Below are 56,213 nucleotides of genomic sequence, written 5' to 3'. Positions count from 1 at the left end.
CGTTGACGTTCATGGCCTCCAGCGGGCTGAAGCCGTTGTACTGATTCACCAGCATGTTGGTGCGCTGCTCGAAGCCCGACTTGTCCTCGGGCGTCCACCAGTCACGCAGGTTGCCGTCGCCGTCGGAGCGGCTGCCCTGGTCGTCGAAGCCGTGGCTGAACTCGTGGCCGATGACGCCGCCGATGGCGCCGTAGTTCGTCGCGTCGTCCGCCTCCGGGTCGAAGAACGGCGGCTGGAGGATGGCGGCCGGGAAGACAATCTCGTTCATCGTGGAGCTGTAGTAGGCATTCACCGTCTGCGGCGTCATGCCCCACTCCTCGCGGTCGATGGGCTTGCCCAGCTTGCCCACCGCGCGCTGGTGATCGAACAGCTCGCCCCGGCGGACGTTGCCCACCAGATCACCGGCGACGATGTCCAACGACGAGTAATCCCGCCACTTGTCCGGGTAGCCAATCTTCACGCCGAACTTTTCCAGCTTGGCCTGGGCCTGCGCCTTGGTGGCGGGGCTCATCCAGTCCAGTCCGTCGATGCCCTTGCGGAAGGCCTCGCGCAGGTTGGCCACCAGCTCCTGCATGCGCTTCTTGGAGTCGGGGCTGAAGTGGCGCTCCACGTAGAGCTGGCCCACGGCCTCGCCGACGACCTCGTTCACCTGGGCCACGCCGCGCTTCCAACGCGGGCGGTTCTCCTCCATGCCCTGGAGCGTCTTGCCGCGGAACTCGAAGTGCGCCTGCTCGAAGGCGCTGCTGAGCAGCGGCGCGCGGGTGTCCAGCACCTTCAGCGCCAGGTACTGCTTGATGACCGGCAGCTGCGTGGACTTCAGCAACCCGCCCAGGGCCTCCAGGTAGTCCGGCTGACGGACGATGACGGAGGGCGTGGCCTCCGCACCGGACGCCTTGAGGAAGCGGCCCCAGGAGAAGCCCGGCGTCAGCGCGTCCAGCTCCGCGACCGTCTTGGGGTTGTACGTCTTCTCGCGGTCGCGGTTGCGCGCCCGGTCCCACTGCTTCGCGGCCAGTGCCGTCTCGAACGCCATCACGTCCTGGGCGGCCTTCTTCGCGTTCTTCTCACCGGCCAGCGTGAGCAGCTTCTCGATGTAGGCCACGTACGCGGCGCGGACCTCGACGAAGCGCGGCTCCTGCTTGGTGTAGTAGTCCCGGTCCGGCAGGCCCAGGCCCAGCTGCGTGGCGTAGACGATGTAACGCGTGGCCTGCTTCTGGTCCTGGCCCACGAAGATGCCGAACGGCACCGGCACGCCTTCGCGCAGCAGCGTCGCGAACAGCTCCGGCAGCGCGTCCGCGCGCTTCACGGCCTTCACGCGCTCCAGCTCGTCGCTCACCGGCTTCAGGCCCAGCGACTCGATGTGCTGGGTGTCCATGAAGCTGTTGTAGAGGTCACCCACCTTCTGCGCGGTGGAGCCCGGGTGGCGCACCTTCGCCGCGGCGGACTCCTCGATGATGGCGCGCATGGCCAGCTCGGCCTTGTCCACCAGCTCGATGATGGTGCCGTACCGGGCGCGGTCCGCGGGGATGGACGCCGTCTTCAGCCAGTTGCCGTTGACGAAGGCGTAGAAGTCGTCCTGCGGCCGGACATCGCGGTCCAGGTGCTTCAGCTCCACGCCCAGCGAACGCACAGCCTCCGCGGAAGCGGCCTGGGCGGCGGGCACGGCCGGAGGAGGCGCGTCATCGGAGGGGGCCGGCTGCTGCGTGGTGGCACAACCGGTGAGGAGCAGGGTGCCCAAAGCGCTGCGGGCCCAGGCACGACGGGAGAAGGTCTTCAGGGGGCTCAATGCGGCTCCGTGAGGAAGTGAGGGGCGGCGAATGCTGCCAGACGCGGAGGGTCGTCGTCCCTCCGGGCAGGCAGGAAAAACACCTGGGCCCGTCCCCTATTCCATGGAGCGGGCCCCACCCGCACCCTTCGCGCGGTGGGGCCCCTCGCAGCGTGCGCTAACGCTGCGGCTGGCCCAGCACCGGTGCCGGTACAGGCGTGGGCGCTGGCGCGGTGGGCGGGGCGACGGGCGTCACCGTGACGTCCTGGGCCAGCGCGTCCACGTCGTGGAAGCCCTTGGCGCTCACCTCGGCGCCCCGGTACAGGGCCCAGCCCGGCAGGCCGCGCTGGTAGGCGCGCGTCATGTGCCAGAGCTGGAGTCCACTGTTGGACACGAACAGGTACATCGACCGCTTCGGGTTCCACGGGTTCGGCAGCGCGACGGCCAGGCCATCATCCGGGCGGCCGTACGTCTTGCCCTGCCAGCGGAAGTAGCGCCGCCCCAGCTCCACGGGGAGCTTCTTCTCGGTCGCCAGCCGCGCCAGCAGCGCGTTGTCCTCCGCGCCGCCGAAGAGGACCAGGTCCCGGTCCGCCAGCTCCGCGTCCGTCACCTCGGCGTCCGGCTTGATGGGCATCAGGTACTCCACGAACGCGTCCGCCAGCACCTCCCGGTAGCCCAGCGCCAGCGTGCGCATGGACTCCGTCTGGCGCGCCGTGCCGTGCACCAGGAGCAGCTTCTCCCAGGCGTCGAGCTGGTTCGACAGCGTCTGGTGGTGCTCGCGCGGCACCGGGATGTCATTGCCGGCGTTGAACACCACGCGGACGGGAGGCTCCGCCGTGCGGAAGGTGAACGTCTCGTTGAGGCCCTTCACCTCCACGCGCTCCAGCGTGGCGCCCTTCGCGGTGCGCACCTCCACCATCGCAACGAAGTGCCAGGGGCGCGAGCCGGGCTGCTCCACCTTCAGCGTCACCTCGTAGCCGTCCTTCACCTGCGTGGCACTGGCACGGATGCGCGGCTGCGGCAGTCCGGTCTGCTCCACCCACTGCGACACGAAGAGGCCCACGTCCCTGCCGGTGGCCTCCAGCACCGCGCGCTTGAAGTCCGCGGTGGTGACGTTCTTGTTGGCGTAGCGGCCATGCAGGGCGTTCATCGCCTTGGAGAAGTGGGCGTTGCCCAGCAGCAACCGGAGCTGGTGCAGCAGGAAGGTGCCCTTGATGCGCGGCAGCATGTAGGTGCCGTAGCGGCCGTAGTCCGTCTTCGCGGAGGCCGGCACCACGTCCGCCTCGCGCGAGGTGGTGAAGAGGTAGCGCGCGTTGAGGTCGGCCAGTGCGTTGCGCTGGTACTCGAAGGCCTTGTCGGACGTGTCTCCGTCCGCCGGCAGGTCCTTGAGCAGCTTCCAGTACGCGGCGGTGCCGCTGACCAGCCAGTTCTCGCCGTCCGTCGCGGGGAACACGGTGTTGGCCCACAGCAGGGGCCTGCCGAAGACGAATGCGTCCTTCACCTTCGACACGTCGCGCTTGAGCGCGGCCGGCTCCGCGGGAGGCGTCCACCCCTTGCGCGCGGCCCCCAGCTTCTCCGCGACGAAGACGGGGCTGAAGGCCGTGTAGCCCAGCGACAGGTGCGGCGTGGCACCGGGCAGGTCGGGAATCCACCGGCCGCCCACCATCTTCTCGCGCAGCGTCGTCTTGCCGTAGTGGGCCAGGAACATCAGCTTCTGGGCCATCTCCGACGTGGTGACCTTGCCATCACACGCGTGGGGCCGGTTGATGGGGCTGGAGGCCATCATCCGGATGGCGGTGTCCAGGTCGAAGCCCTTCTTGCCGTACTTCGCGTAGTACTCCCAGAAGGCGATGTCGCGGTTCCAGGTGTTGAAGGACAGGTCCACCGGAGCGTTGTCCGGGTTGGGCACGTACTCCTTGCGCACCTCCAAATCCCGGTTGTTGTTGTTGGCCCAGATGAAGTCCTTGAGATTGCCCGGCGTGTCCCCGGCCTGCCCCTTGCCGCCGGTGCGCCACAGGCGCGTCTTCTTCGTCCCCAGCAGCAGGCACGCGCCCTCGTCCGTCTTCGTGTCCGCCAACGTCCAGTCGTTGGTGTAGAGGCCGTTGTTGCCGTCCTTCATGATGCGGGCGACGTCGTCGATGGACGACGCGTACTGCGCGGCCTTGCGGATGCGGTTGCTCTGGGGCGTGCCATTCATGTCGAACGGCGACTGCCCCACCGTCGTCTCGCCAATGACGATGCCGGCGGCATTGACGTACCAGTCCGAGCCGCTGTGGATGCCACCCGGGAAGGTCTGCATCACGAAGCGGTGGCCCTTGGTGGGCTTCACGTCCAGCACCACGTCCCAGTGCACGCCCGTGTAGCCGCCCCACATGAAAATCTGTCCCATGATGGCGCGGCCATCCGGGGTGGCGGATTTGGTGGCCACGAAGGAGGAGCAGTGGTCCCCCTTCCCCGCCCGCTCCGCGTCCTCCTCCGCCTTGAGGAAGGTGCGGCCGGTGAGCGGCGTGCCCGTGGCCCGGTTCGCCTCGGCGAGCTGCCCCGCGTCCACGGCGGAGTTGAGCGTGACGATGTCCAGCAGGTCCAGCTCGCGGTCCTTGAACTTCGCGCCCGCCTTGTTGGCGCCGTCCGCGATGCCCTTCATCTCCTCCAGGAACTCCGCGTCGTACTTGCGCAGGAAGAGCGCGTCCGCGAGCAGCCGCTGGTGGTTCCACCCCTTGGAGGCGTCCGTCCTGTCCTTCTCGATGCCGAGCTTCTCCATGTAGCGGACGATTTCCTGCGGCACCAACTGGCCGAACTGGTGGCCCCGCTCGTAGGGCTCGCCCTCGATGTGGACGTAGATCCACCCGCCCTCGTCATAGCGGAAGCCCTTGCCGGCCCAGCGCACCGACTCCAGCGGAATGTAGGCGGTGATGTCGTCCACCTTCTCGATGCGGACGTCGTCGAACCAGGCGGTGCCCGTGGCCTTGCCGTTGCGGCCCAGGTGGAGCTGCACCCGGTCCGAGGACTGGGTGGCGAAGAAGAGCACCGACGCGCGGCCTCCCGCTTCCGCTGCGGGCGCGGGTGAGCAGTTGGTGAAGGGGAAGCTCTTCATCGACAGGCAGGCGCCGTGCGCCGTGGGGTAGCGCGCCTGCGGGTCCGTCTGGACGCCTCGCGTGCGCACCCAGGCGCTGAGCCGATAGAGCTGGCCCACCTGGAGCTTCATCGCCTCGGACTCCACCGTTGTCTCGGCGCCGCCCACCGGGTTCTCGATGGCCAGGCCGCGAGCGCCCTCCACCTTCGCCGCGGCGCTGCCGGATGCCTTCCCCTGCCCTCGGGACTTCCAGAAGGCGGGGAGCGAGCCAGAGCCGCCCGCAATCTCGAAGTTCCCGTTGGGCACGGCGACGGGCGTGGAGGCGGGCGCTGCGGCCCAGGAGGGTGCCGCGTGAAGCGTGCTCGCGGACAGCAGCAGCGCGCCAAGCAGCTTGGACGTCATGCGAAAGGAGGACATGAGGCTCCCAGCCCGGAAGGGACACCGGGCGACGGGTAGAGGTGGCCGGGGCGCATGACACCCCCGCCATCCCCGAGCGTCAATCGCGATACTCCACGACACGGCGATGACGCACGGCGGCTTCCACGCTGCCCGCCCGTCCGTCCCTCAGCGAAGAACCCAGGCGCTCGTGCGGAGCAGCAGCCGGGCCGCGCGCCGCACGGCGTCCACGCGGCGCGCCGCGGTCGCTGGCGGCGTGACGGGCGCATCCCAGTCGAAGGTGCGGAGCCGGTTCAGGAAGCCCTGTTGGACGCAGCCCTCCAGGCTGAAGACGTGGAGGTCATGCGTCCAGCGCACCGCCAGACGCAGGTCCCGCGAGAACTCCGCCCAATCCAGGGGCTTCGCGGCGAAGGCGCCGGGTAGCTCCACGCCCCCGCCGGTGATGCCCACCGCCAGGGACTGACTTCCGGGCCCGTAGCTCCAGAGCACGGAGGGGCCATGGGGCCGCAGGAAGCTGGTGTAGAGCATGAGGACCTCACGGTCCGCCGGCAGGTCGAGCACTCCCGCCAGCCGCTGCACCAGCGTGGAGCGTGACTCCCGCTCGTCCACGATGATGGGGAACTGGTAGGCATCCACCCGGTAGCCGTCCGCGCGAATGCGCTCCATCAGTCGCGCGTACCCGGCCCTCGCGTCCCGGACGCGGCGCCCCTGCACGAGCCTGGGCAGGATTTCGCCCAGCTGCCGCCACCCGCCCTCCATCCACCGTCGCAGCTCGCGGATGTCCGGCTCGATGTCCAGCCCCACGCCCTCCCACGCCAAGTGGTGCTCGGCTGTCCATGCCTGGAAGGCCTCGTAGCGCGCCGTGGCCTGCGCCACATTGCCCGCATGGAACCAGTAGCCCTCTTCGGTGGGCAGCAGCAGCCACGCCGTGACGGGAATGCCCATCCGGTTCAGCCGCTGGACCACCTGGGCCCGCTCCGGCCCCAGGTCGAGCAGGCCCAGGCTCACCCCGGCCTCCAGCGCTGCCAGGTCCTCCACGACGCCAGGAGTGGCGAATAGCTCACGTAGAGGCTCCGCCTCCAGCTCGCAAAAGAAGGTCATCATGTGAGGTTTCATGTCAGCCTCGCGCCTCCCCGCGCATCGCCCGACGTCCGTGCGCCATACCACCGTGAAGGAGTCACATGGAGTTCCACAAGGGCCGGCTGTTCGATCACGTCCATCTGCGCGTCCAGGACCTCGATGCCAGCAAGCGATTCTATCGCGCGGTGCTGGACGTGTTGGGCGTGCCCTTCTTCAGCGAGAGTCCCCACCACTTCTCCGCCGACGAGCTGTTCGTCGACCGGGTGGACCCAGGGACGCCCCGCTCCGAGCGCGGCGTCCATCTGGCCTTCCAGGCGCGGGACCGGGAGACCGTCCACCGCTTCCACGCGGCGGCGCTCGCCGCGGGCGGCCGGGACAACGGGGCGCCGGGTGAGCGCAACTACCACCCCGGCTACTACGGCGCGTTCGTCCTGGACCCGGATGGGAACAACATCGAGGCCGTGTTCCATGGCCCGGTGACGCGCTCCGCTGATTCCGTGGTGATGAAACCAACGTTCTGACGCGGAGCGTCTGCCTGGCCGCGAACCGGCGGTGGTGTCTTCCGGTTCGCACCCGCGGCCGTATGCCGCTGGACGCTCGGGCGCCCCGGGCGTCAGAAGCTGGACGGGATGTCCGGCGCGCTGACGCGAGGGTGACCTGCGATGATTACGAGCAGGTCATGGCGTCCCCAGATGGCACCGACACCCTGCTCCTCATCGAGAGCGTCAAGCCCCGGCTCCGAGGTGTCTCCCACGCCGTGGCCTTCGTGGCGGCGCTGCTCGGGTGCATCCCACTGGCGCTGATGCCCGCGCGCGGCCCCCAGTACGTGGCCGACCTCGTGTTCGGTGGCAGCCTGGTGCTGATGTTCGGCGTGAGCGCCACCTACCACCGCTTCACCTGGGGCATGGACGCGTACCGGCGCATCCAGCGCTTCGACCACGCGGCCATCTACATCCTCATCGCGGGCTCATTCACGCCCATGGCCACGCTGGACACCACGGGTGACACCAGCCTGTACCTGCTCTGGTTGATGTGGATTGCCGCGCTGACGGGCGCGGGCCTCACGCTCCTGGGCGTGCACACCTCGCGAGGGCTGCGCTCCGCCCTCTACGTCGCACTGGGCGCCGTGGCCGCGCCGGTGATGCTGCGGCTACCCGAGGTGATTGGCTCCGGTCGCGTCGCGTGGCTCGTGGTGGGCGGCGTGCTCTATGCCGTGGGCGCGGTCATCTATGCGCGCCGCTGGCCCAACCCGATTCCCACCGTCTTCGGCTACCACGAAATCTTCCACCTGCTCGTCGTGGCCGCGGCGGGCGTTCACTACGCCGTCATCCTGGACATCGTGAGCGGCGCCTGACCCCCGTATGACGGCGCTATCGCCGGTGGCAGCGGTCGTAGGGCCATTCCCGCTCGCGCTCGCAGCGGACAAAACAGGCGTAGCAGTCTCCCACCCATCGTCCCCTCCCCGCGTCCTTGCACCGGGCATGGGTGTCCACGCAGCGCCGCTTCCATCCCGCTTTCGCGCCGTCGTCCCGACTCGCCTCGCGCTCCTTCGCCACGGCCTGGATTTCCGCCAGGTACACGACGGCTTCCGAGGCCGAGAGACCGCACAACTCAGGTTGCGCCGGATGACGCTGGAGGCAACACGAGATGGTGTCGAGACACTCCCTGGCGGGCGTGGAGAGTTCGCGACGGCTGGCAGCGGCCGTGGCGCCGCTGGAGCAGCCCAGCGCCAGGCTCGAGAGCACGATGAGGAGGGACGCGGAGAGGTTCGTCTTCGGCATGGAAGAGGCCTAGAACACGAGGCCCCTTCCACCGACCATCACCCTGGATGGGTATTCCCAGGGCGTCCGCGCCGCCTCGGCGTCCGCGGTTTCAGTACGACCAGGGGAAGCGCTTGAAGTCGCGCTTGCGCTTCTGGACGAAGGCGTCGCGGCCTTCCTGCGCCTCTTCGGTGCCGTAGGCCAGGCGCGTGGCCTCGCCCGCGAAGAGCTGCTGGCCCACCAGTCCGTCGTCGGGCAGGTTGAACGCGTACTTCAACATCTTGATGGCCGTGGGGCTCTTCGTGTTGATCTCCGCCGCCCACTCCAGCGCGAACTCCTCCAGCTGCGCATGGGGCACCACGGCGTTGACCATGCCCATCTGGAAGGCCTCCTCCGCCGAGTAGTTGGCGCCCACGAAGAAGATCTCCCGCGCCCGCTTCTGACCAATCTGCCGCGCCAGCAGCGCTGAACCGTAGCCCGCGTCGAACGACGCCACGTCCGCGTCCGTCTGCTTGAACACCGCGTGCTCCTTGCTGGCGATGGTCATGTCACAGACGACGTGGAGGCTGTGCCCACCGCCCACGGCCCAGCCCGGAACCACGGCGATGACGGCCTTGGGCAGGAAGCGAATCTGCCGCTGGACCTCCAGGATGTGGAGCCGGCCCAGGCGCGCGGGGTCGGACTCACCCTCCTCGCCCTCGTACTTGTAGCCGTCCTTGCCGCGGATGCGCTGGTCACCACCGGAGCAGAAGGCCCAGCCGCCATCCTTGGGCGACGGCCCGTTGCCCGTGATGAGCACGCACCCCACGTCCGTCATGAAGCGCGTGGCCTCCAGCGCGCGGGACAGCTCATCCACGGTGCGAGGCCGGAAGGCGTTGCGGACCTCCGGGCGGTTGAACGCGATGCGGACCGTGCCCTGGTCCACCGCGCGGTGGAAGGTGATGTCCTTGAACTTGAAGCCCTCGACGGCCTTCCAGCGCGCCGGATTGAAGATGTCCGAGACCATGGTGTTCTCACTCGGGGGGAGAGAAGTGGATGCGCGCGGACCCTAGGCGCAGTGGCAGCGCCCGTCCAGGGATGCGCGCGCAGCCCGCACGGGCGCCATCTGTCCGAACCTCGCGGAAGTGCTCAGACCCTGGCCGGAGCTCCCCGTTGGGTGCCCTACAGCGACACGCGGCACCACCCGGGCCCTGCTTGTGCGCGGCGGGAAGAGGAGTGTTCCCTTCCGCCATCCAAGTCCTGAGTGAGGGAGAACCATGCACCTGGACCCGAGGTTCCTGCTGCACCGACGCGCAGTGCTGACCGCGATGGCGGGAGGCGCAGCCGCCTCCGTTCTGGGCTGCCGGAGAAAACCGACGTCCACCCCCACGCCGGAAGGCGTCTACATCCCAGACGTGAAGTCGGGCGAGGACGTCTTCGGCTACCTCCAGCGGCTCCGGGGCGGCTTCGACGACACGCTCTACAAGCAGGTGCTGGGCGCGGCCAATACCTTCAAGGAAGGCGACGCGCTCGTGGGCGTCGCCGCCGCGGATGAGAACTCGCGTGTGAATGCGCGCAGGCTCTTGGGGAACACGCGGCTGGCGGACGTGCGGCGACACCCTTTGCACCAGGATGCGTTGCACGCACTGAGCCTGGAGGCCGAGGACTCGCAGGCGGCGGCGCTGACGGCGGACTGGACGTTGGGACGGCTGAGGAAGTTCCTGCTGGAGTCCGACGAGGCGGCCATTCATGCCATCGGCCCCGGGCTGGGCAGCGATGCCATCGGCTGCGTCGTCAAGCTGATGAGTGACGCGGAGCTCATCGCGCTGGGAAGCAAGGTGTTCAACCCGCTACCAGGCAGCAAGGTGGGCGCGCGGGGTTACATGGGAGCGCGCATCCAGCCCAACTCGCCCACCGACAACGTGGACGACATCCGCTGGCAGGTGTTCGACGGCTTCTCATACGCGGTGGGTGACGTGGTGCTGGGATGCAACCCGGTGTCCTCCACGCCGGAGTCCGTGGCCGCCATCGAGTCCGCCCTGCTCGAGGTGCTGGTGACCTTTGAACTGACGGACGTGCTGCCCCACTGCGTGCTGTCCCATATCGACGTGCAGGCGGAGGTGGAGCGGCGGCAGCCCGGGACCACGGGCGTCTGGTTCCAGAGCATCGCTGGCAGCGACAGCGCCAACGCGACCTTCGACATCTCCGTGGAGAAGATGCTCGCCTACGCGGACGGGCGCACGGGGCCTTTTGGGCTCTACTTCGAGACGGGCCAGGGCGCGGACTTCACCAACGGCCATGGCCACGGCTACGACATGGTCCTCCACGAGTCGCGCAAGTACGGCTTCGCGAGGGCCCTGTCCCAACGTGTGTCCCAGGCGCGGCAGGGCGCGGCGCCATGGGTGCACCTCAACGACGTCGCGGGCTTCATCGGGCCGGAGGTGTTCCGCACCCGCGAGCAACTGGTGCGCTGCTGCCTGGAAGACATCGCGATGGGCAAGCTGCACGGGCTCACCATTGGCCTGGACATCTGCTCCACGCTGCACATGGACGTGTCACTGGATGACCTGGACTGGTGCATCGAGCGCATCATGCCGGCGAATCCGGCGTACCTCATGGCGCTGCCCACGAAGAACGACCCGATGCTGGGCTACCTCACCACCGGGTTCCAGGACCACGTCCGCATCCGCGAGCAGTTCGGCTACAAGGTGGATGACCGGATGTGGGCCTTCTTCCAGCGCCTGGGTGTCATCGACGCGGAGGGCAAGCCCACTCGCCACTTCGGTGACCCGGTCTGGGTCTATCTCCAGTACCTGCGCGCGAAGGGCGACAGTCGGCCGGAGGCGGACATCCGGGCGGACGCGGAGCAACAACTGTCTGCGATTCGCGCGCGCGGCGTGCCCATGGCGCGTGGGCACGGCACGCACCCGTGGGATTTGGAACCCGCGCTGGACGCGGAGCTGCGCCGTGTCTACGCGGACTCGAAGAAGAGCCTGTGGACGGAGCTGACGCCCGCCTTCATCACCGCCGTGCCGGAGGGCGTGCGGCTGGTGTCGAAGTCGCAAGACCGGACGGAGTACATCCTCCACCCGGAGACGGGCGAGCAGCTCGACGCCGCGTCCCTGGAGGCGGTGCGCTCGATGAGGGCACGCCATGCGGGACGGTATGACGTGCAGTTGATGGTGTCCGACGGGCTCAACGCGCTGGCCATCATGGACGAGGGACAGCTCGCGCCCTATCTGGAGACACTGCGCGCGGCGCTGATTGCCGCGGGGTACCAGCCTGCTCCAGAGCATCTGGTGCTCACGTCTGGTCGCGTGCGCGCGGGGTACCGCGTGGGCGAAGCGCTGTACGCGGGCCTGGAGGACGCGGCCCGGCACCGGGGCCTCATCCACGTCATTGGCGAACGGCCCGGCACCGGCCACCACACCTTCTCCGCGTACATCACCGCGCCTCCTGGAGCCGTCTGGTCCCAGCCCGGCAAGGTGGACCACAACATCACCCGCGTGGTGTCCGGGGTCGCGCTCACGGCGTATGCGCCCTCACTGGCGGCGCCGGAGACAGTGCGGCTGCTTCAGCAACTGGCGCCCCGGGGCGGGTGACGTCCGGGAACGACGACGTGGGGCGGACGCTCCGCTCCGGGCAATGACCACTCACACCGGCGGCGAGCCATTGACCGCCGCGTCGTGCCTTCAGGCGTGGATGCAGTCCCGCCATCGAGCCCCCGTCGATTCATCGACCGTAGGACGCTCGATGGCGGAGGCTGGCGTGGGTCAGTCCACGACCGCCGTGGCTTCAATTTCGACGAGGACGCCCGGCTCGAAGAGCGCGGCGACGCCAATCAGCGAGGCTGGCGTCGGCACGATGTTCAATCCCTTGGAGGCCTGCTCGATGCCGGCCAGAAAGTCCGGCATCCGCTCGAGCTTCCAGTCGACCACGTAGATCGTCAGCCGAACGACGTCGTTGAACGTCGCCCCGGCCGCCGCGAGAGCGATGGCGACGTTGCGGTAGGCCTGCGCGACCTGCCCAGCAAGGTCTCCTCGCGCGACGAGCTGCCCATCCGCGTCGTACGCGACCTGCCCTGCGATGTGCACCTGTCTGCTGCCGGTGGCGACCGCCACCTGTCGGTACACGTCAGGCTTCATCATTCCTTCGGGGTTCATCAGGGTGACAGGCATGGGTGCTCTCCAATGGGTGAGGTTGAGGAAAGGAGCGATTGCCGGACGCGTATACCGAGCCCACTGGCGAACGGCGTTCCCCACTCCAGCGACGGGAGGACTACAATCGAGAGCCCGCCATGAAACGCGCCCATCTGGATGAGATCTTCGCCTTCATGGCCGTCGTGGACGCGGGCAGTTTCGTCAGCGGTGGCCGGGCCATCGGGCTGACGCGCTCGGCGGCTGGCAAGGCCCTGGCCCGGCTGGAATCCCGCCTGGGGGTGCGTCTGCTCAATCGCACGACGCGCCACCTGAGTCTCACCGACGATGGCCGTGTCTTCCATGAGCATTGCCAACAAGTCCTGGCGGCCTTGGATGAAGCGGAAGCCAGCGTCGGAGATCGCACGGGCACGCCCCGGGGCGTCTTGCGAATCACCGTGCCCGACGCATTCGGCAGACTGCATGTCCTGCCCGTGCTGAAGAAATATCTGCAGACCTGGCCCGACGTGCAGGTGGAGGTGAGCTTCACCGATCGCGTCGCGGACATCATCGAGGAGGGTTACGACCTGGCCGTGCGCATCAATGTCACCAGCACCGATACGCGACTGGTGTCCCGGCTCGTGGCGCAACATCGGGTGTTCGTCTGCGCCGCCCCCTCGTACCTGGCCGCGCGCGGCGAACCCCAAACATTGGAGGAGCTCGCGACGCATGATTGCCTGCTCTTCAGTAGCCGGGCGCGACGACAGCGCTGGCGACTGCGCCCGAAGGGTGGCTCCTATGTGACGGTGGAGGGCCGAAGCCGCCTGCGGCTCGACAGCGGCGAGGCCATCCGGGACGCGGCTGTCGCGGGACTGGGCATCGCCTTTCTTCCCAGCTTTCTGGTCGACGAAGACCTGGCGCGTGGACGCCTCAAGGCGCTGCTGCCGTCATGCGAGACGGAGGTCGTCCGGATCATGGCGTTCTACCCGAGCAAGCGTCACCTGCCAGCCAAGGTGCGGCGCTTCATCGACCTGTTGGTCGAGCAATAGCGCGCGAAGTCGCATCCCGCGGTGTCTCAGGTATCCGTGGGGCGGAGGACCTCCAAGCTCCCTGGGTGCGCGAAGTACCGAGCGTGCCGCGATTTGCGAATGCGGCAGGAGACCGAATCTCCTGCCGCCAATTCGCGAGCCTGGCCCGGCTCCGCCGGGACATAGACTCGAATCGTCGAGCCCTCGATGTCCCTTGAGAGATTGGCGAAGCCCTCGACGGCCTGCACGTGTGTGACGCTGAGCTCGAGAAGCCCATGGTGTGGAATGTCACTCTGCGGCCGCCATGAGAGGACTTGCCCCCTCACATCGGCCCAGTTCTCCTGAATCTGCACCATAAGCGTCGTCCCTCGAGGCCAGCACCGCGTGCTCACTCCGGCCAGTCATTGACAAGTTGCTGCAAGACGTCTCTGGTTTTCTGTGCCCTGTTGACTTCGACACGAGCCGTCATTGACATCCCGGAAGGGCTGATGTCGGAAATGGACACGCAACTGTCACGCCCGGAGTACGAACGGGAGCTCGGATGGGTGTTGAAATCAAAGCGAGAATTGCCAGAGCTACCCGGGAATGGATCCCCGTCGTCGCCCCGGTTGATGGCACGGTCCAAATCCTCCAAGGCATCCGCCTGAACCAGGCGAACTCGAGGATGGACTTCGTTCGTATTGTCCGGAATGGACTCATCCACGTGATACACGAGCAGTCCCGACCCAGGCAGGAATCTGTCGTACTGGTTCTGCTGGCGGTTCTCGACCAGGAAGTACTCGGTGCCCGGCACCCCGTTCTTCCAAAGCCTGTGCACCGAGTAATCCGTCTTGACGTCGGCGAAGTTCACGCTCTTGTTGGCGGTGTAGTTGACGATGGAGACCCATCCCTGCCTGGCCTTGCACCAAGCAGATGGATGGGCAGGAACATCACCTTTGTTGTTCCAGCTTCCACCCGCCATCAAACACCAGTTCCCGAGCCCTTCCGAGGAGCCATCCGCGTCGTACAGGTCCGGCCAACCGAACACGAGGTGTCCGATTTCATGGCAACAGACGCCAATCTTCGCATCCTCCGGAATGGTCAAATACCCGAAGATCTTGGCCCCCTGCGCATTGTGTTCCCCGCCAACAAGAACCCACTTGTGCGACCAGATGTCCCCAGCGCTGCCGGTCTGCTCCGCGCCACCGCCTGAGTGGACCACGATGAACGCGTCGACGAAGCCGTTTCCATCGTTGTCGTAGGGCGCGAAGTCCACGCTGGCCGCGGCTTCGGCGGCATGCCTCGCCATGGTCCGCGCGTTTGGCTCCGGATTGTCAGTGCCCGAACCGTTCCCAGCGTACTGGGCCAGCTTGCAAGGCATGCGATATGGGCCGACGACCTGCCCCACGATGTCGACGAGCCCATGACTGGCCTCCTCGAAATACTCCCGCACACTCCCCGTCTGGACCTTCCCTTGTGAGAAGAAAAGGTCCTCGAATTCCTGCCGGCTTCGATTCATGGGCCTGTCTTCGAAGTCGACGAGGACGACGATGACGCGCACTTGCCCCCGAAGTGGCTGGCGCTCAAGGGCGAAGCTGCGGACCCGATTCGGCCCGGTCCCCAGCGGGAAATACGAGCCTGGGATGATGAGGCCGTCGTTCAACCCCATGGCGTGCGTCTCACGAAGGAGAAGCCGTCGGCCAAAGAGGTTCTCCGATACGGCCTGGATACCCTGGAAACGCTCCTTCATCCTGCTCCGGAGTTCTGGACTTGGAGGAACGCGGCAAGGCCGCTCGATAGGTGAATGCTCGCTGCACATGTCCCACCCCTTTCGCCAGGCCTGACACCCAGACACCTCTTGTCCGACTGTCGCATCCTGGCGCCTGTCTGAATTGCACAGTCAGTGCCAGAACCTTCTCGGCGAGAGGGGCTGTCTTCGAAGCAACGCCTGGATCGAACCAGCGGACGACATGGACCGCGCAAAGGGCCGCCCACTGAACTGTCGTGGCACTCGGACTCAACAAGGGGTCCTGCGAAAAGGGATGATGAGAGAAGATGTTTGGGACGACTGGCGGCATGGGAGCCACGCCCCCTCACCCGGCCCAATGCAGCACAGGAGCAGCGCGACCTCGACGTATTCGGCTTTTCCGCGACCAAGCGCCTGCCGGACGGCACCCAAACGCTCGTGGCACATGTCAGACGCTCCGAGTAGGGTGGTGGTCACTCACGCCACCATGAATCCCGCCGAGAAAGCCGCCCTCTTCCTCGAGCGCCTCCGGGAAGCCCATCCGGATGCGCGCTACGAACTCAACTGGTCCACGCCTTTCGAGCTGCTCGTCGCCACCATCCTGGCCGCGCAGTGCACCGACGAGCGCGTCAACCGCGTCACCGCCACTGTCTTCCCCAAGTACCCGGGTCCACAGGCCTTCGCCGACGCGGACACCGCCGCGCTGGAGGAGGACCTCAAGCCCACCGGCTTCTTCAAGCAGAAGACGAAGTCCGTGCAGGCCATGAGCCGCGCGCTCCTCGACAAGTTCGGCGGAGAGGTCCCCCGCACCATCGACGAACTGGTGACGCTCCCGGGCGTGGCGCGGAAGACGGCCAACGTCGTCCTCAACACCGCCTTCAACCTCCCCTCCGGCATCATCGTCGACACCCACGTGGCGCGTGTCAGCCAGCGCCTGGGCCTGACGAAGAAAGACAAACCCGAGGCGATTGAAGAAGACCTGATGAAGCTGGTGCCCCAGGAACAGTGGACCTTCTTCGGCCCCGCCACCGTCCTCCATGGGCGTTACACCTGCACCGCAAAGAAGCCGAAATGCGACGACTGCATCGTGAAGGATGTGTGCCCGCGTATCGGCGTGTAACCCAATCCCTGTCCGCCTGTGGGATATGAATGTCTTTTCGCGTACGCTTCTGGGACGCGAAAAGACGCGCATCAATAACGGAGGAATTCGCAATCGAGGTGGCTGTATGACGTTGTTCATCCATCATGCCCACCGCCCCTTCCTCCGCTGCCTCCGCACCGCGCACCGAAGCCCGTCCGGTCGAGGCAGGTGAACGCCTGGAGTTGATCGACGCGCTGCGTGGCTTCGCGCTCTTTGGCATTCTCGTCTCCAACGTGCAGATGTGGTTCAGCGGCAGGGTGTTCCTGTCCCGGGAACAATTCGAGGCGTCCATCGCCAATGCCTCGCTCCTGGACACCATCACCCGGTATGCCTTCGAGGTGCTGGTCTCCGGGAAGTTCATCACCCTCTTCGCCTTCCTCTTCGGCCTGGGGTTCGCGGTGCAGCTCGGCCGGGCCGAGGCGCGAGGTGGCGGCTTCGTCCCGCTCTACGCGAGGCGGCTGACAGTCTTGCTGGTGGTGGGTCTCCTGCACCTGTTCCTGCTCTGGTACGGCGACATCCTCTCCTCCTATGCGCTGATGGGCTTCTGCCTGCTGCTCCTGCGGCGGCGTTCGGAGCGGACGCTGCTCATCATCGCGGCGGTGCTCGTCCTGGTGTGGCCGCTGCTCATGAACCTCCTCTGGCGGCTGCCGCAGCTCCTGGCGGACTCACCCGAGGCCGGTGCCGCGGTCATGGCCGCGGCCCGCGAGAAGACCTCCGCGATCCACGCGCGGATGCTGACGGCCATCACCGGGGGAAGCTGGTGGGACGTGACGAAGACCAGCGCCGGGTTCTACCGCGATGAGTTCTTCACGATGATGCTGGCCGGACTGCTGACCTGTCTGGGCCGCTTCGCGCTCGGGCTCTGGGCGGGACGGCGCGGCATCTTCCAGGACGTCCCCTCGCACCTGGGCTTCTTTCGCCGCCTCCTCGGTTGGGGGCTGGTGGCCGCGGTGGTGGGCTCCGTGCCCGGCGTGGTGGTGACGGTGCTCATGCAGAAGAAGGTGCTCACGCCGGAGACGATGCCCGTGTGGCTGCCCCTGGTGCTGGCGCCGCTGCGCAACCTGGCACAGGTGGGGCTCGCGGGCGTGTATCTGGCGGGCATCACCCTGCTCTTCCAGCGCGCCACCTGGCAGCGGGCGCTGGGACTGCTCGCACCCGCGGGACGCATGGCGCTGACGAACTACCTGTCGCAGACGGTCATCAGCCTGCTCATCTTCTACGGCTATGGCCTGGGACAGGTGGGCAAGCGGGGCCCCTTCGCGTGTGTCGTCATCTGCGTGGGCGTCTTCTGCGTCCAGGTGCTGTGGAGCCACCTGTGGCTGTCACGCTTCCGCTTCGGTCCGGTGGAGTGGGCGTGGCGCTCTTTGACGTACGGGAAGGCTCAGCCCATGCGGCGTGCCGCGTCCGACGCGCCCGCCCCCCTGACGGCGTGACGGGCTGGACCTGGCAACGTCAATTCGCGACCGCCGGGTGAGGAGCGGCCACTCGCACCCGGAAACCAAAGCCAATCCAAAGATGGAAGGCGCGCTCGCGGAGGGTTTCGCTCCCCGAACCGTTGAGCAGCCGCACATCCAGCTTGTCGTACTGACCACCTGTGCCGGTGACGAAGAGCCCGGCCCAGAAGTTCCCGCCGAAGTTCCTGTCGAACCCGGCCTGCAGCGTGACGTCAGGCCCTGAGTAGGTGACTTCCGCCGCGGGCACCGAGAACGAGCTCGTATCGTAGCCGAGTGCCACCCCCGACCAGAGGTCGATGGGGCCCGATGGGTTCCAGTGATAGTTCCCCTGGAGGCCAAAGCGCAGGTTGCTGCCTTTGCACGTCCGCTCAGCGGAGCAACGAATGCGCATCTGCGCATGAGAGAATTGAGCCCAGGGCCCGACCTCGACGCGCGAGCCGATCCGGATGGTGGGCTCCACGATGGCGGCGAAGAGCCCCTTGTAAATCTCATACAAGTAGAGCGGCTCGGCGGCGCCGTCCATGCGCCCGCCTGGCATGAGGTAGCCCCCTCGCGCGGAGATGGCGAGCCAGCGAGGAAAGCCCGGGGCCCGCGCCTCCTCCACCTCTGCGAAGGCCGGCCAAGACACCAGGAAAGACAGCAAGACCAGTGTCCTCGCGGCGGGACGAGAGAGCGTTTGCATGGGCACGCGTTCGGTTATTACAGTCGCTCGACCGCCGTCAATCCAAGGCTTCCCAGTGCCCCGAAATCGCTCCGACAACCTCCCGCCCCTGCTCGCGCTGGTGGCCGTTGGCCTCTTCGCCGCCTGTGGTGGCCCCTCCGCCGAAGAGGACGCACGCGTCTGTGCCGACGTGGAATGCAGCGCGGGACGCTGCGTCGCCGAAAACAGCGCCCCCGTCTGCCGTTGCAGCGCCTGGGAGCAGGCCGCGGGCCTCACCTGCACCATCGTCGGTTACCGGCAGCCGGACGACCATGGTGACACCCCGGAGACCGCCACGGCGTTGGCCCCCTCGGCGGAATTCCAAGAGGGCATCATCAACCCGCCCTTCCGAGCGAAGGCGGACCGGGATGTCTTCGCCATGCCCACCGCGGCAGGCCATGGCTATCGCATCATCGTCCGGGCTGGCACCCTGGCCCCCGTGCACGTGCGCCTCGTGGAGGCCTCGGGGCGTGAGGTGTGGGCGTGGACCGTCACGACGTCTGAAGGCAGCCGGAGGGAGTTCGTCTCCACGGAGGAGGCCCCTCGATTCATCACCGTGGCCGCTCCGGAAGGAAGCGGTGCGTCGGGGTCGTATGCCTACCGATTGGAGGACCTGGGCCGGGATGAGCACGGCGATACGCTCGCCACGGCAACGCCGCTCGCGCTGACGAACACCCCCTTCCCGCTCGCGATCGAGTTCCGGGACGACGAGGATGTCTTCACCTTCCGCACCGAGCCGAACCAGGGCTTCCGGTTCTCCTGCGAGGGCGAGAACGTCTCGGTGCACCTCATGGATGGCGAGGGCGCCCCGGTGAATGGCGGGGTGACGAGGAACTCGTCACGCGTCAGCGCGGGCCAGCTGAGCCCGGTCGCGAGCACCTGGTTCGTCCGGGTCTACAGCAGTTCCGACGCGACCTTGGCCACCCAGTGCCAGTTGGACGACCTGGGCCGGGATGACCACGCCAATGCGCTTCAGGGGGCGACTCCGCTGACGGCGGGCCTCCCCGTGGCCGTACGACTCCACGGCCCCAACGACGTGGACGTCTTCTCCTTCTTCGCCACCGCGGGACGCATCTACGACATCCGCTTCCACCCCGCCGTCTATGAGCGGCGCTTCAGGCTCACGGACGCGGACGGCAAGACGCTGGCGGAGACTCAGTGGAACCGAATCGTCCATGAAGCAGCGTCGACAGGGACGTACTACGTGCATCTGCTGCCGAATTCATCCTGGGGGAGCGACATCGAGGTGCGGGTCGACGACCTGGGGACGGATGACCATGGGGCTACCCCCCAAACGGCCACCCTCGCTGACGTGGGGGAAACCGTCACCGGGCTCATCCACAAGGAGGCGGACCTGGACGCCATCTCGGTTCCGCTCGACCCGGATGTGTTCTACCGGCTGTCCTGCACCCGGTCATGTACGCTGACGACGCGCACCTCCGGCGCCCCCCTCTACATGCTGAAGATCGAGGAAGGCTTGTGGCACGTCCATACGCCGGCTTCGGGGCTCGTCACGTTCATCGTCAGCTCGAGGTCCATTCCCTACGACTTCACGTTCAAGTTGGTCCACGCGAGCACGGATGACCACGGCGACGACGCCGAACACGCCACGCCGCAGGCCGTTCCCGTGAACGTGGCCGGTGTCTTCGAGTTGGGCTCGGACGTGGACGTCCTCTCCTTCGAGTTGGAGGCGGGCCGGACCTACGTCGTGCGCGGCGACAGAACGACCATCCGGATCCTTGATCCCCTCGGCGCGCAGGTCGCCCTGGCGTACGAGAGGGAAACGGGGAACCACACCTTCACGGCCCCATCGTCCGGGGCGTATGTCGCGGAGCTCGCGTCTCAGCAGCCCTACCTGCAGCGTGAGATGGCCTGGAGTTTCTCCCTGCGCGAGCAGTGAGCACTTTCCCGTCGCCGCACAACAGCGACCGGAGGCCACAACGTGCGCTACCGCATCGGACTCAAGGGCCGCCTGGTCGCTGAATTCAAGGAAATGCGGACCCGCCTCCTGCCCGACTGCCAGGTGCGCTACACGCTTTGAGCCGGACTCCGTTTCATGGACGTGACGTGGGCGGCCCGGCCTGTGGCAGACTCTGCCGGACAATGTGGGATTGGACCCGCCAACTGGCGGAGTGGTCGCGGGACGATGTTCCGTTCGCCATGGCGACCGTGACGGTGTGTCAGGGAAGTACCCCCGCCAAGCCTGGCGCGAAGCTGCTCGTCCGCGCGGACGGGACGTTCCACGGCACCGTGGGCGGTGGCCACCTGGAGAAGCTCGTCCTCGCGGACGCCCGCGCCTGCCTGGAGAAAGGGGAACCCCGTGCGTACCGCTATCCGCTGGGCTCGAAGCTCGGCCAATGCTGTGGCGGCGTGGTGGACGTCTTCATGGAGCCGGTGAACCACGGCCCACGCCTGTACCTCTTCGGCGCCGGCCACGTGGGTCAGGCCCTGTGCCGCACGTTGGACGGCACCCCCTTCCAGGTCCACCTCGTCGACGAGCGCCCCGAATGGGTCCACGGCGAGCGCATCCCCGCCTCGGTCATCCGCCACGAGGAGCCGTGGGACGTCTTCGCCTCGCGCGCTGTCTGGGACGCGCGCCGCACGTACATCGCGGTGATGACGCACCGGCATGACCTGGACCAGGACATCATCGCCTTCGCCTTGGAGAAGCCCGCGCGCTACGTGGGCCTCATTGGAAGCAACACCAAGTGGGCCCGCTTCCGTCAGCGCCTGGAGGCCCGGGGCGCGACGGCGGCGCAGCTGGCCCGCGTGCGCTGCCCCATCGGGCTGGAGATTGGCGGCAAGTCGCCCCAGGAAGTCGCGGTGAGCATCGCCGCCGGACTCCTTCAGCTCCATCACCAGGGCGCAGACACCGAAACTACCGCCGAGGCCCCGCCCTCGGAGACGCCCCGCCTGCGCGGGGGCTCGTCAGGAGAATGAGCACTATGTTCGAGTTCCAGCTCAATGGCGCGACGGTCCGCGTCGATGGCGTCTCCCCCAACACCACGCTGCTCGACTTCCTGCGTGCCCGCGGCCTCACCGGCACCAAGCAGGGCTGCGCCGAGGGCGACTGCGGCGCGTGCACCGTGGCCCTGGTGGACCGGGACGCCCAGGGCAACCGGTGCCTGCGCGCCTTCAACGCCTGCATCGCCCTGGTCCCCATGGTGGCCGGCCGCGAGCTGGTGACGGTGGAAGGCGTGGGCAGCTGCGAGAAGCCCCACCCGGTGCAGCAGGCCATGGTGAAGAACTACGGTTCGCAGTGTGGCTTCTGCACGCCGGGCTTCATCGTCTCCATGGCGGAGGCGTACTCCCGCAAGGACGTCTGTACCCCGTCAGCCGTGGCGGACCAACTCTGTGGCAACCTCTGTCGCTGCACCGGCTACCGCCCCATTCGCGACGCGATGATGGAGGCGCTGGCCCAGCGCGACGAAGGACCGGCGCCCGCCACGGCGATCCCCTCCGCGCCGCTCGGAGGTCCCGCCGAGCCCCTGTCCCCGCTGCGCTACGAGGCCGGTGGGCAGACCTTCCTGCGCCCCACGTCGTGGGAGGAGTTGCTCGACCTGCGCGCGAAGCACCCGGAGGCCCACCTGGTGGCGGGCGCCACTGAATTGGGCGTGGACATCACCAAGAAGTCCCGCCGCTACCCCTTCCTCATCTCCACCGAGGGCGTGGAGTCCCTCCGCGCGGTCCACCGTGGGGAGGATGGCTGGTACGTGGGCGGCGCGGCCTCACTGGTGGCGCTGGAAGAGGCCCTGGGTGACGAGCTGCCCGAGGTGAAGAAGATGCTCAACGTCTTCGCCTCCCGGCAGATTCGCCAGCGCGCCACGCTGGCGGGCAACCTGGTGACCGCGTCGCCCATTGGCGACATGGCGCCGGTGTTGCTCGCCCTGGATGCCTCGCTCGTCCTGGGCTCGGTGCGGGGCGAGCGCACGGTGGCGTTGTCCGACTTCTTCCTCGCCTACCGGAAGACGGCGCTCCAATCGGACGAGGTCGTCCGCCACATCATCATCCCCCATGCCTCCGTGCCCGAGGGCGGCCGGCGGCTCTCCGACTCCTTCAAGGTGTCCAAGCGGCGCGAGCTGGACATCAGCATCGTCGCCGCGGGCTTCCGCGTGGAGCTGGACGCGGGCGGCGTGGTGAAGCTGGCGCGCCTGGGTTACGGCGGCGTCGCGGCCACGCCGGTGCGTGCGCGCCGCGCGGAGGCAGTACTCACCGGGCAGCCCTGGACGGCCGAGACAGTGGCGCGCGTGCTGCCCGTGCTCGCGGAGGAAATCACGCCCATCAGCGACCTGCGCGGCAGCGCGGAGTACCGGCGAGGACTGGTGGCGGGCCTGCTGGAGAAGTTCTTCTCCGGATCGCACAGCCCAGCCCTGGACGCCGCGCCGGGCTTCGACGCGGGGGAGGTCCAGGCCCCCGCGGACGCGGGACGCGCATTGCGGCACGAGAGCGCGCTGGGCCACGTGACGGGCAGCGCGCGGTACGTGGACGACATGGCGCAGAAGCGGCCCATGCTGGAGGTCTGGCCGGTGTGCTCGCCCCATGCGCACGCCCGCATCCTCAAGAGAGACCCCACCGCGGCGCGCAAGGTGCCCGGCGTGGTGAAGGTGCTCATGGCCGAGGACATCCCCGGCATGAACGACACCGGCCCCATCCGCCACGACGAGCCGCTGCTGGCGGACCGCGAGGTGCTCTTCCACGGGCAGATTGTCGCGCTGGTCGTGGGCGAGTCCGTGGAGGCCTGCCGCGCGGGCGCCCGCGCCGTGGAGGTGGAGTACGAGCCCCTGCCCGCCATCCTCACGGTGGAGGACGCCGTGGCGCGGAGCAGCTACCACACCGAGCCGCACGTCATCCGCCGGGGCGACGTGGACGCCGCGCTGGACAGCAGCCCCCACCGCCTGTCGGGCACGCTGGCCATTGGCGGACAGGAGCATTTCTACCTGGAGACGCAGGCCGCCTTCGCCGAGCGCGGTGACGACGGCGACATCACCGTCGTGTCCTCCACCCAGCACCCGTCCGAGGTGCAGGCCATCATCTCCCACGTGCTGCACCTGCCGCGCAGCCGCGTGGTGGTGCAGTCACCCCGCATGGGCGGCGGCTTCGGTGGAAAGGAGACGCAGGGCAACGCGCCCGCCGCGTTCGTCGCGCTGGCCGCGTGGCACACGGGGCGCTCGGTGCGGTGGATGCTGGACCGCGACGTGGACATGGCGGTGACGGGCAAGCGCCACCCGTTCCATGCCGCCTACGAGGTGGGTTTCGACGACCAGGGGCGGCTGCTGGCCCTGCGCGTCCAGTTGGTATCCAACGGCGGCTGGTCCCTGGACCTGTCCGAGTCCATCCTGGACCGCGCGCTGTTCCACCTGGACAACGCGTACTACGTGCCGGCGCTGGCGTACTCCGGGCGGGTGGCGAAGACACACCTCGTCTCCAACACCGCCTTCCGCGGCTTCGGGGGCCCGCAGGGCATGCTGGTGACGGAGGAGGTCCTGGCCCGCGTGGCCCGGGCCGTGGGGCTGCCGGCGGACGAGGTCCGCGAGCGCAACCTCTATCGCGGCACCGGGGAGACGAACACCACGCACTACGGCCAGGAACTGGAGGACGAGCGAATCCTCCGCGTCTGGGAGGAGCTCAAGAAGTCGTCGGAGTTCGAGCGCCGGCAACGCGACGTGGCGGCGTTCAACGCCCAGTCCCCCTTCATCAAGCGGGGCCTGGCCATCACCCCGATGAAGTTCGGCATCTCCTTCACCGCCACCTTCCTCAATCAGGCTGGCGCGTTGGTGCACGTGTACCGGGACGGCTCGGTCATGGTGTCCCACGGCGGCACGGAGATGGGCCAGGGCCTGCACACCAAGGTGCTGGGCGTGGTCATGCGCGAGCTGGGCGTCACGGCGGACGCCGTGCGGATGGCGAAGACGGCGACGGACAAGGTGCCCAACACCTCCGCCACCGCGGCCTCCAGCGGCTCCGACCTGAACGGCGCCGCCATGCGGGTGGCCTGCGTCACCCTGCGGGAGCGGCTGGCCCCGGTGGCCGTGCGCCTGCTGTCGGACCGGCATGGGCGCAGCGTGGCGCCGGACGCCCTGCTGTTCAGCGACGGCAAGGTGGGCCTGCGCGGTGAGCCCGAGCTCTCCCTGCCCTTCGTGGACGTGGTGGAGGCGGCGTACCTGTCCCGGGTGGGCCTGTCCTCGACGGGCTACTACCAGACGCCGGGCATCGGCTACGACAAGGCCAAGGGCCGCGGACGCCCCTTCCTCTACTTCGCCTACGGCGCGGCGGTGTGCGAGGTGGAGGTGGACGGCCACACGGGCGTCAAGCGCGTGCTGCGCGTGGACCTGCTGGAGGACGTGGGTGATTCGCTCAACCCCGCCGTGGACCGCGGGCAGATTGAAGGCGGCTTCGTCCAGGGCCTGGGCTGGCTCACGGGCGAGGAGCTCCGCTGGGACGCGAATGGCCGGCTGCTCACGCACTCCGCCAGCACCTACGCGGTGCCGGCCTTCAGCGACGCGCCCATCGACTTCCGGGTGCGGCTGCTGGAGCGGGCGCACCAGCACAACACCATCCACGGCAGCAAGGCCGTGGGCGAGCCCCCCCTGATGCTGGCCATGTCCGCGCGCGAAGCCCTGCGTGAGGCGGTGGCCGCGTTCGGTCAGGCCGGTGGCGAGGTGGAGCTGGCCTCCCCCGCCACGCACGAAGCGCTGTTCCTCGCCATCCAGAAGCGGCGGGCGCGAGCGGCGGCGGAGGGCGGGCGCGAGGCGGCCTGAGGACGTCGCTCGGACGGACAGCGGTCCAGGCTCAGCGTGGGGCCTGGAGCCGCTCCCTCCGGAAGCCCTCCGGGCTCACTCCCCACCAGCGCTTGAAGGCGCGGTGGAAGGCCACCGGGTCCGCATAGCCGAGGAGGAAGGACACCTCGGCGATGGACATGCGGCGCTGGAGGTAGGACTCGGACAGCTCGCGGCGCAGGGCCTCGACGATGGCCGCATAGCTCTGTCCTTCGCCCGCGAGCCGCCGCTGGAGCGTCCGCGGCGGCTGCCGCAGGGCTCGGGCAACGGCCACGAAGGAGAAGTCCCCGCCCGCCAGCTCGCGCCGGACCTGCTGCCGAACGCGCTCGGTGGTCGTGGACACGTCCGGCAGCCGCTCCAACGCGCGCTGGGCCTGCCGTTGGAACATGGCGTTGAGCAGCGCGTTCGCGTGGATGAAGGGCCGCTGGGCGTCCTCGTGGGAGAACTCGATGGCGTTGAAGGGCGCGCCGAACTCCAGGGGACACCCGAAGAGCGCCTCGTGCTCGCGGAGGTCCGCGGGCGCGGTGTGGGTGAAGCGCACGACGAGCGGCCGGACGTCCACGCCCGTGAAGGCCCTCACTCCGGTGGCGAACTGCACCAGCGCCGCGTCCACCAGGTGCCGGTGCGCGGGCCGGGACGCGCCCACGGGCGTGAAGCGCATGCGCACGCCGCGCGCCGTCTCCTCCATCAGGAAGCGCTCTCCGTCTCCCCAGACGCGCTGGTAGCGGCAGCCTCGCTCCATGGCTTCCCGCAGCGTCGCGCAGGTGAGGACGACGAAGGTGGCCGGGTCATCCAGGTCCACCACGTCCACGCGGGCGATGTGCAGCCCCAGGTTGGCGTCCCCGGACAGCTCCGCCGCCCGCTCCAGGAGGCCGTCCAACGCGGCGTAGGGGATTCGCAGCTCCGGGTCGTCCAGGTCCTCCATCCGGAAGCCCACCTCCCGGCAGAGCGCCTCCACCGGCAGGCCCAGCGTCGCCGCGAGCCGGAGCGCCTGCCGCGCCATTCGCGCGGACAAAGACGGCTCGGAGGATGAGGACGGAGGCAGCTGCGCCACGAACGGGACGCTAATGGCGCGTTGGCGCGGCCAGCAAGCCGTTCTGTCGCCATCCGTCAGTGCGCGCGCGGCGGGGGGCCTGCACGCTTGGACCATGGACGACACACCTTCGCTGCTCCCCCGGCTGCACCTCTTCGAATTCACGGACCAGACCTGGGTCCCCGACGCGCTGAGGGATTTGACGACCGACTACCTCCACACCGTCAGCACGCGCCTGGGCATCTTCGACGCGGCGGCGGAAATCCTGGCGCGCGGGCTGAACGCGGCGCAGGGCCCGGACCTGGTGGACCTGGCCTCCGGCGGCCGAGGCCCGCTGCCCCGCCTGCGCCAGCTGCTCGCGGAGAAGCACGGCATCGACGCGCGCGTGGTGCTCACCGACAAGTTCCCCAACGCCCAGGCCGCCAAGCGGGCGCGGGCAGAGGGCGTGCAGTACCTGGAACGCTCGGTGGACGCGCTCCAGGTTCCAGCGGACCTGCGGGGCATGCGGACCCTCTTCAACGCCCTGCACCACTTCCGGCCGGACGAGGCCCGCGCGGTGCTCGAGGACGCCCAGGCCCGCGGCGTTCCCTTCGCCGCGTTCGAGACGGTGCGCCGCACGCCCCCGGCCATCCTGTCCATGTTGCTGGTGCCCCTGCTGGTGCTGCTCTTCACGCCCTTGGTGAAGCCTCTGACGCCGCTGCGGCTGCTGCTCACCTACGTGGTGCCGGTGGCGCCGCTCATCATCTTCTGGGACGGGCTGGTGTCTGCGCTGAGGACGCATCAGCCCTACGAGCTCCGGCGCATGACGGAGGCCCTGGCGCGCGAGGGCTACACCTGGGAGGTGGGCGAGGCGAAGGCCCCGGGCAAGGCCGCCATCACGTACGTGCTCGGGCGGCCCACGCGCTGAAGCGTCAAGGTAAGTGCAGCAGCATCAGCAGCACGAAGAGGCCGTTGAGGCCCACGCCCACGGACATGTAGTTGCCGCTCGCCCGGGACATGCCGGCCGCGACGTTGACGTGGCCGAAGTACCCCAGGGCCAGTCGCGTGCCCACCTCCGCGCCGACGTTGAAGCCCGGATCGCGGGATGCACGTGTCGCCGTGCCCAGCATCAACCGGCCGTAGGGCACCACCCAGGCATTGACGAAGTGCTGATAGCCGACGAAGCCGTTGAACTCGGAGATGCCCCGGCTCGTGTAGGCCAGGTTCGAGCCGATGTTGAGCCGCCGTTCCAGGAAGACCATGGGCTGGATGTTGAGGGCGAGGTCCGCCGTCGGCCGCCAGGCCCCCACGCGGTACTGCATGGCGAAGTCGAAGGCCGGTTTGTCCAGCGCCGGTGCCTCCCTCCGGAGCCTGGCCGCTGCCCGAGCGTGGGCCTCGCCACCGCGCGCGTCGTAGAGGTCCGCGAGTGCCAGGGCGCCCTCCTCACTGTCCGTCTCGTACACCGTGACGAACGGCGCCTCGGCGCCCGCGAGGTTGCCGTCCGCCATGCGCAGGCGCCCCAGGGCCAGGCACCCCTGCGTCGAGCCACCGTCACACGCCTTGGAGAAGGCCGTCTCCGCCTGGGTCCGGTCTCCGTCCTGGAGGAGCTGCTCTCCCCATTCGTTGCAGGCCCAAAGGCTTCCCTTCTCACAGGAGGTGCTTCGGGGCACCGCCTGGCGGGTCGTGGCACACGCCACCAGGAGAGGAGCCATCACCGCCAGGAACGCCAATCGCCGCATGTCCAGTATTCAACCATAAGTGCGACCGGGCTTCCTCGGTCTCCAGGCCCGGGACGGCACGCCCGAAAGCCTGGCCGCCCTCCACCCGAACGGAGCAGCCCGGCCAGCCCTCCATCCCCTGGGAGCCCCCTGGTCATGGGGAGGGCGAGCACAGACCTTGAGGGCATCGAGGAGGACCCTGTGGCGCCAGTTGCCTTTCACGAAGACACCTTCCGCCCTCAACCCGCGCAGCCGCTCCCGCGGAAGGAGCCCCGATGAAGGTTCCGGAGATGCTGGAGCACCTGCCGGGGGTCGGCCCCCTGATTGGCCGGATTGCGCACGGGCCCGAGGGCGCCCTTCCGCGCCGGGAGACCACCGTGACGCTTCCGGACTTCGCCGCGGTGTCCCTGCCCAATACGGAGCGAGCGCTGGGCGACGGCCGCACGCTGGTGGTCCGCAACCCCGCGGTGCGCTCGCCGCGCGGGCCAGGGCTCACGGTGATGACGTACAACATCCTGCTCGGTGGTCAGCGCCGCCAGGCGCTGCTGGACTACTTCGACAACCTGGAGGCCCGCGGACGGCTGCCGGACGTGCTGGGCCTGCAGGAGGCCAACATCCCCATCGCCGTGCTCCTGGCGGAGCGCTATGGCTTCCACCTGGCGTACCAGGGGCATGACGGCGGCCCCGGCGCGCGGCTGGTGAACGGGAAGGCCTTCCTCACCCGGCACCCGCTGGTGGACGCGGCGCACTTCACGTACGCCACGCCCGACGCGGAGCGGGACGCAGCCATCATGCGGCGGGGCGGAGACCCCTGCGAGCTTCCCGAGGACCGGGGCGCGCTGTACGTGCGCCTGGAGGTGGAGGGTCACCCGGTGGTGCTCTACAACGTGCACCACACCCTGGGCGACTCCGGCATCAACGCCCGCAACCTCCGCCAGCTCAACGCGTTGCTGCAGCACCGTGAAGTCATGCACGCGGTGGTGCTGGGGGACTTCAACGCCAACACCGCCATCAAGACAGGCGGCTCCTGGCTGATGGCTCACCTCAGGACGTACGACGACACCGACACGGTGGAGGAATACGAGGTGCGCTACGGCGAGCCCCACGCCAGCGTGGGGGACGAAGGGGTGGGCAACATCGCCGACCCGCGGCTGCGGCACGAGCTCCACGTGCTGGAGCAGGGCCTGCCGGAGACCATCGCCCATGCCACCACCGCACAGGTGCGCCTGCCGGATGGCTCGCTCATGACGCCGAAGCAGGCGTGCGCCGACCTGCGCTCAGGCCGGGTGCAACGCGGCAGCGAGCAATGGTTGCGGCTCCAGGACATCGCAGACAGCGCCACCCTCACCTCGCTGCCGGATGAGAATGGCGTGGTGCCCGCGACGGGCAAGCGCTTCGACAACCTCTACGCCAGCCCTGGACTGGTCCCCCGCCTCTTCGAGGTGGACCGCAGCACCGAGTCCTCCGACCACCAACCCGTGGTGGCGCACTACGACGTGCGGACGCCAGGGTTGAAGGACGGCAAGCCGACTCCTGGAACCGTCCAGCAGCCCACCTGAGGCGCCAGCCTCACCGATGCTGGCGCCCCCGTCCCGCGAGGCCTCAGGGCCCCGCGGGACACGCGGGCAGGGACGTAATCCACGCGTCCACGAGCCCCGTGCCCTCGGCGTCCTTCACCGCGCTGGCCAGCGGCGGCATGCGTGCCGTCGACAGCGAGTGCATGCGCCGCGACAAGACCGACTTCGACGGGTCTCCCGGCGCGATCAGCATCGCTCCAGCCACGCCCAGCTCACCGTGCTCTGGCGCCACACCACAAATCTTCGTTGCGGCGAGCGGCGTGGAGTAGCGCAGATCCAACTCACCGCGGCCCAGGCCATTGGGCCGGTGACAGACGGCACAGTTGGCGTGCAGGTAGGCCCGTGCGCGCGACTCCACGGGCTCCGGTCCGGTGTAGGCAGGCATCCGGGGCAGCTGCTCCACCGGGGCTGGCAATTTCAGCACGCCAATATGCTCCAGGGTCCGGAGCTGCGACGCGATGCGCCCACCCGGGTATGTGTAGTCCCCGTTGAGCTGCGCGACCTCCAGGCCCAGCACGAAGCCCGCGGCGGCGGTGTGGCACTGCATGCATTCACCCCGGCTGGGGTACGTCCACGTCTGCGCCCCCACCGTCTTCACCTTGCCCGTCTCCAGCAACGTCGCGTCGGTACCCGCCTCATTCCACTCGTACGTGTAGCCCGCCCAGATGCCGTCCGGATGGCGCATGAAGAGGCGCGTCTCCACGCGCTTCCCGCCCAGGAGGAACGTCTTCACCGTCACGGTGCCGGGGGGCGCGTCCAGCACGCCCTCCGGCCCCACCGTCATCACCGCCCCGTCTGGCACACCGATGAACCGCTCCTTCCCCGCGCCGTCCGACCACAGCGGGGCATTCACGCCGTACGGGATGAGGCCCGCCGAGGGGAGGTTCGGGTTCGTCGGGTCCGCGCAGCCCGTGGCGGACAGCAGTGTGGGGAATGCCTCGCCACCGGGTGCGGGGGGTAGAGAGGCGTGGATGCGGTGCAGTCCTCCGCCCGCGAAGTCCACCACCAGCAGCTCGCCGTCGTTGAGCTCGGCGAACGAGGAGATGCTGAGCGTCGTGGTGACGAGCAATTGGGGCGCTGCGGCTGCACCGGGAAGGGCGTCACCCGGCAGCGTCCAGATGCGGCCCGAGCCGAAGTCGCCAAAGAGGTACTTGCCCGCGAGCGCCGGTACGGCGGTGCCGCGATACACGTAGCCTCCGGTGACGGAGACGCCTTCTGCGCGGCCGTAGACGGCCACGGGCGGCGTCAACCCGGTGGTGCGGCAGCCGCTGCCGCGCGCGCACTCGGTTCCCTCCAGGACGCTCCAGCCGTAATTGCCTCCCAGCTCGACGCGGTTGATTTCCTCGAGGAGCTTTTCGCCCACGTCGCCCAGCCAGAGCGCGCCGGTGCTCCGGTCGAAGCTCCAGCGCCACGGGTTGCGGAAGCCGGTGGCGTAGATTTCCTTCCGCCCGCCGGCGGTGGCGTAGGGGTTGGTGGGCGGAATGGCATAGGGCCGCGCGCTGTCCACGTCGAGCCGCAGCATCTTCCCCAGCAGGAGCTCCGGATTCTGGGCCGTCTGCTTCGGGTCCACGCGTCCGCCACCGTCACCGAAGGCGAAGTAGAGGAAGCCATCCGGTCCGAACGCGAGGTGGCCGCCGTTGTGGAAGGAGAAGGGCTGGTCCTGTTCGAGCACGACCTCCGCGCTCGTCGGGTCCAGGGTGGCCCCACCATCCGGACTGCGGTAGCGGACGATGAACGAGCGTAGACCGCCCATGGCGCTGTCTCCGACATAGGAGAGGAACACCTGGCCATTGGTGGCGAACGCCGGGTGGAAGGCCATCCCGAGCAAGCCCGTCTCGTCATGCTCCACGTTCACCTGCCCGGAGATGTCGACGAACACGGAGCTGACGGGCGGCGTGGCGTCCTTGTCGAACACGCGCACCCTCCCCCCTCGCTCCACCACATAGATGCGGCGGTTGTCCCCCGGCGCCTGGAGGGCGAACAAGGGCTGGGTGAAGCTCAGCTCCGGGAACGCGCGCGAGATGGTGGCCCCCGCGGGGTCCGGGGGCCGGGGAGGCGCTACGCACGTAGGATTCGCGGGACGCACGTCGAGCCCGAAGGGCACCTGGCCACCCGTGCCCCCACCATCTGGCGCCATCGGAGCGCTCCCGTCTCCGTCCGTACCCGGTCCCCCACCCGGTGAGGGGTCGGTTATTTCAACTTCGTCCCCTGGGCGACCGGAACCGTCACCCGAAGCGCCAGGACATGCGAGCGAAATGCCGAGCAAGCTCATAGCGAGCGCCACCACGCCCAGCAGCATCAGGACAGACGTTCGTCGTTGTTTCATGGCGATGCTGTGGTGGTTCGCGACGGGGCGGAATGCCAGGGACGGGACCTCACATCCAAGGCGGACTCTGCTGGATGCCGGACCGCGTGGGTGGCAGTCGTCGTGAAGTGGGCCCGGGCATCGTTCGAGGGACGTCTGCCCTCGGACACGGCGCGTCACCTGACAGTCCCGCCGACAAAGGCAGACGGCGGAACGACCCCTTCCCTTGTCGCGCTGTCCTGGGGCGGACGACCGTGCGTGGGCCGGCCTCACCGCGCGGAAGCCCCTAGATTGCTCGGTAAGGAGGCCTCATGAAGACAGGCAGTGGGACGACATCCCGATTCTTTCGTCCGTTCACGGGCGCTGCGCTCACCGCCGTGCTCGGCCTCGTGGGAGTGCCAGCGGCAACTGCCGCCCAGGGCGTCGTGCCCCAGGTGTCCTGCTACCAGCGCGCGACCGACGGCGGACTCGACGACGCACTGGCCACGCAGCTCTGCCGCGGCGCTCGGTCATCCACGCCCGCCGACTGCTTCGTGCGCGCCCAGGACGAAGGCTCACTCACGCAAAGCCAGGCCGTCCAACTGTGTCAGTTCGCCGCGCCCGACGAAGACCCCGCGGGTTGTTACATCCAGGCCCGGGAGCAGACCTTCACGGCCCCAGCGCGCGTGTTGCAACTCTGCCAGCCCGCGGTCCAGACCTGTCCCGGCTACGTGGAGTGAGTCGTCACGGCTCGTTTCCCCGGCAGCAGCAACTCACGCAGACGCGTGAAGTCCACCGGCTTCACCAGGTGCTCGTCGAAGCCCGCTTCCAGCGCGCGGCGCCGGTCCTCTTCCAGGCCGTAGCCCGTCACGGCGATGAGCATCACCTCGCGGCCCTCGTCCGTTGAGCGGAGCGCCCGGGCCACCTCGTAGCCGTCGAGCCCGGGCAGGCCGATGTCCAGCAGCACGACCTCGGGACGCAGCTCGCGCGCCCGCGCCAGCCCCGAGGGACCGTCCTCCGCTTCGCTGACGGTGTGCCCGTCCAGTTCGAGCAACTCGCGGACGAGCTGCCGGCTGTCCGCGTGGTCATCCACCAGCAACACGTGGCGTCCGGGGGCCGGCGCCATGGGAGCGTCTTGAAGCCGAGGCGCCTGTGCGACCTGGCCGCGCGGCAGCCGCACCGTGAAGGTGCTGCCCTTCTTCAGCCCCTCACTCTGCGCGCACACGGAGCCGCCATGCAGCTCCACCAACCGCTTCACCAGCGTGAGGCCAATGCCCAGGCCTCCCTGCGCGCGGTCCAGGGTGCGCTCCGCCTGGAAGAAGAGCTCGAACACGCGCTCCTGGAGCTCCGGTGACAGGCCATCTCCGGTGTCGGACACCTCCAGCACCACGTGGCCGGGCTCCTCTCGCGTCACCACGCGGATGCGACCGCCGGGCGGCGTGTACTTGAGCGCGTTGGACACGAGGTTCGTCACGACCTGCTCCAGGCGGCTCGCGTCCCCCTCCAGCCAGGTCCGCGGGGCCTCTACCTCCACCTGGTGCGCCTGCGTCCGTCCGGAGGACTCCAGCGCCGCGACGGCGCGCCGCACGCACTCCGACAAGTCCATGGTCTGCTTCTGGAGCTGGATGCGGCCACTGCTCACCCGCTCCACATCGAGCAGGTCATCCACCAGCCGCGCCAGGTGGAAGGCCTGCCGCTCCACCAGGGCGCGCGCCCGCTCGCGACTGGCGGCATCCTCCGTCACCGACAGCACCTTCACGCCGCTGGTGATGGCGGACAGCGGGTTGCGCAGCTCATGGCCCAGCATGGCCAGGAACTGGTCCTTGGCGAGGTTGGCCGCCTCGGCCTCCGTCATCTTCGTCCGCAGCGCGTCCTCGCGCTCCATCACCATGGCCGCGGTGAGCGCGAGCGTCGCCCGCAGGTCCTCCAGTTCCGTGATGCCCGTGGGCCCTACGTTGGTGAAGGCATCCGCCGAGTCCGGGCGCTCCCGGGCCGCGCGGGCCAGGGCGCGGAGCGGACGCGTCATGCGGCGGCTCACCCAGGCGGCCCAGGCGGTGGCGATGACACAGCACCCCAGCCCCGCGATGAGCAGCGCGGCCAGGGACTGGTTCACCGACGCGGTGAACACCTCGCGAGGCCCCGCGAACGACACCGTCCAAGGCACCACCTGCAAACGCGCGAAGGCCGCGAACGACTTCATCCCATCCACCGTCTGCGACGCGAAGAAGCCCTCGCGGCTCGCGCGGATGTTCGCGATGTATTCGGGCCGGGCCTTCGTTCCGACGAACCGGGCGCGGCCCCGGCTGCGCGAGAGGATGACGCCCTCCTCGTCCACCAGCGTGCCCACCCAATTCCCCGGGACGCGCTGTTCATCCCAGAGCTTGTCGAAGTGCTGCATGGCATACGTCGCCACCAGCACGCCCGTGAGCACGCCCTGGCGTCGCACCGGCATCGCCACCACCACGGTGGGCGGCCCCTGGAAGCGCTGGTAGGGAAAGTCGGAGATGACCACGCGCCCCGTCTTCACGACCTCACGCACGTAGGGCCGCTCATCCACGAGCGCCGTCAGGTCGGCTCCGAAGGGCTGGTCCGTGGTGAACATCGGCCGGCCCTCCACATCCAGCAGGGAGAGCGAGCCCCACTGTTCCTGGGACGCCACCACGGCCTGGCAGGTGGAATGGAAGGTCTTCAGGTCGCCGTGCACCAGCGGGGCCGAATGCGACAGCACCTCCAGCGCCCGGATGGACTGGCCCAGCTCGCGCTCCACGACGAGCGCCAGCGCGCGGGCCGTCTCGCGCATGCCCTGGGCCCGGGCTTCGCGCTGCGACGCCGCGAAGCGGTTCACCACCCCCGCCGCGAAGAGCACGAGCGGCACCAGCAGGCCGAGCGCGAGCAACCCGAGATAGAAGCGGAGCGAGCGCGGCTTCATCGACCTGCGTCCTTCCAGCGGAGCATCGCGCCTCATCCTGCACGGGCGGGAGGACGAGTTGCCCTCCAGTACACAGGAGTGACGTGGGCTGAACAGTCTCGCGGAGGATGCGTTCGAACGTCGACTCGGGGCCCGGGCGCGTTGACTGCGGGCGAAGCCGGGGCGCACAGTTTTGCGCGCCATGAACGAAAAGAGCGCGTCCTACCAGTCGTGGCTGGAGTCGTTCGCCAGCGAGCACGGAGCCACCGCGGGCACCGTCCACCTTCAGCGGGGAGACGACCTCTTCCTCGTGGCTGCCCTCAACATCCCGCCGCCGTTGATGGCGGCCGTCCAGCACGTGCCACACGGCAAGGGAATGGCGGGGCTCGCCCAGGTGCGCAAGCAACCCGTGCAGACGTGCAACCTGAAGGAGGACACGTCCAGCGACATCAAGCCGGGCGCGAAGGCGGTGGACGCGCGCGCGGCGGTGGCGATTCCGGTGCTCGATGCGACAGGCCGTGTGCGCGCGGTGGTGGGCATCGCCTTCACCGAGGAAGGCTCGCTGGCCGCTGAGCGCGAGACGTCCCTGATGGCCGCCGCGTCCCGGCTCCCCATCGCGGATGGCTGAGCCCACGCCAAGCCTGACGGCGGCGGGCGAAGGCCGGCTGTCCGGTCGCGCCGTGATGGGCTGGGCGGCCTTCAGCGGGCTGCTGCTGGCCTCCATCCTGGTGCCCTTCGCCTGGTTCGGAGACAGCCTGGAGGCGGCGTCCGAACACTTCCTGGCCACGCGGCCACCCTCCTGGCAGGTGGCGCTGCTGCTCGGGGGACTGCTGGCCGGTGATGCCGTGCTGCCGGTGCCCTCCAGCCTGGTGGGCACCGCCGCAGGGGGCCTGCTGGGCTTCTGGGTCGGCGCGGCGACGTCCTGGCTGGGGATGATGGCGGGCTGTGTGGTGGGCTATGGCCTGGGCGCGCGGGCCGGAACGGCGGCGCTGCGGCGCATGGCGGGTGACGCCGAGCTGGGCCGGCTGACCCGCGCCGCCGAACGGATGGGGCCCTGGTTCCTGCTCGCCTTCCGCGCGGTGCCGGTGCTGGCGGAGACGTCCGTGCTCTTCGCGGGAACCAGCCGCATGCGCCCCCAGACGTTCCTCACCGTGAGCGCCCTGGCCAACCTGGGCGTGTCGGTGACCTATGCCGCGCTGGGCGCCAGCGCCGCGCGGCTGGAGTCGTTCCTGCTGCTCTTCGCGGGCATGGTGCTGCTGCCCGGCCTGGCGCTGGCCTGGATGCGGCGAAGGACACCGCCGCATCCGGACCCCGCGACACGCTAGACGCTCCGCTCAGCTCCGCGCCGTGCGAGCGTCACGGCCCCGGGCGCGGGCCGCCTTGGCGAGCGCGTCCGCGCCCTGCTCGTCTCCGCGCATCCACTCCTTCATCGCGGGGACGACCGTCTTGCTCCAACCCTTGCTGGCGCGCACTGACAGGTAGTCCTGCACCAGCGCGTCCACCATGGCGGCCAGCTGCTCCATCAGGAGGAGCCGCTCGGAGAGCTGGTCATCCTCCTCCTCGCTCATCAGCGCCGGCAGCTTGCCCGCGCGGATGTCGAGGAACTCGGAGTCCACCGTGGCCTCGAACTCCCTCTCGCCCTGGGTGAAGCGCAGGCGGGCCTGGGCCACCAGCAGCCCGCGGTCCAGCGAGTGCTTCACCTGCTCGGAGTACGGCGCCAGGGTGCCCTTGGCGCTCATCTCCGTCACCTCACCAGACACGCCGCGCAGCACCACGCGGCCCATGAAGAGGACGCTGACGCCTTCACCTTCCACCTCGACGAGCGGCCCGCCGGCCTCGGTGCGCCACAGGAGCCACGTGAGGAACTCGCGGCCCAGGTAGGCGCGGCCACGCAGCAACTGGTCTTGCGCTTTGCCCTTTTCGACTTCGGCCTCGTCCTTCGTCTCCTCGGTGGCGCCGCCGTCCACGCCGACATCACCGCGCATGAAGGCCGCTTCGGCCCGCGCTTCGTCACGCCTCGCCATGTGCCACCTCCCCGGCCGTCGCCGGCAGGTCCATGCCAATCAGCTCCGTGGTGGGCCCCAGCAGGGAATCATCGATGCCCGCCGTCTGCGCCATGGCCGACGGCGTCATGCCGAAGAACTTCACGTTCAGCCCGCCCTCCAGCGCGACGGTGATTTCGTCCACCACCTTGCGCGAGGCGGACCAGATCTGCACCTGCTGCGTCTTCAGGTTCCAGCTCACGTCCACCGTCGACGTGCGGGGCGTGGCGCGGTTGCGGAGCATCTGGCGGATTTCACCGCGGCTCTGCGTCTTCTCGCCGCGGCTGGGCGGGCGGCCATTCTCCTTCTCGAAGGCGGCGGCCCACTTCGCCAGCTCCGCCTTGAGCGCCGCGGCCGGCACCTTGATGGTGTCGATGCGGAAGGCGAACAGGGCGTACTCGCCGTAGTAGAGGCGGCCGGCGGAGAACTCGCTGGATTCCTCGTTCTCCAGCTCCACGAAGCCGACGGCGCGCTCTTCTTCGGAGCGGCGGTCGATGGGCTCGAACGCGTGCGCCTTGAGGCCGCGCGTCAGCCAGCGTTTGACATCCGAAGGCGCTTCCTTCGCCGGTTCGACCCGGAAGCGCGACAACGTGACAGCACCACGAAGGACAGGCATGGGGCGCGGCAGGATGGGGTGCGCGCGCCGTGCCGTCAAGGCACTCGATGTGGCTGGCGGCGCCTTCCTCGTGGCCGCGCTCCCTTTCCAGGCGGCCTGTCCCCAGCCGAATGACAGGTCCGCCCCACGGCGGTAGCGTGGCGGGCGACATGCGCCGCGCCCTGTCCGTCTCGCTGCTGCTCGTGGCCCCCCTCGTACTCTCCGGCTGCTTCCGCGAGACACGACCCGAGGGCGACACCCTTCCCTCCCTGGCCCGCGCGCTCTTCGACACCCTGGAGGCCGAAGGCGCCCTGGCCAGCGCCTACGTGGTGGACGCACAGACGGGCGAGCCACTCTTCACCCACCGCGAGCACGTCCGGCTCCTGCCCGCCTCCACGCTCAAGGTTGTCTCCACCGCGGCCGTCCTCGCCGCGCTGGGCGCGGACTTCCGCTTCCAGACGCCGGTGGCCCTGGAGGGAACGCTGGATGGCGGGCTCTTCCTGGGCGACATCGTGGTGGACCCCACGGGGGACCCGTCCCTGGGCTCGTGGCGCTTCCCCGAGACGGCGCTGGCGTGTGAGCAGGTGGCGGACGCCCTCCAGGCGCGCGGCATCCGCCAGTGGCGCGGGCAGGTGCGCGTGCGCGGCGCGAAGGAGGCGGAGTTCCCCTTCGGCCCCGGCTGGGCCTGGGATGACGCCGCCTATGCCTACAGCGCGGCGCCAACGGCCTTCGTCTTCCGGGAGAACGTGGTGGACGTGGCGCTGTCCCGGGCCGCGGGCGCGGACTGCGCGCAGCCCCCCACCATCCAGGTGACCCCCGCCTTCGCGACGCTGACGGCCGTGGTGGACGTGGACACGAACGCGGAGCGCCCCTCCCTGGCCTGCGTGCGCCAGCGCGGCGGCCCCGGCGTGCGCTGCCTGTGGCGCTCCACCGCGGACACCTGCCCCCGCTCCGCCGCGGTGAGGCTGTCGGTGGACGAACCCGAGCAGCTCTTCTCCGCCTGCGTGGAGGCGGCCCTGCTCGCGCGCGGCATCCCCCGGCTGCCCGTGACGCTGGAGGCGCCCACGCCGCTGCAACCCGCCGTGCCCGCGCCCCTGGTCACCCTGGTCAGCCCGCCGCTGTCTGAGCTGGTGAAGGTGACGAACAAGGAATCCCTCAACCTGTACGCGGAGCGCCTGGGCCTGCGCTTCGCGCGCGAGCTCACGGGCACGGAGAGCTATGGCGCCCTGCGCACCGCGCTGACGGAGGAGCTGACCCGCCGAGGCATCCCCTCGCGTGACTTGCGCCCGGTGGATGGCAGTGGCCTGTCCCGGTACAACCTGGCCACCGCGCGGGGACTGGTGCGCGTCATCTTCACCAGCCTGCGTGAAGCCTACGGCACCGCGCTGCTGGACAGCCTGCCCGTGGCCGGCCTGGACGGCACGCTCGCGGCCCGCCCCGTCACCGCCGACACCGCGGGCCACATCCGCGCGAAGACGGGCACGCTGTCCGGTCAGCGGTGCTTCGTGGGGGTGGTGGACCGGCCGGGAGACGCGCGGCACCCACGCGTCGTCTTCGCGCTGATGCTGGGGAACATGGACGACGGTACCGCCCTGCCCGCCAATGAGGCGTTCGACCGGTTCGCCGCGGGGCTGGTCACACTGCCGCTGCGCTGACGGCCAGGACGCACCGTCTCATTCCCAACGGTTGCACGGCGGAGGCGCGGGCGAACACCCGGCGCACAGTGGCATTCCCAACGCAACGAAGCCGTTTCCCGTCCCAAGGGACGTGGCAGGCTGCGTGCGCGTTTCCCAACCCCGAGGTGAACCGTGAAGCTGAAAACCGCATTGACGGCGGCGGTGCTGACCCTGCCGCTGGCTGCGCCAGCCGCCCCCGCCCCCGCGCCGGCCGCGACGGCGTCCCGCAAGGCCGCCACCAAGGCGCCCGCGTCGCCGAAGAAGGCGACGGTGGACACCTACCACGGCACGGCGGTGAAGGACCCGTACCAGTGGCTGGAGGACTCGTCCGACGCGCAGGTGAAGCAGTGGAACGACGCGCAGAACGCGTACACCCGCGCCCTCCTGGACAAGCTGCCCGGACGCGAGGCCATCCGCCAGCGCGTCTCCGAGCTGCTGAGCTGGAAGTCCCCTGGCTACGGCGGGCTGCACGAGGCCGGCGGCACGTTGTTCGCCATGAAGGCCCAGCCGCCCAAGCAGCAAGCCTTCCTGGTCGTGCTCGGCTCGGTGGATGACACGTCCAAGGAGCGCGTGCTGGTGGACCCCATGGTGGTGGACCCCTCGGGCCACACCACCATCGACTGGTACGTCCCCACGCTGGACGGCAAGAAGATCGCCGTGTCGATGTCGAAGAACGGCACCGAGAGCGGCGACGTCACCGTCTATGACGTGGCCACCGGCAAGCCGCTGCCGAATGAGACCGTGCCCCGCGTGAATGGTGGCACCGCGGGTGGCAGCCTGACGTGGACCGCGGACGGCAAGGGCTACTTCTACACGCGCTACCCGCGCGGCGATGAGCGTCCCGAGGTGGACCGTGACTTCTTCCAGCAGGTCTACTTCCACCAGCTCGGCACGCCCACGGAGAAGGATACGTATGTGCTGGGCAAGGACTTCCCGCGCATCGCGATGACGGAGCTGGACACGTCTCACGACGGCCAGCACATCTCCGCCGTCGTGGCCAACGGCGACGGCGGCGAGTACATGGTGTACCTGCGCGACGCCGCCGGGAAGTGGTCGCAGGTGTCGAAGTTCGAGGACAAGGTCATCCGCGCGCGCTTCGGCCACGACGGCGCCCTGTACCTGCTCAGCCGCAAGGACGCGCCGCGCGGCAAGGTGCTGCGGCTGCCGCTGGCCACGCCCACGCTGGACAAGGCCACGGTGGTGGTGCCGGAGGGCGAGGCCAGCATCCAGGGCTTCTTCCCCACGAAGTCGCGGCTCTACGTGAGCGAGCAGCTCGGCGGGCCTTCGCAGCTGCGCATGGTGGACCTGAAGGGCAAGGCGCTGGGGATGGTGCCCACCCTGCCCGTGTCCTCCGTGGGCGGGCTCGTGAGCCAGGGCGATGACGACGTGCTCTTCATCAACACCAGCTTCACCCAGCCGATGGCCTGGTACCGGTACTCCGCGAAGGACAACACGGTGAAGAAGACGGCGCTGGCCCGCACGTCGCCGCTGGACCTGAGCGACGTGGAGGTGGTGCGCGCGTTCGCCACGTCCAAGGACGGCACCAAGGTCCCCGTCAGCATCCTCAAGAAGAAGGGCACCAAGCTCAACGGCAACAACCCGGCGCTGCTGACGGGCTACGGCGGCTTCAACATCTCCATCAGCCCGAGCTACAACACGCTGGCCGGTTTCTGGCTGGAACAGGGCGGCGTGTTCGCGGTGGCCAACCTGCGCGGCGGCTCGGAGTTCGGTGAGAAGTGGCACGCCGAGGGCTCGCTCACGAACAAGCAGAACGTCTTCGACGACTTCTACGCCGTCGCGAAGCTGCTGGTGGACCAGAAGTACACGCAGCCGAAGAAGCTGGCCATCCAGGGTGGCAGCAACGGCGGCCTCCTGATGGGCGCGGCCGTCACCCAGCACCCGGAGATGTACGGCGCCGTCGTGGCGCGCGTGGGCATCTACGACATGCTCCGAGTGGAGCTGACGCCCAACGGCCAGTTCAACATCACCGAGTACGGTACCGTGAAGAACCCGGAGCAGTTCAAGGCGCTGCACGCGTACTCGCCGCTCCACAACGTGAAGGACGGCACGGCCTACCCCTCCGTGCTCTTCACGTCCGGCGCGAACGACCCGCGCGTGGACCCGTTCCACTCGCGGAAGATGGTGGCCCGGATGCAGGAGGCCACCAAGGCGAAGAACCCCATCCTGCTGCGCGCCAACGCGGAGACGGGCCACGGCGCCGGCACGCCGCTGAACGCGCGCATCGAGGAGGAAGTGGACGTGTACTCGTTCGTGTTCAACGCCCTGGGCATGAAGTACCAGCCCCCGGCGAAGAAGGTCGCGGCGCCCAAGCCGCAGTAGCCGCTTGAGGCCTTCATCCACCGCCGCCCGGACGCTGGCGCGGCGGTGGATGCGGTGCTGCACGGCGAATCAGCAGGTCCAGGTACAGGCCGTGCCGCCCCACACCTCGTTGCAGCGCCCTTCCGTCTGGGGAATCGAGTCGCAGAAGCTCTGCGCCGTCCCCGGAAGCGCCTGGCAGCAGCCCGTGCACGTCCAGATGCAGGAGCTGCCCTGGTTGACTTCATTACAGCGCCCCGGCGTCTGGGGAATCGAGTCACAGAAGGCCTGGGTCGTCCCCGTCAGCGCCGTGCAGCACCCCGTATTGAGCGCCGCCTCTTCGCTCACGCCGTCGGACGCCGCGCCTTCTTCGTCCACCACGCCACAGCCCGTAAGCCCTGCGACGGCCAGCAACACGGCACCGTGAAGCGCGAACCGCTTCAGTGAACCACGCATGCGAAACCACCTTTCCTGAGCAAGCTGCATGGGCAGCCTAGCCCGAGGAAAAGCGGAAAAGCACGGCGCACTGCAGAGGCGTGCGGACCACGTCCCAGCGGTAGCGTCCCCGCCACTCCTGGAATGCGGAGTGCTGGCACACGGCTTCGCGCGGGTGCGCTGCGAGCGTTGTAAGGACGAACTGCTCGTCGCCTTCTCGTCGGACGTCCTCACCGTCTTCCTGCGCGCGGTGTTCGCCCTACAACGTCGGCGAGCGCGGAGGCAAGTCATCCGTCATGGGCAGGTGAGCGGCTACTCCCACTGCTTCTCGACGTCCGCCCGGGATGGAGGCGCGGGCCGAGGCGGGAAGTAGCGCTGCGGGTGGTAGCCCCTGTCAGACCAGGTCACCCCCTTCCCGAATTCGCGCACCATGCCGCGAACGTCATCCACCGAGTGCTGACGCTCGCTCCCGTCCGTGAAGGCCTCGGCGACCCGCCCGTCCTTGAAGACGGCGCGGAAGATGATGGGCGGGCGACGGCACGGAATGCCGGTGTAGATGGGCTTGTAACGAACGCCATCGACGCGGGTCAGGTGGTACTGCAGCCTGTTGTATTTTTGATTGGGCTCGTGGGGGCCCATGCTGCAACGGGCGACCACCTCGGAGACCTCGCCCAGGAACGTCCGGGTATTGGCCGCGGCTTCCAGGATGAGCCCCGGGGAGCTCCTGGGGTTCATCTTGGAGATCGCATCCTCGATGCTCTCGTTGAGCAGCCGCGCCAGCGTCGGACTCGGGATGTTCCCCGGCTCCGCGGGCGGCCACAGGAGTGGGCTCAAGAAGATGTACGCCACCCCGCCGAGGGGGGCTACGAGCCAGACCAGCGACAGCAACAGCACTTTCTTGCGGCTGGCTTGCGACGCCATTCAGATGTCTCCACGTCTAGCGCCGAGGGGCCGGACGTGCCCTCCGCCTGCGCAGATGTTTCATCGTTAGCTACCACGAGACCGCCGCGACGGCGGAGCCCCCATGATGGGCGGATTGTCGCTGCACCGGCCCCCAGAGGACGATGCCTGCCCCGACGGTGACGACGCCGACCACCAACGAGAGGATGGTCAGTTCGGGCGTGACATGCTGGATGCCATCGCCTGCTCTCGGTGTGGAGGCCGCAGCAGGGTGCTGGCATACCTGACGGATCCCAAGGGGCGCCCCATTCTGGAGCACCTGGCATTGCCCTCATGGCCTGCGAAGCCGGCCCCGGCACAGGGTCCACCCCAGAGCGCGTGGTGAAGCCTGCGTGCCAGGCGAGCGCTTCCTCAAGGCCTCAACGCAGTACGCCACTGCGTGTGCGGCCGAGTGTCAGCAGGACGCGCGCTGCCATGCCTGGCCCCACCAGCGGTCTGGAGTACAGGGCCCGGCGTCCCGCTGCCAGCTCAAGCGCGCCGTGCCTCCCATCGCAGTCGCGACGTACACAAACTCCGGCGGCGTGCGGCCAATCGACGCCGCACCACCAATGGAGAGCCGAGAATGAATTCGAATCAGTCCAAAGCGGCGCGGCCCCACCTGGAGTTCCTCAGCGTGCGGGCCTTGCTGTCGTCGCTGGTCCTCTTCGGAGGAAGCGCGAATGCCGCCGAGGTCATTCAGCAGTTTCGCCAGCCCGAGTCGCGCGATGAGACGGGAAAACTCATTGTCGAGGAGTCGGTCGTCAGCATCATCAACTGCAATGGCTCGGGTGAGAACGGCGGCCAGTTCTACATCTACCAATATGTCAACCGCCCGGGAGTTCGGGCCATCCGGCCACCCGACTGGAGCCAGCCAATCGGCGGACGCGATTTCGCCGCCTTTGAAGAGGCGGTCGCGGCGGCCTGTGCACCCGCTTCTGCCCCGGGAGGCCCGACGCCGGGGGCCCCCACCCCTGCCGGCTGCTGGAGATTCTCCGGCACCTGGTCGGACAACATCTTCGGGACCATGCAATTGGTCCAGATTGGCGAGAACGCCAGTGGCACCTATACCGGAACGACATCGCCCGGCGCCATCAACGGCAAGGTCACGGGGCAGGCCTTCGATGGGACCTGGGTCAGTCGTGAGGGCACGTCCGGCACCGTCCATCTCGAGCTGAGAGGGGATGGGAGCACCTACGAGGGAGAGGCGAGCACCACCGGCTGGGGGAACAAGGTCAGCGGCAAGTGCGTGGGCCCGCCGCCCGCGGGGTGATACGGGGCGCGTGGGCACCTCCACGGGCAGGCGAAGCGGGGGCGCGCCTCGCTTCTGCCTGCCGCAGCACCGACAGCCCGGCAAGAGTGCGGACGGACGGCTCCGCAGCGTGCAAGACTGGCCGGATGGAGCTCTGGATCAACCCTGCCTGTTCAAAGTGCCGCGCCGCGATGGCCGCGCTGGATGCGTCCGGTACAGCCTACGTCGTCCGCCGCTACTTGGAGTCGCCCCCCACCGCTGCGGAGCTGGAGGCCGTACTCGGGAGGCTCGGGCTGGAGCCCTGGGAGCTGGTGCGCATGGGTGAGGCCGCGGCGACCGAGGCCGCGCTGGAGATGCTGCCCAGAGACGCGACACACCGTGCCGACTGGATTGCAGCCATGGTCCAGCACCCAGAGCTGATTCAGCGGCCCATCGTTACCGCCAGCGACGGGACGACGGTGGTGGGGCGGAGCCCGGAGGCGCTGGAGAGAGTGTTAGCCGCGGAGCGCGGCTCGGGCACCTGAGCGGGGGCTTCAGGCCGAGTGAGCTTCGTCCGCTTCCGGGGGCGGACATCATGTTCAAGTGGCCCGATGGCGAGCTGTACCACGAGCGCGTGAAGGCGCCGGTGGGCTCCAAGTCGGGCACCTACGACGGGCCGTGCCCGCGGACCTCGAACGTGCGGGCTTCGGGCTCCATGAAACGCAGGAGCGCCTCGCCCTCCTTCACCAGGGCGTCACGGTCCTTCTTCTTGATGGGCGCAAAGGGCTCGACGACGAGCGTAGCCGCCGCGCGCTTGCGCTCCACCGTCCACGTCCCGGCGATGAAGCCGTCCACGAGGAAGGTGGCGGGGACTCGCAGATTCTTGGTGATGAGCTTGGAGCGGTACGCGTCATCCACCAGCCGGGCCCGGTCCTCATGGCCGAGCACCAGGCTGTCGAACTCCGGGAGGAAGCGCGCGGGTGCGGCCGTGTCCTCGTCCGGCCGGGGTGCCTTGGGCAGGTCGAACAGCTCCCGCCCCTTCTCGTCCCGGAACGTGCGCAGCGAAGGCCGCAGCGCCTCGAAGGTGGACTTCAGGCCCTTGAGGCCGGACCAGGTCTGGGCATCCGTCACCGATGCGGGACCGAAGGCCGCGAGGTAGCGCTGCACCAGCGTGGGAAGGTCCGCTTCGGCGCGCAGCCGTGCGCCCAGCCAGGACTCCGCGACCGCGAAGTCCGTGGTGCCGGGGTAGCCCCACTCCGTCTCCGTGGGGACCTGGATGAGGGGTAGGAACATCCGCACCGCGAAGCCCATGGCGCGTTCGTCGTTCTGGGGATGCCGGGCCACCAGGTGGTCGCGCAGCGCCTCGAAGGTGCGCGGCGCTTCATCGAAGAAGGCGCGCGCCTCCTTGACGAGCGGCGCGACGTCCAGCCCCTTCGCGCGCTCGCGCAGCACCGACGCCACAGAGGCTTCGAGCAGCGGTGTGAAGCTGGCTCGCAGGTGCCGGTAGTCCTCCGCGCTCGCCAGGTGCAACGTGCCGCGCATCAGCGTGGCGCGGACCACCTCCTTGCGCTGGAGCAGCACCTGGAGCGCGTCTCGCTCGAAGCCCGCGACACGCGACCACAGGCCGATGAACGGCGGCTTTGCCTGTTGGGCCTGAAGCGCCAGGAGCTTCTCCACCGCGCCGAGCACGGACGTCTGCTCACGCGCCAGCAACATCTGCCGCGCCAAGGTCGCGCGATTGAGGGCCCTGAGGGTCAACGGGGAATCTGGCATGTGGCCTCGCTCGCGGGGTGCACCTGGCGGGTCGTGGCGCCGCGCGAGTCGCAGAGGTGTAGCACTTCACGAACGAAGGGCGAACAGGCCCGGTACTCCTGGAGCCCGGCACACCGGAGTGCCACATTGCACGGCATGAATGTGGACCGGCTCGACATGATGACGACCCCCGCCGCCCTCGTGGACCTGGACCGTGTGGACGCCAACCTGAAGCGCGTGGCCCTGTACACCCGCCAGCACGGCCTGCGGTGGCGGCCCCACACGAAGACGCACAAGACACCGGAGTTCGCCGCGCTCCAGCTCGCCGCCGGAGCCCAGGGCGTCACCGTGGCCACCGTCCGCGAGCCGGAGGTCATGGCCACCGCCTGCGACGACATCCTGCTCGCCTATCCTCCCGTTGGCGACGACAGGCTCGCCCGGCTCATGGCGCTACCACCACATGTCCGGCTCACCGTGGCCCTGGACTCGGGCGAGGCGCTGGAGATGCTGAGCCGCGCGGCCCGGAGGGCAGGCCGCACCGTGGGCGTGTTGGTGGAGCTGGACCTGGGCATGCGGCGCGTGGGAGTTCAGTCCCCCGAGGACGCAGTCGCACTGGCCCGCGCAGTGACGTCCAGCAGTGGCCTGGAGTACCGGGGCATCACCTTCTACGCCGGACACCTGCGTATGCCACAGGCGGAGCTGGGCGCCGCGATGCGTGAGCAATCCGTGCGGCTGGCCACCTACGTGGACACCCTTGCGAACGCGGGACTGCGGCCCGAAACCGTGAGCGGCGGCTCCACGCCGACGCTGTGGCGTTCGCACGAGGTCACCGGGCTCACGGAGATTCGCCCGGGCATCAACATCTTCAACGACCGCAACTCCGCGACGGTGGGCGCGTGCGCGTGGGACGAATGCGCGTACTCCGTGCTGGCCACGGTGGTGAGCACCACGGTACCGGGACAGGCCGTCATCGACGCGGGTTCCAAGGCCCTGGCCAAGGAGGAAGGCTTCACGGACGCAGGCGGGTACGGCGCCCTGCTCGACATGCCGGACGTCCTGGTGCGCGGCCTGTCCGAGGAGCACGGCCTGCTGGACCTCTCCCGCACCGACTGGCGGCCCCGCGTGGGCGACCGCGTGCGCGTGGTGCCCAACCACGCCTGCGCCTCCGTCAACCTGCACGACCGGTTGCACCTGCTGCGTCAGGGTACCTGGGCTGGCACGCACACCATCACCGCACGCGGCTGGTGACGCGCGCAACTCAGTCCATGCGCTGGAGCTCCTTCGTCAGCGACTGCTCCAGCTCGCGAATGTTGCGATAGACGATGCAGCGATAGGACGCGACGTCGAAGCGGAGCTCCTTCACGTCGCGCACCAGCAGCAGCGTGGGCCGGCCCCGCCCCCACGCATAGCCGACCTCCAGGTACACGTTCGGATTGGCCAGGGACAGGTCGGCAATCACTACCTTCGCCGTCTCGATGCGCTCGCGGATGCGCTGGATGATGGGGCCGTCGAACAGCTCCTGGTCCACGCGCTCGCACAACATGCCCGCGGCCTTCACCGGGCCCTGGATGCCGTAGTGATAGGTGTCCTCCAGTTCGGGCGCGAAAGGCATGGCCACGAAGGCGTGAGGCTTTGCCATGGACACGGTGCCCGCCGTCGCCAAAGGTGGTGCCTGCGTCACGGCAGACATTCTCCGCACACGAAAGCCACCCTCCGGAAGCGTCTCCACACCAGGCGTTGCGCTCAAGCCGCGCGTGAAGGCCTTCGCCAGTCTTTGCGCCCGGCTCGCGTTCCGCTCCACTACCGTGAAGCGCGTCAGGGATTGGGGCCCGGAGCCACGTTGGAAGGCTTCAACGAGCCCGCCCACGAAGGCGAGCACGGCCTCGTCTTCATCCAATCCGTAGTTGGGACCATGAACGGTGCCCGCGACATGCGCGAGGCCCGAGTGGTTCTCCAGGGCCGCCAGCGCGCGCACCGCGAACTGGCGAATCTCGTGGTAGCCGAACTCCCCCAGGCGAACGGTGCCCACGAAGAGCGCCCGTGGCGCGGTCAGCGCCCCCCGCGTCTCCACGAGACGCGTCGCGCCTGGTGCGAGCTCGAGCTGCGCGAGGGGAACGCCCGCCTGCTCCAGGCGCCGCGCCGCTTGGCCCGTCGCGCCATAGAGACTTTGTGCGTATTTGAACAGCACCGCGTCCGCGGTGAACTCGGTGAGGTCTCCTACCTTCAACGCCACGTCGAGGAACTGGGCCATTGCGTCCCACTGTAAAGCCTTGCGTCTGCTGTTCCCAACCCAACGTCCACGTCTGCCCATCAGTGCATGACGCAATGCGCCTCTCTTTTTCTCGGCTATCAAGTACGTCCTGTCTGAAGATCTCCGTTTGTGTTGTGTTAAGGAACGCCCCCGGCCCTTGGGGGGTCCATCCCGACACAGCCATGACGGCACGGGGCACGGAGGAAAGTCATATGGAGCGCATTGCAATTGTTGGCGCCGGCACCGCGGGACTTCACCTGGGTTTGAAGCTGCTGTCCCACGGTGTGCCCGTGACGATCTACACGGAGCAGGAGCCGAGCAAGCTACGGGTTTCCCGTCTGCTCAACACGGTGGCGCACCATGCCCCCACGCGCATGCGCGAGCGCATCCTGGGCGTGGACCACTGGAGCGGCCCCAACGCTGACATGTTCTATATCGGCATCCATGTGAACGGCGGCCCTCACCCGTTCAGCCTCCGGGGCCGCGTGGATTCCCCCTCCATCTTCGTGGACTACCGGCAGTACCAGCCGCGCCTCGCCGAGGACTTCGTCGCGCGCGGCGGCAAGCTGGAGGTCCTTCCCGTGGACCTCGACGTGCTGGAGCGCCTGGCCCAGCAGCACGCGCTGATGGTGGTCGCCACCGGCCGCAATGGCCTGACTCGCCTCTTCCCTCGCGTGCCCGCGCTGTCGCCGCACACGCAGCCGCCGCGCATGCTCTTCGCCGCGCTGCTCAAGGGCGTGCGCATGCAGGAGCCCATTGGGATGAATGCCAACCTGATTCCGGGCCAGGGCGAGATTTTCGAGTCCCAGGTCGTCACCGAGAACGGCCGGGTCCCCAGCGTGCTCATCGAAGCGCTCCCCGGCAGTGAGCTGTCGCGGCTCAGCACGCAGCGCTACGACGAAGACCCGCGCGCCTTCGAGGCGATGCTGATGGACTTCCTGCGGCGCTTCGCGCCCACCACCTACGAGCGCGTGGATCCAGCGAGCTTCGGCGTGCGAGGTCCCATGGACTACCTCCAGGGCTCCTTCACGCCGACGGTGCGCCAGGGCTGGGCGCCCCTCTCCAACGGCCGCTTCGCGTTGGCAGTGGGCGACACGCACGTGACGAACGACCCCGTCGCGGGCCAGGGGGCCAACGCGGGGTCCGCTTCCGCCTTCGCGTTGGCGGAGCACATCGTCACCGCGCTGGCGGACAACCGTCCCTTCGACGAGGTCTTCTGTCGGGAGGCCGAAGCGGGCTCGTGGGCGGCCACCGCGCCGGCGACGCACTGGACCAACGCCCTGCTCCAGCCGCCGCCTCCGCACGTGATTGACTTGCTGGCCGCTGGCAGCAAGGACGCGCGAGTCGCGGATGCCGTTGCCACCGCCTTCGTGACACCCGAGCTCATCCTTTCCGCATGTGCCAGCCCGGAGAGCACCGCGGCGTTCATCGCGCGGCACCGCCCCATGGTCCGCGAGGTCGCGCCGCCTCCCAGCCCCCTGGCGTGGCACCTGCCTCCCGAGGAGCCCAAGGTCACGGTGTCGTTGACCCGCTGAGGCCCCGTGAAGTCGTCGCGGCAAGGCGGCGCAGGCAGGCCGCCTCGTCGTGCGACTGTGCTCCAACACAGCGGCCTCGCTCGCTGATGCACAGAGTGTGAGCGTGTGATTCAACCCTGCCCCGCTGGGGACGTGCGGTTATCTTCCGCGCCATGCGATTCGCCATCTTGGGCTCTGGAGGCGTCGGTGGTTTCTTCGGCGCGAAGCTGGTCCGCGCCGGGCATGACGTGACGTTCCTCGCGCGCGGAGCGCACCTGCGCGCCATGCAGGAACACGGGCTCACCATCCGCGGCGCCGAAGGAGACTTCACCGTCGCGGTCAAGGCCGACGATGACGTCCAGCGCTTCGGCCCCGTGGACGTCGTGGTCCTCGCGGTGAAGAACTACGACGTCGCTTCCGTGCTCCCCGCGGTGAAGACGTTGCTCTCCGCGCGAGGCGCACCGGCGCCGGGCGAAACGCCGCCCTTCGTGCTCACCTTGCAGAATGGCGTGGACATCCCCTCCGAAGTGGCCGCCGCCGTGGGCGAAGCCGCCGTCCTGGGTGGCACCACGTACATCTCCACCGCCATCAGCGAGCCCGGCGTCATCACCCAGACCGGAACGAACCACCGCATCGTGCTCGGAGAAGTGTTCGGTGACACCTCGCGCATCTCCGACCGGGCACAGTCCCTGCGGGACGCGCTGGCCGGCGCGGGCGTCACCGTGGAGGCCGTAGCGGATGCGCGCGGAGCGCTCTGGGACAAGCTGTCCTTCCTCGCCTGCATCTCCGCGTTCAGCACCGCGTCCCGGCTGCCCGTGGGCGCCCTCCGGGACAATCCAGCCTTCCGCGAGGTGTTCCGGCAGGCCGCCGCCGAGGTGCTCAGCGTCGCCGCCGCGGAGGGCATCACCACCACGCGCACGCCGGACGCCCTGGTGCAGTACATGGACGGGCTGCCCGCCCACATGCGCCCGTCCATGCTGGGCGACTTGGAGAACGGCAAGCCGCTGGAGGTCGAATACCTCCAGGGCGCGGTGGTGCGCCGGGGCCGCGCGCGGGGCGTCCCCACGCCGGTGATGAGCACCCTCTATGTCCTGCTGCTGCCCCACGCCCAGGGGGAACGAAAGGCCTGAGCCACGGCGCCCGGCTGGAGGCCAGCCAACACCCTCCCCGCCTTCAGGGCCCGCGCAATCGCCGGGCCCGATGGGCATATGAACGTCATATGACCGAGCCGAAGCCCCGTCCTTCCGAGAACGAGCTGCCCCCCGTATTGGGCCGCGTGGCCTTTCTCGCCGTCGTGTCCGGCCTGACGCCGCTCATCCCCGTCCCCTTCCTGGACGACTACGCGCTCCGGCAGGCCCGCGAGAGCATGGTCCTCACCATCCTCTCCGAACACCGCCTTCCCAGGCCGGCCCGGGCGGTGGAGGTCCTCGCCGGCTCACACGTTGGCCGGACGGCGGGCGGCCGACTGATGAGCTACATGAAGGGCCTGGCGCTCTTTCCGGTGCGCAAGCTGTTCCGCAAGATCTTCTTCGTCTTGTGGGTGAAGGACTGCGTGGACGTGGCGTCATCGGCGCTGCATCACGGCTACCTGCTCAACCATGCCCTGGACCGTGGCGACCTGAGGCCCGAGGACATGGAGGGCCCGCTGCCCGGGAAGCTTCACGACGCCATCGTCGCCGCCTGCGCGGAGTTGGACCCGCGCCCCGTCAATCAGGCCCTGCGCCGCCTCTTCGCCGGAAGCCGCCTGCTCATGGCCGAGGCCACTCGCGCCTTCTTCAGCTCCGACGCCCTCGGCCCCCGTACGCCCGAGCCGGGTGAGAGCGCCGAGGTGAAGACCTTGACGGAGCGCCTCATCGCCGCGCTCTGGGAGGAGCGCGGTTACTTCGCCGCGCTGCAACAGCACTACGACACGCACCTGAAGGCGCGCCACGCCCCGTAAAGAGCCTTGTGTGTCACGGCGCGGTGTCGGCGGTGGCCAGTGGCTCGCGGATGCGCCGTGAGAAGTCCGGGCGCCCATCCGCCGCCTGCGCGCGCGCGTTGATGTGGTAGCGCTGGCGCACCTGCTCCAGCGGCGCGTCCCGGTCGATGAGCTCCAGCTCATACGCCAGGGCGTCCGAGAACGCCGGCAGCAAGGTGCGGTGGTCGTAGGGCACCCGACTCTGACTCACCTTCTCCAGGTGCCGCACCAGGTTGGTGGTGCAGTTGTTGGTGAGCGTGTCGTAGAACTCCGGCTTCTCGTGCAGCGCGTTCATCCGCGCCACCATGTCGAGGAAGAAGCTGGCGATGCGCTCCTTCGACGCATCCACCGGGTAGAGGTAGACGTCATCCTTGCGGTGGTTGGAGCGCAGTTGCACCAGGTCCCGCTCGTCCCCCACCACGTAGGTGAGCTCGAACTGGCGGAACAGGCCGCCCAGCGCGGAGAAGGTCTCCCCCTTCTCGCGGCGGACCTCCACGGAGAAGACGAGGTAGCGCCCATCCGCGAAGCCGAAGCTCACCATGGTGTGGGCCGCGCCCCAGACGCCGGAGAAGGGCTCCACGATGAACCACGCGCCCGTGAGCTCACGCGTGTCGTACGTGGCCGAGAACCACGACGCATCCCAGTCCGACGTGGTGCGGTAGCGGAAGTCACGCACGTCATGGAACGTCACACGGGGGCCCTCCACCACCGCCCGAGCGGAGCGCGCCAGGTCCGGCGCCCAGTCCGCCTGCGTCGCGGGCCGTACCGTCTGGGTCCACCCCCAGATGGCCACACACCCGACGCCAATGACGGACAGGGCCGCCCCTTGTGAGTGACGCCGCCAGGCCACCACCGCGCCCACCGCGAGCAGCCCGGCCCCCAACGCCCGCAGTCCGTGCGCGCCCTCGGGGCCCGCCCCCATCAACGCCAGGGCCAGCGCGGCCCAGGTGACGCCCAGCGCGAGGAGCAGCGCGGTGATGACGCGGAAGACACTTTGCATGGCCGGCGAGTATATGCGGGCTTCAGACGCCGACCGCACCCACGCCTTCCGTGTCTTGACCCCTTTTCCTGGATTGTGGCCAGAATACGCCCCGTTCCAGGAGAGATATCAATGGCGGATGAGCGAGAGGACACGACCGTCTACAAGGTCGTGGTGAACCACGAGGAGCAGTACTCCATCTGGCCGGCCGACCGCGAGAACGCGCTCGGCTGGAAGGATGCAGGCAAGCAGGGCCTCAAGGCCGAGTGCCTGGAGTACATCAAGGAGGTCTGGACGGACATGCGTCCGCTGAGCCTCCGCAAGAAGATGGAAGAGCTGAAGTCGTAGTCACGGCACCGTCCGTGCGCACGCCCCTCGCGACCCCTGGCAACGGCGCCAGGGTCCGGGGGGCGTGCTGCATGAACGGAACGACAGCGACGCCTAGAGGTCCGGCGGCGGCCGGACGCCCAGGTGGCACGCCCTCAGCGCCAGCTGCGTGCGGTTCTCCGCGCCCAGCTTCCGGTAGAGCTGCGTGACGTGGGACTTCACGGTGCGCTCGGCGATTTGCAGGTGCGCGGCAATCTTCAGGTTGTCCGCGCCGCCCGCGACATACGCCAGCACCTCGCGCTCGCGCTGCGTGAGCGCCAGCAGCACGCTCGCGGTGGGTGACGTCACCGGTGGATGTTCGAAGTCGTTCCTCAGGAGCTGCACCGGGAACAGCCGCTCGCCTCGGACCAGGGAGTTGATGGCGGACGCCACCGCCGTCGTGCCCAGCCCCGCGCGGAACAGGTAGCCGGAGGCACCCTCGTCGAAGCACTGCGAGATGATTTCCGGCGTGCTCACCGCGGAGAGCAACAGCATCCGCACCTCCAGCCGGCGCTTGCGCGCCTCCCGCAGGAGGTTGATGCCTTCCGTGACGGAGCAGCCCACGGCCGCCTCGCTGTCACCCTCCACATCCATGACCGCGACCTGCGGCGGGTCCGTCCCCAGGCTGTCGAGGAACAGGCGCACATCCCTCGTCACCGAGGAGACCTGCACGCCTTCACCACGGAGCCCGTCGGCCAGGCCCTGCCAGGCTGCCCACGGTCCTTCCAGAATCGATACACGAATCGCTGCTTGATTGGTTGCCATGCGAAGGCCCCCCAGCCGTCATGGCGAAAACTGCATGAACAGACAACTGACCACAGCCGGCTCCGGTACGAGCAGGGCCAGTGGGTTGCATGACAGGGATGAACGAGCGCGTCCGCTGAGCCACTCCGGAGTCGGCCTACCGATGTACGACTCGACTCCTGACTGTTTTCGACTTTCAGCTACTCCTGACGTCCCTGCGGGCCGCACCTCCTTCGGCCCAGGTTCATGGTCCAACGCAGAAACCCTATCACCGGGAAAGCGCAGACGCGAACCAGCCCCAATGGGAGTGTCCAGTGTGCATGAATCAGAGCCCGTTACAGGGGTTTCATCCGTTGGTTCGTCATCGCTGTCCGGAGCCGGACACGCCCGGGCGTCCACAAGTCGATGAAAGCCCCCTCCCGCACGGCGCTGACTGTCAACCGTGACACATGCGTCTGGGCCTTGAAAATCCCGCAAGTCCAAGCAGAAAAGGGGGTGCGACATGGAGGCGTGGGAGGAAGGCAGACGTGTATGCTGCCGACCCCGCATGCGCTCCGCTCCGACTCCCCATCTCGACGTCGCCACCCCCGAACGTGTGGCGCTCACGCTCCCCATCGCGGGCATCGGCTACCGGTGCCTCGCGTGGCTGGTGGACGCGAGCCTGCTGTTCTTCTTCTGGCTGGTGGCCTACTTCGTCTTCACGTTGCTGGTGTCGGACGTGCTCGGCGTCTTCCAGGCGCTGTCGGGCGTGGGGCAGACGCTGCTGGTGGTGGGCGTCTTCGCCACGCAGTGGCTGTACTGGACGGTGAGCGAGGTCTTCTTCCACGGCCAGACGGTGGGCAAGCGCGTGCTGGGCATCCGGGTGGTGCGCACGGACGGCTCGCCCGTGGGTGTCTACGAGAGCGCGGTGCGCAACCTCTGCCGCGCGGTGGACTTCCTGCCCATGCTCTACGCCGCCGCCTGTGTCAGCATGCTGCTCACCCGCCAGCACCGGCGCCTGGGAGACCTGCTGGCCGGCACGCTGCTGGTGCGCGAGGAGCGCATCGACCTGGACAAGTACACCGCCGCTCCGTCCGCGTCCGTCCCCTTGCCACAGGGCACGGGTGCGCGGCCCCTGTCTCCGGAGGACGTGGAGCTGGTGCTGTCCTTCCTCTCGCGCGCGCCGGGACTGGCGCCGGAGGTGCGGCAGCGGCTGGGCGCGCGGCTGGTGGAGCGCGTGGGGCCTGACGACGCGGAAGCACGCGCGGCGGTGCTGGCGTCCGCGGAGAGCACCGAGGCCTTCCTGCGCGCCCGCGTCCAGGGAGCGCGCTGAGATGGCCACGCCCCTGCCCGCCTACGTGGCCCAACGCCGCACGGACTGGGATGCGCTCCAGGCCCTGCTGGCGAAGCAGCGCTCCGGCACGCTGAAGCTGGGCGAGCTGCGCACGCTGGACACGCTGTACCGCCGCGCGTCCGCCGACCTGGCGCACGCGCAGACCTTCTACGCCGGCACGGATGTCCACCGTTTCCTCAACCAGCTCTGTGGCCAGGCCTACGCGTCCATCTACCAGCCGCCGCGCGAGCGCTGGCCCGCGGTGCGGGACTTCTTCCGCCGCGAGTTCCCCGCCACCTTGCGCCGCGAGCGTGGCTTCGTGGGCGCCAGCGCCGTGCTGTTCATCCTGGGCGTCCTGCTGGGCGCCCTGGTGGTGCTGTGGGAGCCCCGGGGCGCCGAGCTGCTGGTGCCCTCCGGCGTGCGCCACTACGTGGCGCAGGGCCGCATGTGGACGGATGACATCCTGTCGGTGGCGCCGCCCAATTCGGTGGCGTCCGGCATCGCCACCAACAACCTCACCGTCACCATTGTCACCTTCGCCCTGGGCCTCACCGGCGGCCTGGGCACGCTGTTCCTGCTGGTGAACAACGGGGTGCATATCGGCGCCATCAGCGCGCTGTGCGCCCGCGAGGGCATGCTGGGGGGATTGCTGGACTTCATCGCCGCGCACGGCCCGGTGGAGCTGTCCATCCTGGTCATCGCCGGCGGGGCGGGACTGATGGTGGGCCAGGCGCTCATCGACCCGGGGGAGCTGCCCCGGGGACAGGCGCTGGCGGTGCGCGGGCGGGAAGCGGTGAAGCTGGTGCTGGGCTGCGCGCCCTTCCTCGCCCTCATCGGCGTGGTGGAGGGCTACGTCTCCCCAGGGGACATGTTCCCCACCTGGCTGAAGGCGGGGCTGGGCCTGGTCCTGGGGGCGCTCTTCTGGGCCTACCTGCTGCGCGCGGGCAGGACGGAGGCGGAGGCCACGGGCGCCCCGGCCGACAGCGCCTCCTGACGCTTGCGCTGGCGGTGCCGGAGGATGCGCTCATAGGCCGCGTTCAGCTCGCGCATCTTCTCCGCGGAGCCGCCGCGGTCCGGGTGCTGCTCCATGGCCAGCGCGTGGTAGCGCGCGCGGACGGTTTCGGCCGAGTCCAGCGGCGAGACACCCAGCAGCCGGTAGGGGTCCTGCTCTTCCAGCGCGGACAGCCACCGGTCCAGCCGGTCCTTGACCTCGATGAACTGCTCGTCCTGGGCGCCGGTGTCCTTCACCGGGTGCGTGCGCACCTTCGCGTCCGCCCGGAAGACGTCGGAGTACACGCTGGACACCCAGCGGTGACACCCGGAACACCGGAAGTAGCGAACCCGGGTCCCCGGTTGCTGGGTCATCCGGATGCCGCAGTGGGTGCACTCCACATCGACGTTTTCCAGTGTCTGCCAGTTCGCTGCCGCCGCGTTCATCGAACCTTGCTCCCGTTTGCAACACGCCTGTAGCGCGGGGAAGGTCCCACGATGGGAGATCGCGTCAAGAAAATCTCTCCGCCCCGGGTTAGAAGGGCCACCATGCGTCCCCTGCTTCTCGCTGGCCTGCTCCTTGCCACCGCCCCCCGTGCCCAAGCCT

General features: G+C 68.9%; 47 protein-coding genes (1 of these 47 running past the window's edge). 26 read left to right on the top strand and 21 right to left on the bottom strand.

Features of this window, described 5'->3' with window-relative positions:
• The 3 genes from FMP39_RS20375 to FMP39_RS20365 all read right to left on the bottom strand — a co-directional run.
• A protein-coding gene (locus FMP39_RS20375) for a M13 family metallopeptidase (RefSeq protein WP_141591992.1) crosses the window boundary here: on the bottom strand, positions 1-1,783 show its 5' portion. The gene continues 329 nt to the left of window position 1, outside the view; 1,783 of the gene's 2,112 nt are visible here — the first part of the coding sequence; the start codon lies at positions 1,781-1,783; its stop codon lies off the left edge, out of view.
• A gap of 157 nt (positions 1,784-1,940) precedes the next feature.
• Complete coding sequence (locus tag FMP39_RS20370) at positions 1,941-5,252, bottom strand: C45 family peptidase (protein ID WP_141591991.1); 3,312 nt, start codon at positions 5,250-5,252, stop codon at positions 1,941-1,943.
• Positions 5,253-5,399: 147 nt separating this feature from the next.
• Positions 5,400-6,398: a hypothetical protein gene (locus tag FMP39_RS20365; protein ID WP_141591990.1), complete on the bottom strand. Its 999-nt coding sequence runs from the start codon at positions 6,396-6,398 to the stop codon at positions 5,400-5,402.
• Between the two features lie 14 nt (positions 6,399-6,412).
• Here FMP39_RS20365 and FMP39_RS20360 point away from each other — a divergent pair, with 14 nt between their 5' ends.
• Positions 6,413-6,832: a VOC family protein gene (locus FMP39_RS20360; protein WP_141591989.1), complete on the top strand. Its 420-nt coding sequence runs from the start codon at positions 6,413-6,415 to the stop codon at positions 6,830-6,832.
• A 62-nt stretch (positions 6,833-6,894) separates the two neighbouring features.
• Complete coding sequence (locus FMP39_RS20355; protein ID WP_141591988.1) at positions 6,895-7,665, top strand: hemolysin III family protein; 771 nt, start codon at positions 6,895-6,897, stop codon at positions 7,663-7,665.
• Positions 7,666-7,681: 16 nt separating this feature from the next.
• Here FMP39_RS20355 and FMP39_RS20350 read toward each other — a convergent pair whose 3' ends face one another.
• Entirely contained in the window at positions 7,682-8,092 is a 411-nt protein-coding gene (locus FMP39_RS20350; protein ID WP_141591987.1) for a hypothetical protein, read from the bottom strand.
• 91 nt (positions 8,093-8,183) lie between these two features.
• Positions 8,184-9,077, bottom strand: coding sequence for a 1,4-dihydroxy-2-naphthoyl-CoA synthase (locus FMP39_RS20345; protein WP_141591986.1), 894 nt, complete (start codon positions 9,075-9,077; stop codon positions 8,184-8,186).
• A gap of 250 nt (positions 9,078-9,327) precedes the next feature.
• Between FMP39_RS20345 and FMP39_RS20340 the strand changes: the two genes are divergently transcribed.
• Positions 9,328-11,652, top strand: a complete 2,325-nt coding sequence (locus FMP39_RS20340; RefSeq protein ID WP_141591985.1) for an ethanolamine ammonia-lyase — start codon at positions 9,328-9,330, stop codon at positions 11,650-11,652.
• Between the two features lie 171 nt (positions 11,653-11,823).
• Here the strand turns inward: FMP39_RS20340 and FMP39_RS20335 are convergent, their stop codons facing one another.
• The gene (locus FMP39_RS20335; protein WP_141591984.1) at positions 11,824-12,228 is read right to left on the bottom strand and encodes a RidA family protein; all 405 of its coding nucleotides are present in this window, start codon (positions 12,226-12,228) and stop codon (positions 11,824-11,826) included.
• 119 nt (positions 12,229-12,347) lie between these two features.
• Between FMP39_RS20335 and FMP39_RS20330 the strand changes: the two genes are divergently transcribed.
• Positions 12,348-13,235, top strand: coding sequence for a LysR family transcriptional regulator (locus tag FMP39_RS20330; RefSeq protein ID WP_141591983.1), 888 nt, complete (start codon positions 12,348-12,350; stop codon positions 13,233-13,235).
• A 367-nt stretch (positions 13,236-13,602) separates the two neighbouring features.
• On the opposite strand, the gene FMP39_RS20325 is transcribed toward FMP39_RS20330, so the two are convergent.
• Positions 13,603-14,943 (bottom strand): M6 family metalloprotease domain-containing protein, encoded by a 1,341-nt coding sequence (locus tag FMP39_RS20325; protein ID WP_141591981.1) that lies wholly within the window; start codon positions 14,941-14,943, stop codon positions 13,603-13,605.
• A gap of 484 nt (positions 14,944-15,427) precedes the next feature.
• Between FMP39_RS20325 and nth the strand changes: the two genes are divergently transcribed.
• A complete protein-coding gene (gene nth, locus FMP39_RS20320; RefSeq protein ID WP_141591980.1) occupies positions 15,428-16,060 on the top strand; it encodes an endonuclease III in 633 nt (210 codons plus the stop codon).
• Between the two features lie 125 nt (positions 16,061-16,185).
• A complete protein-coding gene (locus tag FMP39_RS20315) occupies positions 16,186-17,514 on the top strand; it encodes a DUF418 domain-containing protein (RefSeq protein WP_141591979.1) in 1,329 nt (442 codons plus the stop codon).
• A 19-nt stretch (positions 17,515-17,533) separates the two neighbouring features.
• Here FMP39_RS20315 and FMP39_RS20310 read toward each other — a convergent pair whose 3' ends face one another.
• Positions 17,534-18,058: a hypothetical protein gene (locus FMP39_RS20310; RefSeq protein WP_228558160.1), complete on the bottom strand. Its 525-nt coding sequence runs from the start codon at positions 18,056-18,058 to the stop codon at positions 17,534-17,536.
• A 214-nt stretch (positions 18,059-18,272) separates the two neighbouring features.
• On the opposite strand from FMP39_RS20310, the gene FMP39_RS20305 reads away from it, so the two are divergent.
• The 3 genes from FMP39_RS20305 (at position 18,273) to xdhB (ending at position 24,993) form a co-directional block, all read left to right on the top strand.
• Positions 18,273-20,135: a hypothetical protein gene (locus tag FMP39_RS20305; RefSeq protein WP_228558159.1), complete on the top strand. Its 1,863-nt coding sequence runs from the start codon at positions 18,273-18,275 to the stop codon at positions 20,133-20,135.
• 203 nt (positions 20,136-20,338) lie between these two features.
• Positions 20,339-21,175 carry a xanthine dehydrogenase accessory protein XdhC gene (gene xdhC / locus FMP39_RS20300; protein WP_141591976.1) on the top strand — a complete coding sequence of 279 codons (837 nt, stop codon included), beginning with the start codon at positions 20,339-20,341 and terminating at the stop codon, positions 21,173-21,175.
• Positions 21,172-24,993, top strand: a complete 3,822-nt coding sequence (xdhB, locus tag FMP39_RS20295) for a xanthine dehydrogenase molybdopterin binding subunit (RefSeq protein WP_141591975.1) — start codon at positions 21,172-21,174, stop codon at positions 24,991-24,993. The genes xdhC and xdhB overlap by 4 nt, the downstream gene beginning before the upstream one ends.
• A gap of 31 nt (positions 24,994-25,024) precedes the next feature.
• Here the strand turns inward: xdhB and FMP39_RS20290 are convergent, their stop codons facing one another.
• Positions 25,025-26,065 (bottom strand): AraC family transcriptional regulator, encoded by a 1,041-nt coding sequence (locus tag FMP39_RS20290; protein WP_228558158.1) that lies wholly within the window; start codon positions 26,063-26,065, stop codon positions 25,025-25,027.
• A gap of 94 nt (positions 26,066-26,159) precedes the next feature.
• Here FMP39_RS20290 and FMP39_RS20285 point away from each other — a divergent pair, with 94 nt between their 5' ends.
• Positions 26,160-26,951, top strand: coding sequence for a hypothetical protein (locus FMP39_RS20285; protein WP_141591973.1), 792 nt, complete (start codon positions 26,160-26,162; stop codon positions 26,949-26,951).
• Between the two features lie 4 nt (positions 26,952-26,955).
• On the opposite strand, the gene FMP39_RS20280 is transcribed toward FMP39_RS20285, so the two are convergent.
• Positions 26,956-27,762, bottom strand: a complete 807-nt coding sequence (locus tag FMP39_RS20280; protein WP_141591972.1) for a hypothetical protein — start codon at positions 27,760-27,762, stop codon at positions 26,956-26,958.
• 254 nt (positions 27,763-28,016) lie between these two features.
• On the opposite strand from FMP39_RS20280, the gene FMP39_RS20275 reads away from it, so the two are divergent.
• A complete protein-coding gene (locus FMP39_RS20275) occupies positions 28,017-29,300 on the top strand; it encodes an endonuclease/exonuclease/phosphatase family protein (RefSeq protein WP_141591971.1) in 1,284 nt (427 codons plus the stop codon).
• Positions 29,301-29,343: 43 nt separating this feature from the next.
• Here FMP39_RS20275 and FMP39_RS20270 read toward each other — a convergent pair whose 3' ends face one another.
• Complete coding sequence (locus FMP39_RS20270) at positions 29,344-31,455, bottom strand: SO2930 family diheme c-type cytochrome (protein WP_228558157.1); 2,112 nt, start codon at positions 31,453-31,455, stop codon at positions 29,344-29,346.
• Positions 31,456-31,934: 479 nt separating this feature from the next.
• Between FMP39_RS20270 and FMP39_RS20265 the strand changes: the two genes are divergently transcribed.
• A complete protein-coding gene (locus FMP39_RS20265) occupies positions 31,935-32,342 on the top strand; it encodes a hypothetical protein (protein ID WP_141591969.1) in 408 nt (135 codons plus the stop codon).
• On the opposite strand, the gene FMP39_RS20260 is transcribed toward FMP39_RS20265, so the two are convergent.
• Positions 32,330-34,531, bottom strand: a complete 2,202-nt coding sequence (locus tag FMP39_RS20260) for an ATP-binding protein (RefSeq protein ID WP_141591968.1) — start codon at positions 34,529-34,531, stop codon at positions 32,330-32,332. The genes FMP39_RS20265 and FMP39_RS20260 overlap by 13 nt on opposite strands.
• Positions 34,532-34,712: 181 nt before the next feature.
• On the opposite strand from FMP39_RS20260, the gene FMP39_RS20255 reads away from it, so the two are divergent.
• Both FMP39_RS20255 and FMP39_RS20250 read left to right on the top strand, forming a co-directional pair.
• Entirely contained in the window at positions 34,713-35,138 is a 426-nt protein-coding gene (locus FMP39_RS20255; protein WP_043612819.1) for a GAF domain-containing protein, read from the top strand.
• Entirely contained in the window at positions 35,131-35,835 is a 705-nt protein-coding gene (locus tag FMP39_RS20250; protein WP_141591967.1) for a TVP38/TMEM64 family protein, read from the top strand. The genes FMP39_RS20255 and FMP39_RS20250 overlap by 8 nt, the downstream gene beginning before the upstream one ends.
• A 9-nt stretch (positions 35,836-35,844) precedes the next feature.
• Here FMP39_RS20250 and FMP39_RS20245 read toward each other — a convergent pair whose 3' ends face one another.
• Both FMP39_RS20245 and rdgC read right to left on the bottom strand, forming a co-directional pair.
• A complete protein-coding gene (locus tag FMP39_RS20245; RefSeq protein WP_011553182.1) occupies positions 35,845-36,534 on the bottom strand; it encodes a hypothetical protein in 690 nt (229 codons plus the stop codon).
• Positions 36,521-37,168, bottom strand: a complete 648-nt coding sequence (rdgC, locus tag FMP39_RS20240; RefSeq protein ID WP_141591966.1) for a recombination-associated protein RdgC — start codon at positions 37,166-37,168, stop codon at positions 36,521-36,523. The genes FMP39_RS20245 and rdgC overlap by 14 nt, the downstream gene beginning before the upstream one ends.
• Before the next feature lie 149 nt (positions 37,169-37,317).
• Between rdgC and dacB the strand changes: the two genes are divergently transcribed.
• Both dacB and FMP39_RS20230 read left to right on the top strand, forming a co-directional pair.
• Positions 37,318-38,802 carry a D-alanyl-D-alanine carboxypeptidase/D-alanyl-D-alanine-endopeptidase gene (gene dacB / locus FMP39_RS20235; protein ID WP_141591965.1) on the top strand — a complete coding sequence of 495 codons (1,485 nt, stop codon included), beginning with the start codon at positions 37,318-37,320 and terminating at the stop codon, positions 38,800-38,802.
• A 153-nt stretch (positions 38,803-38,955) separates the two neighbouring features.
• Positions 38,956-41,163, top strand: coding sequence for a prolyl oligopeptidase family protein (locus tag FMP39_RS20230; protein ID WP_141591964.1), 2,208 nt, complete (start codon positions 38,956-38,958; stop codon positions 41,161-41,163).
• A gap of 69 nt (positions 41,164-41,232) precedes the next feature.
• Here the strand turns inward: FMP39_RS20230 and FMP39_RS20225 are convergent, their stop codons facing one another.
• Both FMP39_RS20225 and FMP39_RS20220 read right to left on the bottom strand, forming a co-directional pair.
• Entirely contained in the window at positions 41,233-41,595 is a 363-nt protein-coding gene (locus tag FMP39_RS20225) for a hypothetical protein (protein ID WP_228558156.1), read from the bottom strand.
• 291 nt (positions 41,596-41,886) lie between these two features.
• The gene (locus FMP39_RS20220; RefSeq protein ID WP_228558155.1) at positions 41,887-42,495 is read right to left on the bottom strand and encodes a hypothetical protein; all 609 of its coding nucleotides are present in this window, start codon (positions 42,493-42,495) and stop codon (positions 41,887-41,889) included.
• Positions 42,496-42,866: 371 nt separating this feature from the next.
• On the opposite strand from FMP39_RS20220, the gene FMP39_RS38685 reads away from it, so the two are divergent.
• From FMP39_RS38685 to FMP39_RS20205, 3 genes are all read left to right on the top strand, one after another.
• Entirely contained in the window at positions 42,867-43,100 is a 234-nt protein-coding gene (locus FMP39_RS38685) for a PAN domain-containing protein (RefSeq protein ID WP_194858488.1), read from the top strand.
• Positions 43,097-43,783, top strand: a complete 687-nt coding sequence (locus FMP39_RS20210; protein WP_141591962.1) for a hypothetical protein — start codon at positions 43,097-43,099, stop codon at positions 43,781-43,783. Before FMP39_RS38685 ends, FMP39_RS20210 begins: the two co-directional genes overlap by 4 nt.
• Before the next feature lie 125 nt (positions 43,784-43,908).
• The gene (locus FMP39_RS20205; RefSeq protein ID WP_141591961.1) at positions 43,909-44,286 is read left to right on the top strand and encodes an ArsC/Spx/MgsR family protein; all 378 of its coding nucleotides are present in this window, start codon (positions 43,909-43,911) and stop codon (positions 44,284-44,286) included.
• A gap of 121 nt (positions 44,287-44,407) precedes the next feature.
• Here FMP39_RS20205 and FMP39_RS20200 read toward each other — a convergent pair whose 3' ends face one another.
• A complete protein-coding gene (locus FMP39_RS20200) occupies positions 44,408-45,514 on the bottom strand; it encodes a winged helix DNA-binding domain-containing protein (RefSeq protein WP_141591960.1) in 1,107 nt (368 codons plus the stop codon).
• 135 nt (positions 45,515-45,649) lie between these two features.
• Here FMP39_RS20200 and FMP39_RS20195 point away from each other — a divergent pair, with 135 nt between their 5' ends.
• Positions 45,650-46,741, top strand: a complete 1,092-nt coding sequence (locus FMP39_RS20195; protein ID WP_141592004.1) for a D-TA family PLP-dependent enzyme — start codon at positions 45,650-45,652, stop codon at positions 46,739-46,741.
• Positions 46,742-46,751: 10 nt separating this feature from the next.
• On the opposite strand, the gene FMP39_RS20190 is transcribed toward FMP39_RS20195, so the two are convergent.
• Positions 46,752-47,744 (bottom strand): hypothetical protein, encoded by a 993-nt coding sequence (locus FMP39_RS20190; protein ID WP_228558154.1) that lies wholly within the window; start codon positions 47,742-47,744, stop codon positions 46,752-46,754.
• 212 nt (positions 47,745-47,956) lie between these two features.
• Between FMP39_RS20190 and FMP39_RS20185 the strand changes: the two genes are divergently transcribed.
• From FMP39_RS20185 to FMP39_RS20175, 3 genes are all read left to right on the top strand, one after another.
• Complete coding sequence (locus FMP39_RS20185; RefSeq protein ID WP_141591959.1) at positions 47,957-49,279, top strand: styrene monooxygenase/indole monooxygenase family protein; 1,323 nt, start codon at positions 47,957-47,959, stop codon at positions 49,277-49,279.
• A 152-nt stretch (positions 49,280-49,431) separates the two neighbouring features.
• Positions 49,432-50,388: a ketopantoate reductase family protein gene (locus FMP39_RS20180; RefSeq protein WP_141591958.1), complete on the top strand. Its 957-nt coding sequence runs from the start codon at positions 49,432-49,434 to the stop codon at positions 50,386-50,388.
• Between the two features lie 89 nt (positions 50,389-50,477).
• Complete coding sequence (locus tag FMP39_RS20175) at positions 50,478-51,197, top strand: hypothetical protein (protein ID WP_141591957.1); 720 nt, start codon at positions 50,478-50,480, stop codon at positions 51,195-51,197.
• A 13-nt stretch (positions 51,198-51,210) separates the two neighbouring features.
• Here FMP39_RS20175 and FMP39_RS20170 read toward each other — a convergent pair whose 3' ends face one another.
• Positions 51,211-52,215, bottom strand: a complete 1,005-nt coding sequence (locus FMP39_RS20170; RefSeq protein ID WP_141591956.1) for a DUF4105 domain-containing protein — start codon at positions 52,213-52,215, stop codon at positions 51,211-51,213.
• 111 nt (positions 52,216-52,326) lie between these two features.
• Between FMP39_RS20170 and FMP39_RS20165 the strand changes: the two genes are divergently transcribed.
• Complete coding sequence (locus tag FMP39_RS20165; protein WP_013939684.1) at positions 52,327-52,542, top strand: MbtH family protein; 216 nt, start codon at positions 52,327-52,329, stop codon at positions 52,540-52,542.
• A 93-nt stretch (positions 52,543-52,635) separates the two neighbouring features.
• On the opposite strand, the gene FMP39_RS20160 is transcribed toward FMP39_RS20165, so the two are convergent.
• Positions 52,636-53,325, bottom strand: a complete 690-nt coding sequence (locus tag FMP39_RS20160; protein ID WP_011553167.1) for a response regulator transcription factor — start codon at positions 53,323-53,325, stop codon at positions 52,636-52,638.
• A 526-nt stretch (positions 53,326-53,851) separates the two neighbouring features.
• Between FMP39_RS20160 and FMP39_RS20155 the strand changes: the two genes are divergently transcribed.
• Positions 53,852-54,616, top strand: coding sequence for an RDD family protein (locus FMP39_RS20155; protein WP_194858487.1), 765 nt, complete (start codon positions 53,852-53,854; stop codon positions 54,614-54,616).
• Between the two features lies 1 nt (position 54,617).
• On the top strand, positions 54,618-55,610 hold the full coding sequence (locus tag FMP39_RS20150; RefSeq protein WP_141591954.1) for a stage II sporulation protein M: 993 nt from the start codon (positions 54,618-54,620) through the stop codon (positions 55,608-55,610).
• Here FMP39_RS20150 and FMP39_RS20145 read toward each other — a convergent pair.
• Positions 55,544-56,053 carry a J domain-containing protein gene (locus tag FMP39_RS20145; protein WP_141591953.1) on the bottom strand — a complete coding sequence of 170 codons (510 nt, stop codon included), beginning with the start codon at positions 56,051-56,053 and terminating at the stop codon, positions 55,544-55,546. The genes FMP39_RS20150 and FMP39_RS20145 overlap by 67 nt on opposite strands.
• Positions 56,054-56,213: the final 160 nt, after the last annotated feature.

It is taken from the genome of Myxococcus sp. AB056, assembly GCF_006547365.1.
Classification (GTDB): domain Bacteria; phylum Myxococcota; class Myxococcia; order Myxococcales; family Myxococcaceae; genus Myxococcus; species Myxococcus virescens.
The sequence above is the reverse complement of the archived record's forward strand: the minus strand, read 5'-3'. Positions and strand labels throughout refer to the sequence as shown.

Excerpts from the sequence above, each read along its gene's own strand:
- FMP39_RS20250 (WP_141591967.1), top strand. The coding sequence starts at position 35,131 with ATGGCTGAGCCCACGCCAAGCCTGACGGCGGCGGGCGAAGGCCGGCTG.
- nth (WP_141591980.1), top strand. The coding sequence starts at position 15,428 with ATGAATCCCGCCGAGAAAGCCGCCCTCTTCCTCGAGCGCCTCCGGGAA.
- FMP39_RS20195 (WP_141592004.1), top strand. The coding sequence starts at position 45,650 with ATGAATGTGGACCGGCTCGACATGATGACGACCCCCGCCGCCCTCGTG.
- FMP39_RS20280 (WP_141591972.1), bottom strand. The coding sequence starts at position 27,762 with ATGCGGCGATTGGCGTTCCTGGCGGTGATGGCTCCTCTCCTGGTGGCG.
- FMP39_RS20270 (WP_228558157.1), bottom strand. The coding sequence starts at position 31,455 with ATGGCGCCAGATGGTGGGGGCACGGGTGGCCAGGTGCCCTTCGGGCTC.
- FMP39_RS20335 (WP_141591984.1), bottom strand. The coding sequence starts at position 12,228 with ATGCCTGTCACCCTGATGAACCCCGAAGGAATGATGAAGCCTGACGTG.
- FMP39_RS20315 (WP_141591979.1), top strand. The coding sequence starts at position 16,186 with ATGCCCACCGCCCCTTCCTCCGCTGCCTCCGCACCGCGCACCGAAGCC.
- FMP39_RS20150 (WP_141591954.1), top strand. The coding sequence starts at position 54,618 with ATGGCCACGCCCCTGCCCGCCTACGTGGCCCAACGCCGCACGGACTGG.
- FMP39_RS20310 (WP_228558160.1), bottom strand. The coding sequence starts at position 18,058 with ATGGACGGCGCCGCCGAGCCGCTCTACTTGTATGAGATTTACAAGGGG.
- FMP39_RS20200 (WP_141591960.1), bottom strand. The coding sequence starts at position 45,514 with ATGCCAGATTCCCCGTTGACCCTCAGGGCCCTCAATCGCGCGACCTTG.
- FMP39_RS20330 (WP_141591983.1), top strand. The coding sequence starts at position 12,348 with ATGAAACGCGCCCATCTGGATGAGATCTTCGCCTTCATGGCCGTCGTG.
- FMP39_RS20160 (WP_011553167.1), bottom strand. The coding sequence starts at position 53,325 with ATGGCAACCAATCAAGCAGCGATTCGTGTATCGATTCTGGAAGGACCG.
- xdhB (WP_141591975.1), top strand. The coding sequence starts at position 21,172 with ATGAGCACTATGTTCGAGTTCCAGCTCAATGGCGCGACGGTCCGCGTC.
- FMP39_RS20185 (WP_141591959.1), top strand. The coding sequence starts at position 47,957 with ATGGAGCGCATTGCAATTGTTGGCGCCGGCACCGCGGGACTTCACCTG.
- FMP39_RS20350 (WP_141591987.1), bottom strand. The coding sequence starts at position 8,092 with ATGCCGAAGACGAACCTCTCCGCGTCCCTCCTCATCGTGCTCTCGAGC.
- FMP39_RS20260 (WP_141591968.1), bottom strand. The coding sequence starts at position 34,531 with ATGAAGCCGCGCTCGCTCCGCTTCTATCTCGGGTTGCTCGCGCTCGGC.
- FMP39_RS20175 (WP_141591957.1), top strand. The coding sequence starts at position 50,478 with ATGACCGAGCCGAAGCCCCGTCCTTCCGAGAACGAGCTGCCCCCCGTA.
- FMP39_RS20340 (WP_141591985.1), top strand. The coding sequence starts at position 9,328 with ATGCACCTGGACCCGAGGTTCCTGCTGCACCGACGCGCAGTGCTGACC.
- FMP39_RS20360 (WP_141591989.1), top strand. The coding sequence starts at position 6,413 with ATGGAGTTCCACAAGGGCCGGCTGTTCGATCACGTCCATCTGCGCGTC.
- FMP39_RS20155 (WP_194858487.1), top strand. The coding sequence starts at position 53,852 with ATGCGCTCCGCTCCGACTCCCCATCTCGACGTCGCCACCCCCGAACGT.
- FMP39_RS20165 (WP_013939684.1), top strand. The coding sequence starts at position 52,327 with ATGGCGGATGAGCGAGAGGACACGACCGTCTACAAGGTCGTGGTGAAC.
- FMP39_RS20275 (WP_141591971.1), top strand. The coding sequence starts at position 28,017 with ATGAAGGTTCCGGAGATGCTGGAGCACCTGCCGGGGGTCGGCCCCCTG.
- FMP39_RS20345 (WP_141591986.1), bottom strand. The coding sequence starts at position 9,077 with ATGGTCTCGGACATCTTCAATCCGGCGCGCTGGAAGGCCGTCGAGGGC.
- xdhC (WP_141591976.1), top strand. The coding sequence starts at position 20,339 with ATGTGGGATTGGACCCGCCAACTGGCGGAGTGGTCGCGGGACGATGTT.
- FMP39_RS20355 (WP_141591988.1), top strand. The coding sequence starts at position 6,895 with ATGCCGCTGGACGCTCGGGCGCCCCGGGCGTCAGAAGCTGGACGGGAT.
- FMP39_RS20325 (WP_141591981.1), bottom strand. The coding sequence starts at position 14,943 with ATGAAGGAGCGTTTCCAGGGTATCCAGGCCGTATCGGAGAACCTCTTT.
- FMP39_RS20190 (WP_228558154.1), bottom strand. The coding sequence starts at position 47,744 with ATGGCCCAGTTCCTCGACGTGGCGTTGAAGGTAGGAGACCTCACCGAG.
- FMP39_RS20370 (WP_141591991.1), bottom strand. The coding sequence starts at position 5,252 with ATGTCCTCCTTTCGCATGACGTCCAAGCTGCTTGGCGCGCTGCTGCTG.
- FMP39_RS20220 (WP_228558155.1), bottom strand. The coding sequence starts at position 42,495 with ATGGCGTCGCAAGCCAGCCGCAAGAAAGTGCTGTTGCTGTCGCTGGTC.
- FMP39_RS20225 (WP_228558156.1), bottom strand. The coding sequence starts at position 41,595 with ATGCGTGGTTCACTGAAGCGGTTCGCGCTTCACGGTGCCGTGTTGCTG.
- FMP39_RS20145 (WP_141591953.1), bottom strand. The coding sequence starts at position 56,053 with ATGAACGCGGCGGCAGCGAACTGGCAGACACTGGAAAACGTCGATGTG.
- dacB (WP_141591965.1), top strand. The coding sequence starts at position 37,318 with ATGCGCCGCGCCCTGTCCGTCTCGCTGCTGCTCGTGGCCCCCCTCGTA.
- FMP39_RS20170 (WP_141591956.1), bottom strand. The coding sequence starts at position 52,215 with ATGCAAAGTGTCTTCCGCGTCATCACCGCGCTGCTCCTCGCGCTGGGC.
- rdgC (WP_141591966.1), bottom strand. The coding sequence starts at position 37,168 with ATGCCTGTCCTTCGTGGTGCTGTCACGTTGTCGCGCTTCCGGGTCGAA.
- FMP39_RS20265 (WP_141591969.1), top strand. The coding sequence starts at position 31,935 with ATGAAGACAGGCAGTGGGACGACATCCCGATTCTTTCGTCCGTTCACG.
- FMP39_RS20245 (WP_011553182.1), bottom strand. The coding sequence starts at position 36,534 with ATGGCGAGGCGTGACGAAGCGCGGGCCGAAGCGGCCTTCATGCGCGGT.
- FMP39_RS20255 (WP_043612819.1), top strand. The coding sequence starts at position 34,713 with ATGAACGAAAAGAGCGCGTCCTACCAGTCGTGGCTGGAGTCGTTCGCC.
- FMP39_RS20180 (WP_141591958.1), top strand. The coding sequence starts at position 49,432 with ATGCGATTCGCCATCTTGGGCTCTGGAGGCGTCGGTGGTTTCTTCGGC.
- FMP39_RS20285 (WP_141591973.1), top strand. The coding sequence starts at position 26,160 with ATGGACGACACACCTTCGCTGCTCCCCCGGCTGCACCTCTTCGAATTC.
- FMP39_RS20210 (WP_141591962.1), top strand. The coding sequence starts at position 43,097 with ATGAATTCGAATCAGTCCAAAGCGGCGCGGCCCCACCTGGAGTTCCTC.
- FMP39_RS20205 (WP_141591961.1), top strand. The coding sequence starts at position 43,909 with ATGGAGCTCTGGATCAACCCTGCCTGTTCAAAGTGCCGCGCCGCGATG.